The organism is Actinospongiicola halichondriae, from assembly GCF_049103745.1.
GTDB lineage: Bacteria > Actinomycetota > Acidimicrobiia > Acidimicrobiales > Salinilacustritrichaceae > Salinilacustrithrix > Salinilacustrithrix halichondriae.
In genome coordinates, this window is record NZ_CP171622.1 from 3,788,638 (window position 1) to 3,846,308 (window position 57,671).

The following is a 57,671-nucleotide window of genomic DNA, read 5'->3' on the forward strand; positions in this document are numbered from 1 at the left end:
GTCATCGCCTGGCGGTTCTCGAGGACGTACGAGATGCCGGAGGGATTCCGGAGGTTGTCCTCGAGCACGCAGTAGGCGCCGTTGCCGTCGCGCACGATGTCGACGCCGGCGACGAGACAGCGAGCGGCATGGGGGACCGGGATCCCGGCGGCCTCTCGGCAGAACCCGTCGGACGAGGCGATGAGCCACCACGGCACGATGCCATCGCGGACCGCGGCGCGCTCGCCGTTGTAGAGGTCCTCGAGGAACCGGTTGAGCACCGTGACCCGCTGGGCGAGGCCCGCCTCCACCGTCGTCCACTCGTCGGCGGGGATGAGTCGCGGCACGAGGTCCATCGGGAACGTCCGCTCGACGCCCTCGCTCTCGCCGTAGACCGTGAAGGTGATGCCCGCGGTGCGGAATGCCTCGTCCCGAAGCCGCTCTCGCCGGTTCAGTTCACCCGGGGGGAAACCGCCGAGCTGGTCGACCATCGCCTCGTAGTGCGACCGCGCTCCGCCGTCGGCGTCGCACGCCTCGTCGAAGAATCCCTCGGTCTCGTAGCCAGCGAACAGGCCATCCATCAGGGCGGACCGTACAGACCGGCTGGCGCTCCCGCAGGGCGGAGACGAAGACAATCGTGTTTCGTCGCCCGCCTCTCCAGACAAAACCGGGTTCTGGGTGCGCGATCGGGATGTGACCCGTCCCGTTCATGCACCCAGAATGAATCCACCGGGTTCTGGGTGCGCGATCGGGATGTGAGCCGTCCCGTTCATGCACCCAGAACATTTCTGGCGTCTGCTTCGGTCAGTGACCGGAGCGGACCTTGCCCGTCGCGTTGCCGTGCAGACGCTCGGCGTGACGGTTGAGACCGATCAGTTCGGCTTCGATCCCGCGCTCGGCGAACTTGTCGACCACGAGGTCGAGGGCGACGACGGCCGACGTGTCCCAGATGCGAGCGTCGCTGAAGTCGATCTCGACCCGTTTGACCTCGACGGCGTCGTAGTCGAACTGGTGGACGAGGTCGTTCGTCGAGGCGAAGAACAGCTCGCCGGTGACGGCGTAGAGACGTTCGACGTTGTCGGGGTCGACCACGCTGGTCACCGACACGACATGGGAGACGTGCCGGACGAAGAAGATGGCCGAGAGCACGACGCCGGCGCCGACGCCGTAGGCGAGGTTGTGCGTGAGCACCACGATGGCGACGGTGACGGCCATGACGGTCGTCTCGTTCCTCGGGATCGAGCGGAGGGAGTCCGGCCGGATGCTGCGCCAGTCGAACGTGCCGACCGAGACCATGATCATGACGGCGACGAGCGCTGCCATCGGGATGCGGGCCACCCAGTCGCCGAGCACGAGGATGAGGATCAGCAGGAACACGCCGGAGGCGAGGGTCGACAGCCGGGTGCGTCCACCGGTCTTGTGGTTGATCATCGACTGGCCGATCATGGCGCAGCCGGCCATGCCACCGATGAACCCGGTGAACACGTTGGCGACACCCTGACCACGCGACTCGCGGTTCTTGTCGGAGTCGGTGTCGGTCAGATCGTCGAGCAACTGCGCGGTGAGCAGCGACTCGAGCAGGCCGACGAGCGCGAGGGTGATCGAGAACGGGAGGATGATGCCGAGCATCTCGAGGGTGAGCGGCACGTCCGGCAGGGCGAGGAACGGGAGCGAGTCGGGCAGGTCGCCCATGTCGCCGACCGTGGGGAGGTCGAGGTCGAATCCGATGGCCATGCCGGCGAGCACGACGATGGCGACGAGCGGCGACGGGATGGCCTTGGTGAGTCGAGGGAGCCCGTAGATGATCGCCAGCCCGGCAGCGATGAACGCGAGGTTCAGCGGCAGCTGGTCGGTGTTCGGCTCATCGGTGAGGAAGATGTGCGGGACCTGCGCGAGGAAGATCAGGATCGCCAGCGCGTTGACGAACCCGAGCATCACGCTGCGGGGGACGAACCGCATGAGTTCGCCGACGCCGAGATAGCCCAGTCCGATCTGGATGACACCGGCCAGGATCGTCGCGGCGAAGAGATACCCGACGCCGTGGTCGGCCACGAGCGGGATGACGACGAGCGCCATGGCCGCGGTGGCGGCCGAGATCATGCCCGAGCGTCCACCGGTCAGCGAGATGATGATGGCGATCGAGAACGAGGCGTAGAGGCCGACCTTCGGGTCGACGCCGGCGATGATCGAGAACGAGATCGCCTCGGGGATCAGGGCCAGTGCGACGACTAGGCCCGAGAGGACGTTGGTCCGGGGATCGGCGAGCCAGGAGGGGCCCAGCGCACGGGCTCGTTCGAGGATGCCGCGCGATGAGGACTGGATGGAGGGCATGAACACCTTGCAGGGTCGGTGGCTTCGGGTCGGCGTCGAACGCCGCTACCTGCGCTTCTCGACGGGGAACTGCAGGGTGTGCGCTCATGCTAGATGAATCAAGCATTCCCGGGGTCATGAACTGGTGTGCATTCCGTCACACCGATGCCGATTCTGCGCTGTCTGCGCTGATGGTCCGATCGGAGCGCCGTTGCTGACCCGTTGTGGCCATCGGACCCATGGTCGGCGCTTCTCGCGAATGATCTGTTTGGGGGGTACGGAAACGGGGCGAACCTGCCGATGTGTTCTTCCAGGAGGAGGGAGATGCGCGAGAAGTTGGGGAGACACATCCGGATGGTGGTGGCCGGCGAGGGTGATCCCGCCCGCTCTCCCGCCCGCCTCATGATGGTCCTGCTGTGTTGTCTGGCCGTGTCACTTCTCGCGCTGCAGGCACCCGACCCGGCTCGTATCGCGGGCGTCCTGGCATTGCTCGCCGTGTCGGCGGCGGCGGTGTCCCGACGCGGACCAGGACCCACGGTGGGTACGGCTGCGTTCGCGCTCGGGGTCTCGGTGCTCGTGGTCAGCGGGTTCGGTCTGCCGGACACCGTGGACCCCCGGACCACCACGCTCCTGGTCTCGCTGCTCGCGTATCCCCTCCTCGGAATCGCGTTCTTCGAGCACCTCGCTCGCCATCGTCGAGTCCGCGAATCCGACCTCATCGTCGAGGCCGGGTTGCTCGGCACCGCATCGGCGCTGGTGATCCAGGCGATCGTCGAGTGGCGTGTCCCGGTCATCGACCACGCCTGGAGTCCTGCGGCCGTGTCGCTGGCGGCGGTGGTCGCAGGCCTCGATGTGTCGCTGGCGGTCATCGCGGGTCGGGCGCTGCCCATGAAGTCGTCGCGGAACTCGGCCATCGTCCCGCTCCTGTGCGGCGCGATCCTCCTCGCTGCGATGCACCTCGGCAGCACCCTCGCGATGGCACTCGGTCGCCCCGTCGGGGAACTCCAGGGGTTCGCGGTCCTGCCGATGGTGGCCTTCGCCGCCGCCGCCAGCATGGACGTGGTGGTCCCGGCGCCGAAGCACGTGGCATTCGACGTCCACCGCTTCTCGCCGACCCATGCCCTCGTCGTCGGTCTGTCGGTGCTCGCTGCGCCGGCGGTGCTGTCGTTGCAGGTGGTCAGTGGAGTCTCGGTGTCGGCCACCGTGGCGGTCGGCGCCGCGGCGAGCGCCATCGTCCTGGCCTGGCACGTCGTGCGACTCCTGCGCGACCGAGCGGTGAGCGAGCACCGGGCGACCCACGACGACCTGACCGATCTCCCCAACCGAGTGCTCTTCCTCGATCGTCTGGGTCGTGCGATCACGCACGCGAGTCGCCACCAGGCCCCTGTGGGGGTGCTCTACCTCGACCTCGACGGATTCAAGGACGTGAACGACACCCTCGGTCACGAAGCGGGCGACCAGTTGCTGCAGATCACGGCCAGACGACTGCAGGGATGCGGGCGCGACGAGGACACCGTCGCCCGCCTCGCGGGCGACGAGTTCGCCATCCTGTTGCCGTACATCACCAGCGCCGACGACGTGTTGGTGGTGGCCGAACGGGTCCTCGCCGCGCTCGACGAACCGGCCGTGGTCGGTGGTCAACGCGTGCGCAACACCGGCAGTGTGGGCGTGGCCGTCTTCCCCCAGGACGGCGCCACCCCGCTCGAGCTCATGACCGCCGCCGACTCGGCGATGTACCGAGCGAAGGACCACGGCGGCGCCAGCGTCGGTGTCTACAGCTCGGAGCTGTACCGCCATGCGGCCTCGCGCCTCGAGATCGAGAACGCGCTCGTCGAAGGTCTCGACCGGGCCGAGCTGGTGTTGCACTACCAGCCGATCGTCCACGCGGCGGACGGCCGGATCGCCGGCGCCGAGGCGCTGGTGCGGTGGCAGCACCCCACCCGCGGCCTGCTGTCTCCCGCGGACTTCATCCCCGTGGCCGAGCAGTCGGATCTCATCTCCGCGATCGGACGCCACGTCCTGCGCGATGCGTGCGGCGAGCTCGCCCGGTGGGCTGTGGCTGGATTCGGTGATCGCTTCATCTCGGTCAACGTCAGCGGTCGGCAGTTCCAGGGCGACATCGTCTCCGACGTCACGTCTGCGCTGCGGGAGACCGGCGTCGAAGCCCGACGGTTGCTGCTCGAACTCACCGAGAGCACGGCCGTCGACGATCTCGACTGCGTGGCGCAACGCCTCCACGAACTGCGCGACCTCGGTGTGTACGCCGCGATCGACGACTTCGGCACCGGGTATTGCGGGCTCCAGTACCTGGGCGACCTGCCGGTGAGCACGCTCAAGCTCGACCGCTCGTTCGTGCAGTCCATGACCCCGAGCTCGGCGGCCATCGTCGCCGCGACGATCGCCATGGCGCACAGCCTCGGGCTCAGCCTGGTGGCCGAGGGAGTCGAGACCAGCGAGCAGCAGCGCTTCCTCGAGCGGAGTGGCTGCGACCGCCTGCAGGGTTACCACATCGGCCGACCGATGCCCGGCGATCAGTTGTTGGCGTTGTTGCGGGCGGAGGCGTCGAGAGAGACCCCCGTGGAGAACGGTCGCTCGACGGTCGGGCCGGCAATCGCCCAGCCCGACCGTCGGACAGTCGTCCCGGCGACCGATCGGTAGTCGAGGTACTCCCACATCGCACGAGCGGATCGGTCACCATGAGGCCGTGGCGACGTTCGACGACGAGACGAGACGGCGGGTCGCCGCGGTCTTCGATCGGCTGATCCCGGCGGACGACCACCCCGCTGTCAGCGGCGCCGGCCTGTTCGAGCACCTCGAACGTCTGGCGGCGGACGAACACACGGTGACACTGACCGAGCGGGCGCTCGAGCTCGTCGACGTCCTCGACGATCGGGCACGGACGACCTTCGGCGCCGGCGTCGATGACCTCGCCGTCTCGGATCTCGACGCGCTGATCTCGGGACTCGAGTGGGACGAGCGCGAATCGCTGGTCCAACGGGCTGCCGAGGCGTACTACGGCGGAGCCGACACCCCCGGTGCACGGATGATCGGATACGACGCTCGGCCGCGGCGTTCACCCGGTGCGCCGATCGAGCCGCCGGTCGTGCCGGCGACGGCACTCGCCGACTGCGACGACCGGTACGACGTCGTGGTGCTGGGTGCCGGCGCCGGTGGCGGCGTGGCAGCGTGGACGCTGGCCGAAGCGGGGGCGCGTGTCCTGTTGGTCGAGCGTGGCCGCGCGCTGTCGTTCGACGACGTGGGGCGCGACCACCTCCGCAATCACCGTTCGTCGGTGCACGGCAACAACACCGGTCCGGCCGAGGACGGCAACCCCCGGGAGTGGGTCGACCGCCGCGGTCAGGTCGTGTCGGTCGAGCTGCCGCACGACCCGCGCTGGAACAACAACGCGATGACCGTCGGCGGCGGGAGCCGGGTCTACCAGGGGATGGCGTGGCGTTTCGCGCCGGACGACTTCGCCATGGCGTCGACCTACGGGGTCCCCGACGGCAGCTCGTTGGCCGACTGGCCCATCGCGTACGACGACCTCGAGTCGTTCTACACCTGGGTCGAGCACGATCTGGGTGTGTGCGGTGACGGCACGGCGCATCCGGCATCCGGTCCGCGGTCGTCGGGCTACCCGATGCCGCCGCTGCCCACGAACACCGAGGCCGCGGTCCTCGGCGCCGGCGCTCGACGCCTCGGGCTTCGGACCGGCCCGGTCCCGCTCCTCATCAACTCGGAGCCCCGCAACGGCGCCGCCCGTTGCGTGCAGTGCGGTGAGTGCGTGGGTTTCGCGTGCCCGTCCGGCGCGAAGAACGGCACGTACGACACGGCGATCCCTCGGGCGCTCGCCACCGGGAACGCTCACCTGGTGACCGGGACGCGTGCTGTCGAGATCGTGGTCGACGACGACGGTTCGGTCCGGGGCGCCCGCCTGGTGGACGAGGGAACGGGTCGCGAACGGACGGTCCACGCCGGCGACGTCGTCGTGGCGTGCGGGGCCATCGAGACCGCTCGCCTCCTGCTCGACAGCCGATCCTCTCGGCATCCCGACGGTCTCGGCAACGCCCACGACCAGGTGGGTCGCCATCTCCAGGGCCACAGCTTCGTGAGCGTCTTCGGTCGTTTCGACGAACCGGTCCTCGACCTCGTCGGCCCCGGGGTCAGCATCGCCACCGTCGATCATCTCCATGGGAACGACGGCGTGATCGGCGGCGGTGTCATCGCCAACGAGATCGTCAAGCTCCCCATCGTGCACTGGCGATGGGCGTATCAACCCGACGCTCCACGATGGGGCCTCGGCGCCAAGGTCGAGATGCGCGATGGCTACCGGACGACGAGTCACCTCTTCGGTCAGGTCCAGGAGATCCCGCGGGCCGACAACCGGGTGCAGTTGGGCGAGCGGACCGACGCTCTCGGCGTGCGTGTGGCGCGGTTGCAGGGAGCGGCACACGAGGAGACGATTCGAGCGGCGCGCCACATCCGTGGCGTCGCGCGGGAGTGGATGGAAGCGAGCGGAGCGCACACCGTGTGGAGCGACGCGATCCCCACTGGTCTCACGGCCGGCCAGCACCAGGCGGGAACCTGTCGCATGGGTGTCGACCCGACCTCGTCGGTCACCGATCCGGACGGACGAGTCCACGGGCACGACAACCTGTGGGTGGCCGACGGGTCGCTCCACGTGAACAACGGCGGCGTCAACCCCGTGCTGACGATCTACGCCCTGGCCCGACGGACGGCCACGATCCTCGCGGCCACCCGATGAGCGAGTAGAAGAGAGTCGTGACCGACGCCCCCGAGCCCACCGAGCCCACGTCCGGGCGCGGCGATTTCATCCGCGACAAGGTCCGTGCCGACATCGACGCCGCGACCTTCGGCGGCCGTGTCCAGACCCGCTTCCCGCCCGAGCCCAACGGCTACCTGCACATCGGCCATGCGAAGGCGATCTGCCTGAACTTCGGTCTCGCCGACGAGTTCGGCGGGGTGTGCAACCTCCGCTTCGACGACACCAACCCGGCAGCCGAGGACGTCGAGTACATCGACGCGATCCACGAGGATCTCGCCTGGCTCGGGTTCGAGCCCGGCTCGGTCTTCCACGCGTCGGACTACTTCGCCCAGTTGTACGACTGGGCCGAGTCCCTCATCGAACGTGGCCTGGCCTACGTGGACGACCAGGACGCCGAGACGATCTCCGCCCAGCGAGGACGATTCGGCGAGCCGGGCGAGAACAGCCCGTTCCGCGACCGGTCGTCCGAGGAGAACCTCGGCCTGTTCCGACAGATGCGCGACGGTGCCTTCGCCGACGGCGAGAAGGTGCTCCGAGCGAAGATCGACATGGCGCATCCGGTGATGGCCATGCGCGACCCCGTGCTCTACCGGATCCGCCGTGTGCCCCATCAGCGGACCGGCGACGAGTGGATCGTCTATCCCACCTACGACTGGGCACACGGCCAGTCGGACGCGCTCGAGGGCGTGACCCATTCGATCTGCACGCTCGAGTTCGCCGACCACCGTCCGCTCTACGACTGGTGCCTCGAGCAACTGGACCTGCCGCACGAGAAACCGGAGCAGACCGAGTTCGCTCGCCTCAACCTGACGCACACGGTGATGTCCAAGCGGCTGTTGCGTCGACTGGTCGAGGACGGCGTCGTCGACGGGTGGGACGATCCGCGCATGCCGACACTCCAGGGGCTTCGCAAGCGCGGGTATCCCGCCGAGGCCATCCGGGCGTTCGTCGACCACATCGGTGTCGCCAAGACCAACAGCGTGGTGGAGATCGAGCTCCTCGAGTCGTTCGTGCGCCGCCATCACAACGAGCACGCGCTCCGCTTCATGGCCGTCGTCGACCCGGTGAAGGTGGTCATCACCAACTGGCCGCGCAACGCCGACGGCACGTCGGTGGTCGAGTACGTCGAGGCGGTCAACAACCCCGAAGACGACGCCGCCGGCACCCGGCAGGTCCCCTTCAGCGGTGAGCTCTGGATCGAGCGGGCCGACTTCGAAGTCGACCCGCCGCCGAAGTACTACCGACTGACTCCGGGCAGCGAGGTGCGCCTCCGCGCCGGCTACTTCATCACCGCGACCGACGCGGTGACCGACCCCGACGGGACCATCGTCGAGGTCCACGCCACCTACGACCCGGAGACCGCCGGTGGTCAGGCCCCCGACGGCCGCAAGGTCAAGGCCACGATCCACTGGGTCTCCGCCGACCACGCGGTCGACGCCACGGTCCACACCTACGAGCGTTTGTTCTCGGCCGAGCACCCGGGCAGCGCCACGGGCGACCCCATGGACGACCTCGAGCCGGCGTCGCGAGCGACACGCACCGACGCCAAGATCGAGCCGGCACTCGCCGATGCCGAACCCGGCTCCGTCGTGCAGTTCGAACGGCTCGGCTACTTCGCCGTCGACCCGGCCACGTCGCCGGGATCGGCTCCCGTGTTCCACCGCACGGTCGGACTCCGTGACGAGTGGGCCAACATCCAGAAGCGCCAGCAGAACCAGGCGAAGCAACAGGCGAAGGCGAAGGCCAAGCAGGACGCGCGCCAGCAGCAGGGCCCCCGGTCGTGACCTGGAGCACCGCCGACATCCCCGACCAGAGCGGACGCGTCGCGATCGTCACCGGGTCGAACACCGGCCTGGGGTTCGAGACCGCAGCCGAACTCGCTCGCGCCGGTGCGACGGTGGTGTTGGCGTGCCGCACGCCGTCGAAAGCGGACGAAGCGCGACGAGCGATCGAGGCCCGAACCGGCAACGGCGCCGTCCAGACCCTCGCGCTCGATCTCGGTGACCTGTCGGCGATCCGGGACGCAGCGGCCGAGACACTCGAGCGGTGGCCCCGCCTCGACCTCCTGATCAACAACGCAGGGGTCATGATCCCGCCGAAGTCGACGACCGTCGACGGGTTCGAGCTCCAGTTCGGCACGAACCATCTCGGCCATTTCGCCTACACCGGGCAGGTCCTGAGCGCCCTGAGCACGACGCACGGCTCGCGCATCGTCACCGTGTCGAGCATCGCCCACCGCGACGGGCGCATGCACTGGGACGACCTGCAGTGGGAACGGTCGTACAACCGCATGGCGGCCTACGGCCAGTCCAAGCTCGCCAACCTGCTGTTCACCTTCGAACTCGACCGGCGGCTCCGGACCGCCGGAGCGGAGACCATCGCGCTGGCGGCGCATCCCGGCGTGTCGGCCACCGAGCTCGCCCGCCACATCCCGCTGGCGTCGCTCCCGGGGGTCAAGCAGGTCGCGTCCGCGCTGCTCTCGGCCACGTTGAACTCGGCCGCCGACGGGGCGCTCCCGAGCCTGCGAGCCGCCACCGATCCGGAAGCCGCCGGCAGCCTCTACTACGGCTCGACCGGCTACAAGGAGATGCGCGGCGCCCCCGATGTGGTCATGCCGTCTCCGCACGCGGTCCGGGAGGCGGACTGGGAGCGGCTGTGGTCGTTGTCCGAGGAGTTCACCGGGGTGACCTTCCCGGTCTGACGGCCCGGGGGCGGGGGCAAGGACCACCCCATGCAGACCTCCCCCCAGTCCAGCTCGCCCGATCCGACCCAGCCGGACCCCATGCCGAGCCCCGATCCGAACCGTCCGCCGACGCCGTTGCCCGAACCGGTTCCTGGTCCGGGTCCGCAGCCGCCGGATCCCCGGCCGCCCGTGCCCGACCCTGAGCCGCACCCCGATCCGATGCCACCGAGCCCTCCCGGTCCTGGTCACCCCGAACCACCGGTGCCGAACCCGCAGGCTTCGCTCTTGGGCTGACCGCTGGAGACCGGGGGAGCCGGACCGCGGTCAGTCGTCCCTGTCGTCGCCCTTGTGACCCTTTCCCTTGTCCTTCGGCTCCTTCTCGGGAGGCGTCGGGGCGGGGGCGGTGGTCGTGGTGGTCGTGGTCGGCGCAGCGGTCGTCGGCACGGCCTCGTCGAGCAACGCACGGCTCGACGCGATCGACTCGACGATCTCCTGGTGGGCGGCGTCGCTGAGGTCGCCCTCGCTGGCAGCGGCACCCGCGGCGAAGGCGAGTTCGTCGAGGGCGAGCTCCGCTGCGTCGCGGTCGCCGGCGTCGACTGCTGACCGTACGGCGTCGACCTGCGGGTCGAATCGCCCGCCTCCGTCGCCACAGGCGCCGAGCACGACGACGGCGAGCGTGGCGCAGGCGATGGTGGTCCGGAGGTTCATCCGAGCTCCTCGATGCGGTCGAGGTTCTGGTCGAGTTGCTGCTGCGAATCCACCGCGGGTGGGGAGGTCGTTCCTCCACCGTCCCGGGTGGCCGCGAACAGGAGCAGCAACAGCAGGAGCACCGAGAGTCCGACGAAGATCGTCTGTGGTCGCTTGGCTCGCTCGACGGCGTCGACGACGGTGGGGTTCTCGAGGAGCGAGTCGAGGTGGGCCCGAAGGTCCGGCTCGTCCTCGGTCGCGGGAGCGGCGATGGGCGCGAGATGCTCGGTGGCGTCGAGGCGTTCGGTGAGGTCCGGCTCCACGGTCACGGTCGGGGCGCCGATCGTGACGGTCTCGGCGGCGAATGCGCGGGCGTCGGCCGGCCGACGTGCCGGGTCGGGATCGAGACCGGCGACGATCGTGTCGCGCAGTCGCGCCGGCGTGGAATCGGGAAGCGGGTCGTAGCGTCCGGCGCGAAGCCGTTCGATCGTCTCGGTCGCGGTCGGAGCGCGGAACGGCTGCCGCCCGGTGACTGCCTCGTAGAGGACGACAGCGGCGGAGAACACGTCGCTCTGGGGCGTGGCGGGCGTGCCGTCGAAGCGTTCGGGAGCCAGGTAGCCGAGGGTGCCGATCAGGTCGCCTCGGGTCGCGGTCTCGTCGTCGACGCTGGCGATGCCGAAGTCGGTGATGCGGAAGCCCGCGCCGTCGACGAGGACGTTCGACGGCTTGATGTCGCGATGGAGGACGCCGCAGTCGTGTGCGGCGCCGAGGCCGCCGACGAGGTCGTCGGCGAGTTGCTCCGCCCGGGGCGTCGAGAGGGCGCCGCCCTCGCGGAGTTCGTCGGCGAGGGTCCGGCCGCTGAGCGCTTCGAACACCAGGAACGGTGTGCCGTCGTCGGTGTGGTCGAGGTCGAGCACGGTCACGACCCGGGTGTCGGCGATGCGAGCCGCAGCCCGCGCCTCACGTTCGATGCGGGAGGCGTCTTCGGGTGACAGGTGGTCGTGGAGGATCTTGACGGCGACGGTCCGACCCAGTCGTGTGTCGTGGGCCGACCAGACCGTGGCCATGCCGCCACTGCCGAGCACCTCGCCAAATTGGAAGCGTCCCGCGAGCATGCGTCCGGGGGCGTCGTCGTGCAGATCGGTCACCCGAACCCCCTACCCGTCGTTCTCCTGCGCCAGAACAGGGCAGAATCGGGCGGTGTCGACGAAGCAGACCCTGGTGACCCTCGACCTCGAGGGTGTCCTCGTGCCCGAGATCTGGATCGCAGTGGCCGAGCGCACGGGGGTCGACGCCCTCCGGCGGACCACCCGTGACGAGCCCGACTACGACGTCCTGATGCGGTATCGCCTCGACGTGATGGCCGAACACGGGCTCACGATGTCGACGGTGGCCGACGTCATCGACGGGTTGGGCCCGCTTCCGGGCGCTCGCGAGTTCCTCGACGAACTGCGTCGCCGGACCCAGGTGATCATCCTCTCCGACACCTTCGAGCAGTTCGCTGCCCCGCTCATGGTCCACCTGGGGATGCCCACGGTGTTCTGCCACCGCCTCGTCGTGGAGGACGACCGCATCGTCGACTATCGCCTGCGCCAGAGCGACCAGAAGCGCAAGTCGGTCCAGGCGTTCCACTCGCTCGACTACAAGGTCATCGCCGCCGGCGACTCGTACAACGACACGACGATGCTGAGCGAGGCCGACGCCGGCTTCTTGTTCCACGCCCCCGACAACGTCATCGCCGAGTTCCCGCAGTTCCCGGCACTCGACGAGTACGACGACCTGCTGGCCGCCATCACCGCCGAGCTGGTCTGACCGGCGCCGGGCAACAGTCGGGGGAACACGCGGCGACGTCGCCGCCGAGGTACTGCTCGATCAGGTCGACGAGTCCGGACACGAAGACCGGATGGGTACCGACGGTCGAGGCGCGCACCATCGTGATGCCCAGTGACGCAGCGGCCTCCGCGGCCTGGGTGTCGAGGTCGAACTTCACCTCCATGTGGTCGGAGACGAACCCGAGCGGAACGACGACGACGGCTTCGGTTGCGCGGTCGGCGAGCGCATGCAGATGGTCGACGATGTCGGGCTCGAGCCAGGGCACCTGCGGGGGGCCCGAACGCGACTGGAACACGAGGTCCCACTCCTGGCCGGCCGCCACCGCGTCGACGACGGCCGCAGCCGTCGTTCGCAGCTGCGCCTCGTAGTCGGACGTCGTCGCCATCGACATCGGGATCGAGTGCGCGGTGAACACCAGTCGGGCCCCCTCGGGCGCCGAGGCGACGGCGTCGCGCACCTGCTCGGTGACGGCACCGACGAAGCCGGGATGGTTCCAGTAGGGGCGGATCTTGTCGACGACGGGAGCGTCCTCGCCGACGGTGGCGCGCGCTCGCTCGATGTCCTCGAGGTATTGCCGGCAGGCCGAGTACGACGAGAACGCCGATGTCGTGAGCGCCAGCACCCGGCGGTGCCCGGCGGCGGCCAACTCGACCATGGTGTCCTCGACGTAGGGCGCCCAGTTCCGGTTGCCCCAGTGGAGGGGGAGCGCGACGTCGCGCCGGTCGAGTTCAGCCCGTAGGGCGGCGAGGAGGGCGCGGTTCTGGTCGTTGATGGGGCTCACACCGCCGAACATCCGGTACTGCTCGGCCACCTCCTCGAGGCGTTCTCTCGGCACGCCGCGACCGCGGGTCACGTTCTCGAGGAACGGGATCACGTCGTCGGGGCCTTCCGGACCGCCGAACGACAACAGGAGGATGGCGTCGTGGTCGGCCATCAGATGTCCACCTGCGATCCGAGGCTGACGGTGCGGTCGGCCGGGAGGTTGAAGTAGTCGGCCGCGCTCTGGGCGTTGCGGCTCAGCAGTCGGAAGAGGCGTTCTCGCCACATCGCCATGCCCGGTCGACGGGTGACGATGATCGACTCGGTGCCGAGGAACCAGGTGGCCCGGTCGACGTCGAGGTGTTCGTTGCGCGAGGCGCCCTGGCCGAGGGCTCGTGGGAGGTCGGGCTCTTCCATGAACCCGCAGTCGACCACGATCTGTCGCACGCCCATGTTCAGGGTGGTCACCGTCGTCCGTCGGCCCGGCAGGACCCGTGGCGTGTCGACGAAACGGATCGAGGCCACGACGATCTCCTCGTGGAGCACGTGGTTGTGGCGGAGGTTCGCGATCAGTGCAGGTGGTGCCATCCCGGGGTTCGAGAACAGGTACACGGCCGTGCCCGGGACCCGGGCGATGTCGTCGTCGTGGTCGGCCAGGCTGTCGAGGAACGTCGAGAGCGGGACCTGGCCGCTGCGGATGCGGGCGCCGACGAGTCGCCGGCCGGTCCGCCAGGTGGTCAACACGGTGAACACGAGGAGTCCGACCAGCAGCGGGAACCAACCGCCGGCAGGGATCTTCAACACGTTGGCGCTGAAGAAGCCGAGGTCGATGACGCCGAAGGCCGTGCACAGCGCAGTGGCGCCGGCGGTGCTCCAGCCGAACCGGTCGCGGAGGACGAACCACAACAGGATGGTGGTGATGACCATCGTGGTCGTCACCGCCACGCCGTAGGCGGCCGCCAGCGCCGAGGAGGAGCCGAAGCCGATCACCAGGCCGACGCAGGCGACCATGAGGCCCCAGTTCACGGCGGGGACGTAGATCTGACCGGACTCGGACTCGGAGGTGTGCACGATGCGCATGCGGGGCGAGTAGCCGAGTTGCGTGGCCTGCATCGTGAGCGAGAACGCTCCGGAGATCAGCGCCTGCGACGCGATGACGGTGGCGGTGGTGGCCAACACGACGAGCGGCAGCACGCCCCACGACGGAGCCAACCGGTAGAAGGGGTTGTCGATCGCGCTCGGATCGCGGATGAGCAGTGCGGCCTGGCCGAAGTAGTTGAGGACCAGGCCCGGCAGCACCAACGTGTACCAGGCGATGGTGATGGGTCGTCGACCGAAGTGGCCCATGTCGGCGTAGAGCGCCTCGCCGCCGGTGACCACGAGAAAGACCGAGCCCAGGGCGAGGAACGCGCCGATGCCGTTGTCGAGCACGAACGAGATCGCGTAGGTCGGAGCGATGGCCCGCAGCACGCCGGGTTCCATGGCGATCTGTCGAATGCCCAGGCCGGCGAGCGTCAGGAACCACACGACCATCACCGGGCCGAAGATCTTGCCGATCGCCCCGGTCCCGCGCGACTGGATCGCGAACAGGCCGATGAGGATTGCGATCGACACCGGGATCACGAACCGGTCGATGCCTGCGACGGCCAACTCGCTGCCCTCGACGGCCGAGAGGACCGAGATGGCGGGCGTGATCATGCCGTCGCCGTAGAGCAACGCCGTGCCGAAGAGCCCGATGGCCGACAAGAAGGCGACGGTGCGGACGGGGCGCTTCGTGGCGCCGTCGGCATCTCGGGTGGCGATGGTCATCAGTGCGAGGATTCCGCCCTCGCCGTCGGCGTCGGCGCGCATCACGAAGACGAGGTACTTGATCGAGATGATGATCAGCAGCGACCACAGGATGAGCGACACGATCCCGAGCGCTGCTGCTTCGTCGACCACCAGACGGTCGCCGGCGGACTCGAACGACTCACGGAACGCGTAGAGCGGACTCGTCCCTATGTCACCGAAGACGACCCCGAGCGCCCCGAGGGTGAGTGCACTCGTTCGTGCTGCTGACCAGCCGTCGCTCATCGAGACAACAGGTCGATCCGTGCGTCGATCTCGTCCGAACGCTTGTGGAGGTCGGACAACCGCTCCGCCAGGTCGCCCTCGCGGTCGCAGTCGAGTCCGACGGTCTCGGCTTCGGCCACCCACTCGGTCACCGGATCGTCGAGGCCCTCGTCGGGCGTCGGGATCACATCGGCACGTCGCTCACGCACCTCGCCCAGGAAGCCGCTGCACACCTCGACGCCCTTGTCCTCGATCGTGGCGGGATCGGGGACGATGTCGCGCAGTTCGACCCACTTCGGCGTCCACTCGGCGGTACCGGGTCGATCCGCCTCCGAGGTGCCGCATGCCGCCACGACGAGGAGCACGGTCAGGGTCATCACTGCCAGCTTTCGCACGGGCTCTCCGAACGTCGAGAAACGACAGGACGGATCCTATGGTCGACAATGGCAGATGTGACTCTCTCCATCGAGCCGCTTCGGTGCGGCACCCTCACGGCCGGCCGCAACATGTTCGAGGCGGGAGGTGACGACACGAAGGTCGTACTGCCGGTGCCGGCGTGGCTGGTCCGCCACGACGCCGGAACCGTGCTCTTCGACACGGGCATGCACCCCGACCTGACCGGTCCCGGCGAGTTCTCCGACACGGTGGCGTTGTTCTTCGACGTGGGGCTCGGCGACGACGATCTGGTCGACGCCCGCCTCCGGGGAGTCGAGGTCGATCCGGTCGACGTCGACCTCGTCGTGCTGTCGCATCTCCACTTCGACCACACCGGTGGACTCGCTCTCGTTCCTGATGCTCGTGTCGTCGTCCAGCGGGACGAATGGGCGGCGGGAGCGGACGACGACCTCGCTGCTGCGAACACGTTCCGCCAGTCCGAGTACCAACTCGGCCACGATGTCGTGTTGGCCGATGGCGAGCACGACCTCTTCGGCGACGGCCTCGTCACCTGCATCCCCACGCCGGGGCACACGCCAGGCCACCAGTCGCTGCGGGTCCGCCTGGCCGATCGTGAGGTCGTTCTGGCCGCGGACTGCGCCTACTTCACGTCGACGCTCGACGGTGGGCCGCTGCCTCCGGTCGGTCACGACCACGACCTCCATGCCCGGAGCCTCGAAACCCTTCGCTCGATGCGGGCTGCGGGCGCGACGATCATCCCCGGACACGATCTCGCAGCGTTCGACGCGCTGCCTTCGCGGCTCGTCTGAGCCCGAACCGCCGGAGGACAATTCATGCCGACCTTGAAGGCCATCGCCCCCGCCTTCGTCGAGATGGCCCATCGCATCGTGTGGTGCACGGTCGCGACGGTCGACACCGCAGGACGGGCCCGGTCACGGGTCCTGCACCCCATCTGGGAGTTCGACGACGGGGAGTTGACCGGTTGGATCGCGACCAGCCCGCTGTCGCCGAAGCGTGCGCACATCGACGCCAACCCGACCGTGTCCCTCACCTACTGGGACCCGTCGCACGACACCTGCACCGCCGACTGTGACGCCCGTTGGTTGCTCGACGACGACTCGAAGCGAGCGGCGTGGACCCGGTTCGTCGAGGGACCGGAGCCGGTCGGCTACGACCCGAGCATCGTCCCCGGGTGGGACGAGCCGACGGCCGAAGGGTTCGGCGTCCTCGAGTTGTCGCCGACGTACCTACGGGTCATGCCCGGGTCGGTGATGATGGCCGGCGAGGGCGAGTTGTTGACCTGGCGGGCGTGAACGTCAGACTCGTCGGGTGACCGACGTCTTGTTCATCTGTACGGGAAACGCCGCCCGGTCGGTGATGGGTGGGGTGTCGCTGCACGCCCGCCGCCCGGACCTGCGGATCGAGACCGCCGGGACGTTGGTCGTCGACGGCCAGCCCATGAGCATCCGGACCCGAGCGGCGATTCAGGGGGTCGGGCATCCGCTGCCGCTCCATGCCAGCCGGCAGGTCGATCCCGTCGACCTCGACCGGGCTGCGGTCGTGATCGCGCTCGCACCCGAACACGTCGAGTGGGTACGCCGGACGCATCCGGCCGCTGCCGCGCACACCGTCACGCTGCTGCGGCTGGTCCGTGACCTGAAGGCCGCCGACGGAGCAGGAATCCGTGAGCAGGTCCTGGCGCTCGGCGCCGGTGCCGCCGAGCTGGGTGACTGGGAAGAGGTCGTCGATCCCGGCGGCGGCGAGATCGACGTCTTCGCCGAATGTGCCCGTCAGATCGACGGACTCATCGACGAGCTGGCGCCCCGCCTCGGGCCGACGGGATCACTCAACGCCTCGTAGGTGGCCGTGCTCGTTGAGCGAAATGAGCGAGCGATGGCCTCGACTCGACGCCCGTACCCGTGTGATGCCGGTGTAGGCCGGCTGGAACACCATGTACTCCGCCAGGCCGAGGATGTGTCCGACGTAGGCGTTGATGACGCCGCCATGGCACACGACCGCAGCCGTCCGTGAGGGGTGCGCGGCGATGATCCGTTCCATCGCGTCGACGACGCCGGCCTGGAACTCGACCGGGTCGACTCCCTCCTCCGAGAAGTAGCCACCGGCCAACATCTCGGTCCAGCGTGGGTCGCCCTCGGCCTTGAGCTCCTCGATCGGTACGTAGGCCTCGGCGTTGCGGTCGTACTCGGCGACGCCGTCCTCGACCACGACCTGTTGCTTGGTCGCCGTTCCTATCGGCTCGGCGGTCTCGAGCGCTCGGGTCATGGGGCTGGAGTACACGGCGTCGATGTCCTCGACCGCGAGCCACTCGGCGGCCGCCCGGGCCTGGCGATGACCGAGCGGTGCCAACGGCGGGTCGGCAGCTCGACCAACGACCTCGACGCGTTGCGGGAGGGCGTGCCGGATGATCAACAGGTCCACGCCACCCAGCCTGCCCACCCCCGCTTCTGGGTGCACAAACGGGACGTCTCGCGTCCCGATCGCGCACCCAGAATCCGAGCTGTTCGTTCTGGGTGCATGATCGGGATGTCTCGCGTCCCGATCGCGCACCCAGAATCCGAGCTGAATCCGAGGTGATTCCGGGTTGAACCCGGAGGGCGGCTGATTCCGGGGCGGGGTCAGGTGGTGTGGAGGTCGGCGGGATCGGGTTCGCGGGTCCAGTCCCAGTAGTCGACGAGTCGCCACGGCGACAGGCCGTAGATCCGGCCGTCGTCGCTCTTGTACCAGGAGTGCTCGATCGACGGGTGCGTCCACACCATGGTGTCGAGCTCGGCCTGGGTCCGCTCGAACCAGTCCTTCGTCGCCGCCTCGGTCGCCTCGACGGTCCGTGCCCCGGCGGCGAGCTGTTGCAGGCAGCGTTCGATCCAGCGCATCTGGCACTCGCTGTGGAAGATCAGGCTGCCGCCGCTGGCGAGGTTGGTCCCCGGCCCGTACATGCTGAACAGGTTCGGAAAGCCCGGTGTGCTGATGCCGAGGTGGGCGGCCGGTGTGGCCCCCCAGGTCTCCTGCAATGTGACGCCGTCGCGGCCGACGATCTCCATCGGCCACAGGAAGCGTGTGCCGTGGAATCCGGTGGCGAAGACGATCACGTCGACGTCGACGTGGCCCTCGGCGGTCTCGATCCCGGTCGCGGTGATCCGCTCGATCGACTCCCGGTGCAGGTCCACGTGGTCGCGACGCAGGGTCCGGAGCCAACTGCCGTCGTCCTGGAGCGTGCGCTTCCCGGTGGCGGGGTAGTCGGGGATGACCTTGGCGAGGAGCTCGGGATCGTCGCCGACCTGGCCGGCGATCCAGTCGGTGAACATCGCCCGCGCCATGTCGTTGATCGCGGAGATCGACCGGTTGCCGTCGTCCCACTCGGGGTCGATGCGCGCAGCCTGCATACCGCCGTCGCACGCCGGCCAGAACAACAGGAACCGGAACCAGCGGGCGTAGAACGGGAGGTGGCGCATCGCCCAGCGGACACCGTCGGTGACGGCCTCGTGGTAGTGCGGGTTGGGGAACATCCACTGCGCGGTGCGTTGGAAGATGTGGAGTTCGGCGACCTCGTCGGCGATCGTCGGTGCGATCTGGAGGCCGCTGGCACCGGCACCGACGAGGGCGACGCGCTTGCCGGTGAGGTCGACGTCGTGGTCCCAACGAGCCGAGTGGAACGCCGGTCCGTCGAAGGCGTCGATGCCCTCGAGGTCGGGGAGCTTCGGTCGGTTCAGCTGGCCGACGGCGGTGATGACGGCTCTCGCCTCGATCCGGTCGTCGCCTCCGGGGCCCGAGACCTCGACCGCCCACGATGCGCCCGCCTCGTCCCAGACCATCCGTTCGACCTCGGTCTCCCATCGCACGTGCTGGTCGACGCCGTGACGATCCATCACCCGCTGGAAGTACGCCTGGAGTTCGGGCTGTCGGGAGAAGAACTCGGTCCAGTGGTCGGACGGTTCGAACGAGTAGCAGTAGAAGTGATTCCCCACGTCGACCCGCGCTCCGGGGTACTGGTTCTCGTACCAGGTGCCCCCGACGCCGGCGTTCTTCTCGACGATCGTGTACGGGATGCCGGCTTCACCGAGCCGCACGCCGGCCAGCAGCCCGGACATGCCGCAGCCGACGATCACGACGGGCAGGTCGGCGCGGACCGATGCGTCGATGCCCGACCAGTCGACTCGTCGAGGGTCGGTTCCGTCGAGGTCGAGCTCCTCGAGCATCATCGGCACGTACTCGTCGGGGACGGGTTCGCACACCAGCCAGCTCATCATCTCGTGGACGAGCGAAGCCGAGGGCGGCGCCGGCAGGACGCAGCCGCCGTCGCGGTACGTCATGATGGCCCGGAGGGCGCGGCGCCGGACCTCGGCCTTGGCGTCCTCGTCCATGAACCCCTGGACCTCGTTGAGGAACAGGCCGACCGGGCGGAGTCGGTCGTCGTCGAGCCACGACCGGTCGCCGGTCAGGTGCACCATCGAGAGGACGAGCGTCGGGATGCTGACGTCCTCGAGTGCGGCGGCGATGGAGTCGTCGTCGCCGCCGGGCTCGCTGGCGACGATCGGCTCGCCGGCGTGAGGAGATCGGGTCATCAGGTGGCTCCGATGGTTCGGCGGTACTGGAGATCGAGCGTGCGGCGCCCCCAGGCGAGGACGACCCAGGGGACGACCAACCACAGCCCGTTGAGGAGGAGGAACTTGATCCACAGGTCGACGAAGCTGCCGGTGTCGACGTTGGGGTAGCCGTCGAGGATCTCGCTGCCGAAGTAGACGACCGTCGAATAGAGGTGGACGACCGCGGTGGCCATGAACGCGAGGGTCGCGGCCGGTGCGCGCCCCCGACTCCGCCACCAGAGCCACAGTCCGGTCATCCCGATGATCCCGTTGGTGACCGAGAGCAGCTCCATGGTCACGAGCGTCGGGTCCGACGTCGCATACCGGCCGTCACCGCCGTCGATGTACATCCACCACAGGTACGCCCACGCCGAGTCCGGAGAGTCGACGATCCGGTCGTGGAGCGCGAGCCAGCCGAGCTCCCAGCTCAGGTGTGTCGTGTAGGTGATGCCGAACCAGACGAAGCACATCGACTGCACCCGGGCGGCGAGCGAGCGGGTCGGGCCCGTCCACCACGGCGTGGAGAGCAGCCCCAGGATCAGGACGAAGAAGATCACGCTCGTGACGTCGGCGGTGACGCCACGATCGGTGTCGAAGCCGAACCGGGCGACCGCACCGGCGGGGAGGGTGAGCGCCAGCACGACCACCAGCGCCAGCACCGCCATCGGGGGGCGTCGCAACGGCGCGGGGCCGTCCGCGACCGTGGCTTCTTCGGTCGTCGTCGTCGCTGCGTCCATGACGGTGGCCCCCGGATCTGACGGTGTGTCAGATCGTGAACCTACCCGAGCGTCACGCCCCGGATTCGTGGAGAGCGACCGTCGTGGTCACCGACGTGAGGAAGTCGAGGTCGACGTCGACGCCGATGCCCGGCCCGCTCGGGACTCGGACGGTTCCGTCGGACTCGAGCACGGCCGGCCGGGTGACGATGTCGCGGTGCCAGTACCGGTCGGCGGCCGAGATGTCGCCCGGGAGGGTGAAGCCAGGGAGCGCGGCGAGCGCGAGGTTCGGGGCTCGCCCGATGCCGGTCTCGAGCATGCCGCCGTGCCAGACGGGGACGCCGGCCGCGACGCAGTGGTCGTGGATCGCCTTGCCGGCGAGGTGTCCGCCGACGCGACCCGGCTTGATGTTGATCACCGACGTGGCACCGAGCCGGATCGCGTCGACGGCGACGGCTTCGTTCACGATCGACTCGTCGAGACACACCGGGGTGTCGATGGCGGCGACCAGGTCGACGTTGTCGACGAGCATCTCCTCGGGGAAGGGCTGTTCGATCAGCAGGAGACCGAACTCGTCGAGGGCGGCCAGCGGAGCGATGTCGTCGGGCCGGTAGGCGGCGTTCGCGTCGACCTGGAGGCCGAAGTCGTCGCCGTGGACGGCACGCAGGGCTCGGCACGGTTCGAGGTCCCAGCCGGGTTTGATCTTGATCTTGATGCGGGCGTAGCCCTCGGCGAGGTGGTCTCCGGCAGTCCGCACCAGGTCGTCGAGCGTGGGGAGGATCCCGATCGACACGCCGACGGGGACCCGGTCGACGGTCGCGCCGAGGTGGTCGGCGAGGGACACGCCCGCAGCGCGGAGTTCCGCGTCGAGCACGGCGGCCTCGACCGCAGCCTTGGCCATCCGGTGGCCCTGCACCTCGGCCAGTGCCGTCGCGACGTCTGCTCCGTGACGGACACCGGCGTGGAACAGCCGGGGGAGGAGATGGTCGCGGGTGACGCACTCGCAGCCCTCGGTGTACTCGCTCGAGTAGAGCGGCTGGGTCCCCGCCGTGCACTCGCCCCAACCCTCGACGGCCCCGTCGGGGCCCGTGGCCAGGACCCGTACGAGGAGGATGTCGCGGAAGGTCCACGTCCCGAAGCTCGTCTGGAACGGCGACACGAGTGGCAGTTCGATCCGGCGCAGCTCGACAGCGTCGATCGTGATGCCGTCGTCGGGGAGTGTGGTCATCGTTCCTCCGTGGTGAAGACGTAGCGGCCGTCAGCGTCGATCGCAGTGGGCCGCCGGCCGGTGGCGAACGCCTCCACCATCGCGGCCCGGACCTCGTGGCGCCAGCGAAGGGCCTCGTCGGGCCGGCTCCCTCGCAGTGCGACGATCGCCTCGGGCGTGGGGACACCGGCGGGGTCGGGTGGTGGCGTGGGCAGCGGCGCCTCGAGGGCCCGCGTCGTCCGTTCGCTGGTGAGATCCCAGTGGACCAACAGCCGGTCCGAGGGCTGGCCGCGGTTGATCTCGTCGTCCATGGCGCCGTACAGATCGACGATGTAGCGGTCGCCGACTGCGCCGAGGTGGTGCAGGTTGAAGCGGGCGTTCTCGCGGACCAGCGGGTCGAAGGTCCACGACACGTGTTCGATCCCTCGCTCGAGACACCACGCTCGTTGGTGGCGCTTCAGGTCCCGGCCGATTCCACGACCCTGGGCCGACGGAAGCACGGCTGCGAGGTGCGAGTGGAGGTGCAGGCCGTCGTCGCGGACGCCCACGAAGCCGGCGCACATCCCGACCAGGTCGCCGTCGTCAGCAGCGGTGGCGACGTACCAACCGGCGAACGTCAGGGCTCGTGCGATCGGCCGACTGACCGGCGGGGCACCCCACACCTGCTCGGCGAGCGAGAGCGCGCGGTCCACTTCCTCGTCGGTGTGCGCCAGCGCGATCTCGACCACGACGTCCAGTGTGGCGGTCCGCTCACGACGGCGCAGCGTTCTCCAACTCGACCAACGCCTTCTCGATCCCGTCGGCGATCTGGAACGGATCGGGCACCGACTCGGGACAGGCCATGAACCCGAAATCGATGTTGTCGCGGTACGAGAACACGGTGATGTTGAGGCTCATGCCCATGAGCAGAGGGCCCATCGGATAGATCGCCTCGACCATCCCTCCCGCGATGTAGAGCGGGAACGGCGGGCCCGGCACGTTGGAGATGACGACGTTGCTCGCCGGCGGCGTGAACCGGGCGAGGTTGTTTCGGGTGTACATACGGGCGGCCAGCGCGATGAGCCCGGGAGGCGTCGTCTCGGTCACGCCCATGATCTGATGGACGGCCATCGCCTGACGCATCTCCTTGGCGGCCTGCGTCGACGCATGGATGGTCATCAGGCGGGCGACGGGGTCGTCGACGTCCGTGCCCAGCGAGCAGGTCAGCGACCCGACCTTGTTGCCGACCTCGTCGTCGCCCTCGACCCGCATCGACACCGGGACCTGCGCGGTCAGCGGGGCCTCGGGGAGATCGCCGATCTCGATGAGGTAGTCGCGCATCGCCGTCGCACAGAGTGCGAGCACGATGTCGTTCATCTTCACGTCGTAGGCCTTCTTCATGGCCTTGACGCGTTCGAGGCTCACGCTGGCGTTGGCGAAGGACCGGTGTGGCGTGGGGTCGACGTTGAGGGTCGTCCGCGGGGCCTGGAGCGGAAGCGTCACGGCGTTGCCGGTCGCCATCGGAATGGCGACGGCCGCCTGCTGGATCGACTGACGCGCGAAGCGAGCGAGGCGGAACGGCGTGCGGACGGCGGTGTTGAGCGCGCCGCGGGCCAGGAGTTCGATCGGGCTCGGGACCTCCTGCCCGGCAAGCGAGTCCTTCACCTCGGGGTTGGCGGGGCGCGGTTCGGGGGTGAGGTCGAGCAGCACCTCGGCGAGGCCGGCACCCGACATCCCGTCGATGAGCGAATGGTGCATCTTCTGGAGCAGGGCGATCCGTCCGTCCTCGAGCCCCTCGATGACCCACGCCTCCCACAGCGGCTTCTGGCGGTTGAGCTTGTAGCTCGTCAACCGACCGACGAGCTCGCCGAGCTCTCGGGCGTCTCCCGGTTGGGGCACGGCGATGCGGCGCACGTGGTAGTCGACGTCGAGGTGTTCGTCCTCGGTCCACCCGGGGCGGTCGAGGCCGAGGGGGACGTCGACGAGCTTGTAGCGGAGCTGGGGGACTTCGGGGATCCGCGACACCAGGAGGTCGCGGAAGCGGTCGAAGTCCCAGCCGTCCTCGTGCGTGCTGGGGTCGATGATGATCAACCCCGAGATGTGCATGTGCCAGTTCGGCGTCTCGCCATACAGGAACGCTGCGTCCTGGCCACTCATCTGTCGCATCGGTGATCCCCCCAGTTCGGTGGGGCGACGGTACTTCGTCCGACGGGCCCGGACGTCGCAGGCGTTGGTATGGTCCGGACACGGATCGGACGATGGATCGACTGGGCGGTGGTCAGCGGTGACTGCTCGCCGCCCGCCCTACGACGATCCGGTCGAACCCGGCGAACCCCTGCACGAGCTGCTGGAGCGGTCTTCAGACCTGATCTTCCGGTTTCGCTTCGCCCCGACCTACGGGTTCGAGTACCTCAGCGCCTCGGTACTGCGACTCACGGGGTACACGCGTGAAGAGCTGTACGGGGACCCCGACCTGATGTTGGGCATGATCGTTCCGGACGATCGACCACGGGTGGAGTCGATCATGAGCGACGGCCGCGCCGAGGACGAGGAGATGTCCGTCGTGTCGTGGCGCCACAGGGACGGTCGCCTGATCTCGACCGAGCAGTGCAGCGTCCCGATCCTCGACGAAGACGGCAACGTCGTGGCGGTCGAGGGCATCGCTCGCGTGGTGACCGACCGACTCGTCATCGAGCGACAGCTGCGCGAGCTCGACCGAGAGCTCGGCGAGACGCAGGCACTGGCGAAGCTCGGTTCCTGGACCTGGGACCTCGTGACCGGCGTCGTGCAACTGTCGGACGAGCTCGAGCGAATGCTCGGCATCGACGTTCCGTCGTCGGACCAGACCGCGAACCTGCTCATGGAACACGTGGTCCCCGAAGACCGACCCCGAGTGGAGCGTGAGATCTCCGCCGTACTCGCGTCGGGCGGCTCGTACACGGTCCCGATGCGCGTCCTGGTCAGAGGCGAGGTGCGATGGATGATCGGGCGGGGTGAGACGGTCCCGGACGAGACGGGTGCGACCGTCCGCTTGTTGGGGACGCTGGTCGACGAGACCGAGCGGAAGCTGGCGCAAGAGGAGTTGGAGGCGAGCAATCGCCGCTTCCGGGTCACCATGGAGTCGGCTCCGGACGCGGTCATCGGCGTCGACCGCGCCGGCCTCATCGTCTTCGCGAACAACCGGGTCGAGGACCTCTTCGGTCATGTCCGCGACGAGCTGATCGGTCGTTCGGCCGGGGTGCTCTTCAGCGGGGATGTGGGCGATGTGCTCGCCTCCGGACCGGCCGGACCCGGACGGGACCTGATGGGTCGCCGTGAGGACGGGTCGGAGTTCCCGGTCGACGTCAGTCTCAGCTCCATCGACGTCGGCGCCGGCCCCGAGACCACCGTCTTCATCCACGACGCGACCGACCGTCGACGGGCGGAAGAGGTGGCCAGACATCTCCGCGAGGCGGGTGCACGGCGCCGACAGGCACTGGAGATCAACGACCGGGTGATGCAGGGGATCGCCGCCGCCGTCTATGCGCTCGAGTCGGGAGACGCCGCGATGGCGGCGAACGCCGTGGCCGGAGCGTTGGAGGCGCTGCGCGGCATGGTCGGCGACCTCCTCGCAGAGCAGAACGAGACGTCGCCGCTCGCTCCCGGCGATCTGGTCCGGGCCGTGCCGGCGGCGCTCGGGACCGAGTTGGGGGTGAGCGCCGTGACGCCGGCCGGGGTCGCGACGATGCCCGATCCCATCCGGATCGTCCTCGCCGACGACACCTATGACATCCGGTTGTTGCTGCGCGTGTCGTTGGGATCGATGCCCGAGTTCGAGATCGTCGGCGAGGCCGAGAACGGGCAGGAGGCGATCGACGTCACCGAACAGCATGCGCCCGACGTGATCCTCCTGGACCTCGCGATGCCCGTCCTGGACGGACTGCAGGCCATCCCCGAGATCCGTCGTGTCTCGCCTGCGACCAAGATCATCGTCCTCTCGGGGTACGCGAGCGCGCAGGTCGAGGCCGAAGCCTTGGCCCTGGGGGCCGTCGCGTACGTGGAGAAGGGTTGCCCCACCGAGGAGCTGGCCGACCGGATCCACGCGCTCTGCCCTGGTCACGACGTCCCGCCCGGCCGCATGAGTGACGCCGGCGAGCATCAGCCGATCTCCGATCATGACGACCTCGAGCTCTTCCTCTCGGTGTTCGCGCACGAGATGCGCTCGGTCACGACGGTCATCGGTGGGACGGCCGAAGTGCTCCGGAGTCGGACGGAGCGCGTGCTGCAGGGCGACGATCAGGAACTGCTCGAGAGCCTGCACCGCAACGCGCTCCACCTGAGTGCCCTCGTCGCAACCCTCTCCGAAGCGGCAGCGCCGTCGGCAGGGTCGCGGCTCGACCTGCAGACCCACGAGTGCGACCTGGTCACGCTCGTGACCGAGGCGGTGACCGACCTGGAACACCTCGCCGAGGAACACGAGATGTCCGTCAGCGCCGTTGCCGAGCCCCGTGTCACCGTCGATCAGGTGCGAATTCGCCAGGTGTTGACGAACCTGATCGGCAACGCCACCAAGTACTCCGCCACCGGAACCCGGATCGACGTGGAGATCGGGCGGTCGGGAACCGCTGCGACGGTGACGGTCCGCGACGAGGGTCCAGGAGTTGCCCCGGCGCAGGTCGATCGGATCTTCGACCGGTTCGTCCGCGGCGATGTCCGCGGCGACGGCCTGGGTCTCGGTCTGTTCATCGCCCGCGGCATCGCCCGGGCGCATGGTGGCGATCTGGTGCTGCAGGAGACCGGGGCCGATGGGAGCTCCTTCGTGCTCAGCCTTCCCGCGGTCTGAGACTGCTCAGAGTCGACCGGCAGCGCGTGCGGCGTCCTCGGCGGCGGTGACCTGCGCCTCGACGATGTCGAGCCCGGCGTTCCAGAACGACGGGTCGGTCAGGTCGCAGTCGACGATCCGGCCGAGTTCCTCGGGCCACCTCGACCCGCCAGCGGCGAGCAGCTCGAGGTACTGGGGCACGAAGTCGGCTCCGCGTGCCTCGTACTGGGCGTACACCGAGAGGGCGAGCAGCTGGCCGTAGGCGTACGCATAGACGTAGCCCGGGGTGCCGATGAAGTGCGGGATGTAGCTCCACCAGTCGCGGTAGCCGTCGCTCACGTCCATGGCGTCGCCGAACAGGTCGCCTTGCGTCCGCGCCCAGTGGTCGCCGAAGTCGCTGACCGAGAGTTCACCGATGTCGCGCCGGTGGGTGTGCACCGCGTCCTCGAACCGGTTCATCGACACCTGGCGGAACACGGTTGCGATCGACCCCTCGACGTTCTGCGCCAGCAGTGCGAAGCGGTCGGCGGGGTCGGTCGTCTCCGACAGCAACCGGTTGAAGGTCACGGTCTCGCCGAACACCGATGCGGTCTCGGCCAACGTCAGCGGGGTCATCTGCTCGAAGACGCCCTGGGGCCGAGCGAGGTAGCCGTGTAGGCCGTGCCCCAGTTCGTGGGCGAGCGTCATGACGTCGTTGGCCGTCGCCGTGTAGTTGAGGAAGACGTAGGGATGGTGGTCCGGCACCGTGTAGGCGCAGAACGCCCCGCCCCGTTTGCCGGGTCGGGTGGGGGCGTCGATCCACCCCTCGGTGAGGAAGCGGTCGACGACGCTCGCCAGCTCGTCGGAGAACGAGGCGTAGGCGTCGCGCACGATCGTCTTGGCCTCGTCCCAACCGATGTGGCGGTCGTCCTCGGCCACGGAAGCGTTGCGGTCGTAGTCGGCGAGCCGGTCGATGCCGAGCACGCCGGCCTTGAGCCGATACCACCGTTGCGGGATGTCGTAGCGGGCGACCACCGCGTCGACGAGCGCCTGGACCGAAGCGTCGCTCGCCTCGTTCGAGAGGTTCCACGAGCTGATCCACGACGGGTAGCCGCGCAGGTCGTCCTGGATGCGTCGGTCGGCGAGGAGCGTGTTGAACACGTAGGCCCGGGTCCGCAGGCCCGGCTGCAGCCCGGCGCTGACGGCGTCGGCCGCGACCCGTCGGGTCTCGCGATCGGGGTGGTGCAGCCGCGACAGCGCGGCGTCGAGACTCATCGACTCGCTCGTGCCGTCGGGCGCGGGCAGATCGACCTCGATCGCCGAGGTCTGCTCGGTGAAGAGGCGCACCCATGCCGACCGACCGGTCGGCGCGGTGTTGGCGAGCAGTCGCTCCTCGATCTCGGACAACACGTGGGGCTTGCCGGCCCGCACGGTCTCGAGGTGATGCCGGAACGGAGCGAGCGCGCCGTCGGCCATCATCGACTCGGCACGATCGTCGTCCACCGCGACCCACTCGAGGTCGAACCAGACGAGTTCGGCGGAGAGCGTGCTGAGTTGCTCGCTCACCTGCTGCATGAGCGCGCCACGTTCGGGGTCGCTGGTGTCGGTCGAGAACCGCAGTTGGGCGTAGTTCCCCGCTCGATGTGCCCGCTCGTAGATCGAGGCGAGCCGATCGAGGAGCGCAGCGAGCCCGTCGGCGTCGAGCTCGTCGATGGTGCCCCGGGCGTCGACGGTCAGCGCCTTCGCGTCCTCGAGTGCGCCCGTGACCAGCGTCTGGACGTCGGAGTCGCCGAGGAGCGTCTCGAGATCCCAGGCAACGTCCTCCGCCCCGGTGACGGTGGCGCTCACGCGGCGATGTCGAGGGTGTCCGTGGCCGCCGCGGTGGCCTTGGCGCTGCGCTTGCCGACCCGGTTGCCGATGAGGAACGCGCCGAGGATCAGCTTGAACGAACGCCGGATGATCCGGAAGACGAGGCGGATCGCTCCACCGATCGTGGCGTTGATGATCGAGAAGAACAGCTTCACGATCCCGAGCACCAGACCCACGACCTTCATGACCAGGCGCCACAGGGCGAACGTGATGTCGGAGGCCAGCGCCACGATGCGTCGGATCAGCGCGAACGCGACCCGGATCGGCAGGAGCAGCGTCGCGATGACGATGGCGACGATCCGGACGATCAGACGCACGATGCCCACGGCGAGCCGGAACGGTGCGGTCACCAGTCGGAACAACGAGCGGATCAACCCGCCCTTCTTCGCGGTGTCCCCGGAGACCTCGTCGATCTCGATGACTTCGACTACGTCGGTTGCCTTCTTCATCCCATGATCATGGCGCACTTCGCGGTGGTTTCGCGCCGCCGCCTGTCACACCGGTCGGAACCGCACGAGCGCGTGGCCCGATGGTGTGTCGTCGAAGACCGCGGTGACGCGCATGTCGACGGTGACGGTGTCGGGATCGCAGTCCACGATGTTGGTGATGATGCGCGGTCCCGGTCGGTCTCCGGGGATGTCGAGTTCGACGTAGGCGACGACGTAGGGCGCCGACTCCCGGTATGCGCCCTGGCCCCGACGGGGGATCGAGAAGCTGTAGATCGAGCCGGTCCCGGCCAGTTCGATCCAGTCGATGTCGAACGACGAGCAGGCGGGGCAGTATCCGCGCGGGTACCAGATGACCGTTTCGCAGCTTCGACACCGGGGCACGACGAGGCGGTGTTCGGCGGCAGCGTCCCAGAAGGGCGCGGCGTCGTCCTGGATGCTCGGGTCGAGGGCGGGGAGTTCGCTCATGACTGCCTCCCGAGGATCACGGTGGCCGAGGCGTGCCGTGTCCCGATCGACCCGCCGGTGCCGTGGGCCAGGGCGATGTCGCAGTCGGGCACCTGGACGGCGGGGTGGGCCTCCCCGCGCAGCTGACGCACGGCCTCGATCACCTTGGTCATCCCTCCGCGGTTGGTCGGGTGGTTGTTGCACAGGCCGCCGCCGTCGGTGTTGAACGGCAGCCGTCCGTGCGGCGCCTGCAACGCACCGTCCTCGACGAATCGGCCACCCTCGCCCTTCGCGCAGAAGCCGAGGTCCTCGATCGTCTGGAGCACGGTGATGGTGAAGCTGTCGTAGATCGATGCGTAGTCGATGTCGTCGTGGGTCACGCCCGCCTCGGCGAACGCCCGAGGACCGCTCCACAACGCGCCCGTGTGGGTGAGGTCGATGCGGCCGTTGTCCGCGTGCTTCGGCGCCTCACCGTGGCCGAGCACCACCGGTGCCGTCCGATCGAGGGTCCGGGCGACCTCGGGCGAGACGACGACGAGGGCACCACCGCCGTCGGTGATCACACAGGAGTCGAGGCGGTGGAGGGGGTCGCACACCATCGGCGAGTCGAGGACCTCGTCGACGGTCACGACGTCGCGGAGGAAGGCGTCGGGGTTGTGCTGTGCATGGGTGCTCGCAGCGACCTTGATCTCGGCCAACTGGGCGCTGGTCGTGCCGTACTCGTGCATGTGTCGGGTGGCGGCCATGGCGTAGTTGGTCAGGACCGAGGTGCCGTAGAGGGCTTCGAAGCTGAACTCGGGCGCCGCCTGCATGCGTCCTGCGCCGCCCGGTGGCGCGCCACCCGTGCGTGGCTTCCCGGCCAACGTGATCAGCGCGACCGAACACTTGCCGGCGGCGATCGCTGCGGCGGCGTGCCCGACCTGGGCGACGTAGGACGAGCCGCCGATCTCGGTGCTGTCGACGTACGACAACCCGGTGAGGCCCAGGTACTCGGCCATCGAGATGGGTCCGAACCCGGGCGCATCGCCCGAGGCGAAGTAGGCGTCGACGTCGTGGATCGTGAGGCCGGCGTCGGCCAACGCCCCGACGGCCACCTCGGCGTGGATCTGCGGCGTCGTGCGATCCGGGATGGTTCTTCCCGGATGCTCGAAGACGCCGGCGATGTGCGCTGCCCCACGGATGCTCACGACCGGAGTCTTATCAGGCTGGCTGGCGCCGGCCCGCTTCGGTGAGGGCGCCCGGATGTCGCACCGCCCTGACCCCGAATGAGTAGGGCGAACAAGCCAATGAGTAGCCGGTTCGGGCGACACACCGGCAGCCGTGGAGGATCATGACCTCATGCGCTCCTCCGGTACCCCGTTCCTCTGGCTGGCGCTCGTCGCCGGTGTGTTCTTGTTCGCGGGTTGCGGTGACGACGATGCGGCGTCGAACGACGGAGGGGGCGAGACCTCGCCGAGTGCGGACGAGTCGTCGACGCCCGCAGCCGACGACGGCGACCCGGCCGGCGACGCGGGTGATGCGGAGAGCGACGTCACGGTGACCGTCGACGGCACCGTCTACGCGGTCACCACCGTGCAGGAGTGCTCGACCGAGACGGACCTCGACCGCGAGACCGATGTCGGGGTCTACGGGTATGCCGAGACCGGGGAACGTGTCGAACTGGTCCTGAGCTACCAGGGAGCCGAGACCAGCCCGACGGGAACCGACCAGTACTTCGGTCGTGTCGGGATCTCGTCCGGTGAACTCTCCGCGAGCGTCACCGCCGACGAGCCGTTCGACTTCCTCACCGACGATCGGTCGTCCGTCGTCGGTTCGCTCGAGATGGAGACATCCACCGAGCCGATCCGCACCATCGACGTCGACATCGACGTCACCTGCCCCTGACCATCGTCACCTCCTCCGGAGCCCACACCATGCCGTCCTCTCGTCCACTTCGGTCCTTCGCCGCGGCGCTGGCCAGCGCCGCGCTCGTCCTCGCCGCATGCGGGTCCGACGGCGACGACGACACCGCCGTCCCCGACGAGACCTCCGGCACCGTCGCCGATGCGCAGGATCCCGACGACGGTGACACGTCCGACGACACGCCGGACGACGAAACCGACGAGTCCGAGGCTCCCTCTGGCGCCGACCACCCGATCGTCTCGTTCGCGGCGCACGGTCCCGGTGCGCCCAACACCTCCGGCCCTGCCTGCGCCATGGGGATCGACAACACGTCGCTGAACCTGTTCCGGGTCACCGCTCCGGCGGGGTGGGAGCGGCGTGGGTCCACGGGTGGCAGCGGTGACAGCGACATCGACTACGAGGTCGGCGACGCAAGCGTCATCGTCACCATGGCCGAGAACGAGGACCAGGCCGACTTCATCGACGTCACCCTCGGTGACGAGGTCGGCGAGGCGGACCTCGACGGCACGACCGTGCCGATCGTCGAGGCGGCCATGGACGACACGACCGGGTACGCCATCGCCGACGTGGTCTACGTGACCGGTCTTCCACAGCAGTTCGGATTCGAGAGCGCCATGACGATCGTCGTGGCATGGTCGGATCCGTCGGCCGTGTCGCTCGAGGACGCCACGAGCGTGCTGTCGAGCATTCGGGCCGAACGGTGCGCCGTGATCGCCGACACCATCGTCGCCATGACCGCCGCCGACGTCCTGGCCGTGCCCGAGTTCGAGAACGACCCTCTCGACAAGACCTACCCGGGTGGCGACCAGCCACCGTTCGACATGGTGAACGCCGTCGACGTCTGGTCGGTCGACCAACTCGCCTACCTCCTCCCGTTCTCCGAGCCCGTCGATCATTGCGTGGCGGAGTCGCTCAAGAGCGACCTTCCGGCCGACTTCCCCCTGGGGATCTCGGCCGTCTCCGCGGTCGGTGTCCAACAGGACGCGCTGACCGCCATCGCCGACGCCTGCTGATCGCCGGCTCCGGCCGAGCGTCGACCTCAGGCGAGGTGGCGTCGTCCGGCGTCGACCCGGAACGTCTCCTCGGCGGTGACGGCCGATCCCTCGATCGAGGCGTCGGTCACCAACCGGTACTCGGCGGTCCATTCGTCGGCCCCGATGGTGTGCAGCACCCAGCCCCGTCGTCGGGTCTCCGACCACCGGATGTGGGGCGACGACAGCTCGACCAACGAGCCCGCGCCACGTAGCTGGCTCGGCACATCGGACGACACGCCCGGTGCCACGAACTCGACGCCGACCTCGTCGGAGTCCTCGTCGTCGAAGTCCGCTCGCAGGTCCGACACCCAGGACGAGTGCACGTCGCCGGTGAGCACCACCGGGGTCGGGGAGCCGGCGAGCGTCTCGAGCAGTTGGAGGCGCGCGCCGGTGTAGCCGTCCCACTGGTCGAGGTTCCAGAGCGAGTTCCCGCCGAGGAAGCGCCACTGGTGCACGACCACCTGCTGCACCACGGTGGTCCACAGGGCGTCGTGGTTCGGTGCGACGTCGGCCAACCACGCCTCCTGCTCTGCACCCAGCATGGAGATCGTCGCGGTCTCTGCGCAGCGCGGACCGAGGTCTTCCCCGCAGGGCTGGTCGTCGCGGTACTGCCGGGTGTCGAGGAGGACGAATCGGGTCAGGCCACCCCAGTCGACCGTGCGGTGGATCGCGAGGCCGGGACCGTCGGGCGGAGCGATGCGGGTCGGCGTGAACTCCCACCATGCGCGGTACGCAGCGGCGCGCTGGGCATCGAAGTCGGCCGACGGCGGTCCGTCGTTGGGGTCGTTCCCCTGGTAGTTGTTCGCGACCTCGTGGTCGTCCCAGACCATCAGCCACGGGGCGACGGCGTGGGCCGCCTGCAACGCCGGGTCTGCCTTGTAGCGCCGCCAGAGCTCGCGGTACTCGTCGAGCGTCGTCGGTGGCGGGGTGTCGTCGGGGCGGACTGCGCCGCCGTCCGACTCGTACACGTAGTCGCCGCAGTGGACGACGAGATCCGGAGCAACGGACGCGACGTCGTCGAGCGCCGTCCAGTACCCCGACGAGCGCCGCATGCACGACAGGTGACCGACCACGAGGGGTTCGTCGGGAACGACGCCGGGTGCCGGCGCGGTACGAGTGCGGGCCGGCCTCGTCACGTGCCCGTCCATGGCGAAGCGGTACCAGTAGGTGGTGTCGGGTCGGAGGCCGGTGGCCAGGGCCCGACCGGACATCCCGGTGTCGGGGGTGGCGTCGACCGGCGCCCGTTGCACGATCGACCCGAAGGCCTCGTCGACAGCGAGCTCGACCACCAGCTCGCGCTCGGGCGTTCGATCGATCCACGTCCACAACACCACCGACGAGGTGTCCGGGTCTCCCGAGGCGACGCCGAGGGCGAACGGGTCGGTCCCGATCGGTGTGCCGAAGTCGACCGGCGCGATGGTGTTCTCGGTGGGGGGAGCCGTCGTGCTCGACGACCCACCGTCGTCGCCCTCCCGGTTGCACGCGGCGAGTCCCAGGGCCGCGCCGGTGGCCACACCGATGAACTCGCGCCGAGTCGGTCTCCAGGGACGCAACACGTCAGCTCCGGGTGTCGCCACAGACGACATCGCGGTGGAGGCACGAACGGACCTCGCGCTCGAGCGCGTCGGGGTCCCACAGGTTCCAGAAGTCGGCGTGGGCCGTGAAGGTCTCGCCGGCGCTCAGCATCAGGCCGTCGGCGTCTCCGGAGTACGGGTAGCGGACCACGAGTTCGAGCTGTGGCACGGGCGTGGGGTGCGAGTCGGGGCAGCCGTCGGATCCGCTGTAGGCCATGTGCCGGCGGTGGTCGTCGCTGTCGAGGTCACGGTCGTTCCAGCAGTCCGGAAAGGTGATCCGGAGCCGGAGGTCGCCGGTGCAGTCCCGGGGCGCCTCGGCGCGGAGGTCCGCATCGGAGCACGTCCAGCCCACGATCTCGGTCGGTTGAGGTCGTGTCGATGCCGCCTCGCCAGCGATCATCTTCAGCCCGTACGGGTAGGCCTGTACGGTCGTCGGATCGACCCCACGGCCGGCGCGGTAGTAGACGTCCGCTCCGTCGGGAGCAACTCGTTCGTGATCGGCGTCGAGCAGGGCAGGGACCCAGTACGACGCGTGGTCGGCCTTGGTCTCACACGTCGTGTCCTGCCCGCGGGCGGTGTCGGCCGTCGATGTCGCGTCGATGGCGACGTTGCCGAAGAACTCGTGCAGGTGCGACGACCCGGGCTGGTCGGGGAAGACGATGGGGTCGTCAGGGGCGTGGTGTGCCGGGGCGCACACGGTCACGAACCGTCCTCGGTGATCGGGGAGGTCGGGTGGTCCGGTGGCGGTGTCGCCCACGCCGCACGACGCGAGCGCCGCCGTCACCGTGACGGCGGCGAGGACCCGACCCGCGATGGTCACGGGCGGTCGGGGAGACCGATCGCCGCGAGGTCGGGGAACGCGGGCGGTCCGACCTGCGGCTCCGCCGGTGCGTTCTCGGGGTCGTCCATGCCCGGGAGGTCACCGATCGAGGGGAACTCGTAGGTCGCGTAGTCAGCCGAGTCTGGTCGGTCCTGGTCGACGATCTCGAGGAAGCGGGCCACGTCGGTCGCGATGTCTTCGGCGTCGGAACCGTCGCAGGGCGCGAGGTCCTGGAGGCCCTCGGGCGACTGGGTGGTGAGCACGTTGTCCGAGAAGCAGTTCCCGGAGCCGAGGATCATCACCAGGTCCCACTCGCGGCTGTCGGAGATGTCGTTGCCGACGACCCGGTTGCCGGTCGCCGGCCAGATCAGCTCGCCACCGAGGCCCTCGCGCACGTCGTCGGATGCCGGTGCAGCGTCCTCGGTGCAGCCGGTGGGCGGCGTCTCGGGGATCGGAGCGATCGGGTCCTCTTCCGGGAAGGGGACGATCGCGATGCCCGAGACGTCGTGGTCCCAGATCCGGTTGCGTTCGATGACGTTGTCGACACCCCCGGGCGTGATGATGCCGTTGCCCTGAGCCAGCCGAGCGGCTGAGATCGCCGGGGTGTCGCCGTTGCTGTTCTCGTAGACGAGGTTGCCCACGACCGACGTCTCACGTTCGGGCGCGCAGCCCTCGTAGGAGCCGGAGTTGGGGACGATGCCCGCCCGGTTCCGACGCCATTCGGAGTTGATGATGTAGAGGTCGCCGCCGGCGTTGGTGCCCGAGTAGCCGAGGCCGTTGTACTCGGCGATGACGTCGTCGATCACGGCGTTGCACGGGTAACACTGACCGATGTAGAAGCCGGCGTCGGGGCTGCCGGCGCCGTAGCTGTGCTCGAGCACGCCGTTGACCGACCCGAAGGCGTAGATCCCATAGTCGCCGTTGCGTTCGGCGGTGAGGTACGAGCCTCGATAACCGTCGACGTGCGTCCAGAAGACCCCGTTGCGGGTGTAGTTGCGCAGGGTCATGTTCTCGACGACCACGCCGTCGGCCTCGAGGACACGGATGCCGTTCTCGAGTTCGAACTCACCGTCGAGGATGACCTCGTTGCGGTCGAGGCCGCGGATCACGAGTTGGTCGGTGGTCACGTCGACGGCCTCGTTGTAGGTGCCGGGTGCGACGAGGACCAGCGAGCCGGGAGCGGCAGCGTCGACCGCTGCCTGGATGGTGTCGTAGTCGTCGGGGACACGGAGGGTCGACGGCGCTCCGTCGTTGCCGTCCTGGTCCGTACCGTCCTCGTCGGGAGATGACGTGTCGTCGTCGCCACCGCAGGCCGCGGCGACCAACCCGAGGACGAACAGCAGCGCGAGGAGTCGGACGAGCCGACCCGGCGAGGTCCCGGGGGCCGATGAGGTCCGGGTGTACGTGGTGTTCATGTCATTCCCCTGGTGTGGTGACGGTGATGGTGCCGACCATGCCGACATCGATGGTGCCGTGGATCGAACAGAAGTAGCGGTACTCGCCTGGTTCGGTGAAGCGGTACTCGGCGGTGCCCCGCGGACCGAAGTCCTGGGTCGGGATCGCCCACTCGGCATCCTCGTCCTCGGGGATCACGTTGTGGTCGTTGCGGCCGGCGTTGACGAACGTGATCGTCGTGCCGGCCTCGACCGTGGTGTCCTCGGGGTCGAACACGTTGTCGACGGCGAGGATCTCGGACTCGGCGTCGACGAGTTCGACCGCCGGGTCGTCCGAGTCGCCGCAGCCGGCGAGCGGTGCCACGAGCACGGCCATGAGGAGGAGTCGGCGAACCACGAGGGCACCCTAAAGCGCGCGGTAATGTCCCGCGCTTGATCCGACGATCCCCAGGTGAGCACGCATGAAAGCCGAGCTCGCGGCGGCGCGTCGGACGCTCGTCAGCTACCGGGGCACGTCGGTCGGGACGCAGGCCTACGTCGTGGGCCGACTGGTGGTCGCTCCGCTACGGGCTCTGCGCGCCGAGACCGATCTCATCGACGGTGACCTCCTGTCGCTGGGCTGCGGTCTCGGGGTGGTCGAGCGCTCCCTCGCGGCCACCAACCCATCGCTGCGGATCGAGGGGGTCGACCTCGACGCCGCCAAGGTCGATCTGGTCTCGGCCACCGCCACGAGCAGCCCGCGGGTCTCCCTCCGTCAGGGCGACGCAACCACCCTCGAGGGGGGCGGCACCTTCGATGCCGTGCTCGTCTGCGACCTGATGCACCACCTCGACACGGACGGTCAGCAGGCGCTCGCAGCGGTTGCCGTCGCCAGCCTCCGCCCCGGTGGCACCTGTCTGGTCAAGGACCTCGACGTCGCACCCCACTGGAAGCACGAGTGGAATCGTCATCACGACCGTCTGGTCGCCGGTCCGGACCCCATCCTGTGTCGACCGCCGGGGGCCATGGCCGACCTGTTCGTCGACGCGGGGTTGGATCTGGAGCAGAGCGATCGCATCGATCGGCCGTGGACCCCGTACGCCCACTACCTCCTGAGACTCCGCCGACCGGGATGAGGCTCGCGAACGAGCGACGTCGCTGGTGGGCGCTGTTCGCCCTGCTGGGGATGGCGACGACGGCATGGGCGCTGGCGTCGCCGCTGATGGCGGGGCATGACGAGTCGAGCCACGTCGTCCGGGCCGCGGCGGTCGCGAGGGGACATGGGTTCGGCCGTCCTGCACCCGACGCCTTCCCTCCCGAGCCGAACGTGTTCATCGAGGTGCCAGCACCCGAGGCGTACGCACTCGCCAAGCGTGTCGGGTGTTTCAACAAGCGTCGGGACGTCACCCCGGACTGCGCTCCGTCGTTCGCGGGTGGACACGACGTCGACTGGGTGCTGACCTATCAGTTCCGCAGCCAGCCGGCGTATTACGCCGCCGTGGGTTGGACGTCGCTGATCGACCCGGCGGCCGACGGCGTGTACGCCATGCGGGTGGTGAGCGGGCTCCTCTGTGCCGCGTTGTTGGCTTCGGCGTTCACCTCGGCACGCGTCGGCGCACACCCCCGGTGGACGGTGCTGGGTGTCGCTGTGGCGCTGACGCCCGAGGCGCTCTATCTCGCTGGGTCCGTCAACTCGAACGCGGTCGAGGTCGCGGCGGCCGTGGGTGTCTGGGCCGCGCTCCTCGCACTCACACGCGTCGACGGACCAGCTCCTGCGCGCCTGGTGACGCGGGCCGGCGTGGCGATGGTGGTGCTGGTGGGTACTCGGGGACTGTCACCGCTGTTCGGCGCGATGATCGTGGCGCTCGTCGCGCTGCTGCTCGGTCGTGATCGCAGTGTCGATCTGCTTCGACGTCGCGATGTCCGATGGTGGGCGGTCGCAGTGGCGGGCACTGCTGTGACCTCGTTGGCCTACGTCGAGTGGGTGCGCCGTCAACTACCGATCGAACGGGCCGGCCAGGGACTCGGCACCGCGGTCGACCAACTCGGTTGGTACCTCCGTCAGGGGGTCGGCATCTTCGGATCGAACGACATCCCCCTGCCGTGGCCGGTGTACGCGATCTGGGCACTCGCTCTGCTCTGCGTGGTGGTGGCTGCTGTGTCGCGCTTCGACGGGCGCGGCTCGCTGGTCTTGGCGGCGACGGTCGCGGCAGGGATCGGCATCCAGATCGGAGCCGAAGGGTTCAGCCTCCCGCCGATCGGTTTCTTCTGGCAGGGCCGCTACGCGCTGCCCCTCCTCGTCGGCGTGCCGATGGTGGCGACGACGGTCGTCGCCACGGCCACGGGCCCCGCCCGAGTCCGTCTCGATCGCGTCGCGCTGGTGACCGGTCCGCTGGCGGCGCTGACGGTGGCGGGTCACCTGCTCGGGTTCCTCCAGGCGGCGCGCCGCTTCGCCGTGACCCTCGACGGACCGGCCAATCCGCTGGAGTGGATGGGCGAGCAGCGATGGACGCCGCCGCCGGGGCCGATCCTGGTGTGGACCGTGGTGTTCCTGGTGGGCATCGGTGCTGCGACGGCGGTCGCGTTGCTCCCGGGCCCGCGGGTTCAGGTGTCGTCGACGTCGACGTCGACGGACACGGGGCCACCCAGCAGCGGGGCGTAGTCGGCGGCCAGGCGGTCGAAGTCGAGGTCGCGGAGAAAGCGGCTGAAGGCCACCTGTGCGGCGAGCGCGTTGACGTCGCGGAAGACCTCGGGAAGGAAGCCGGGCGGTTCGATCAGTCCTTCGTCGTAGAGGTCGTTGATCGCGCCCATGTTGTTGATGTCGACCTTGCCGCAGAACAGGACGGGGATGCGGTCGAGGCGACCGGACCGGATCGCCACCCGCATGTAGGCGTAGGTGAGCACCAGGCCCTTGCCGTAGCCGAGGTCCTTGGTGAAGGGGAGTCCGGTGGGTGTCGACCCGCGGAAGACGCGCATGGCGGTCTGCCAGCAGAGGTCTTCGTCCATGCCCTCGGTGCGGAAGTGCTCGACGACGTCGACGAATGTCGCACCGCTGTTGGCGAGCGCGATGGCGTCGATGCGGTCGGCGATGCGGAGCAGTCGAGCCGGGTGCGACGTGAGCGACAGGATCTCTGTGAGCGTCGCCAGCCCTTCCTGCGTGACGTTCACCGGCGGCGGGGCCTTGCCGAGGAACGTGCAGATCGGTTGCGCGATGCCGTTGGCCGACGTCCCCACGTGGACCCAGCCTTCGTGTGACTCGAGCTGTTCGAGCTGACGCTCGGAGAACATGGCGTCGGCGCGCAGCTTGATGTAGCTCGAGCCGGCAGCAGCATCGGCCACGATGCCGTCGTCGGCTGCGACGTCGACCATGCCCGGGCCCATCGACTGGTCGAGCTTCTCCTGGAGGAGCTTGACGGCGTCGTCGCCGTTGATGGTCTTCTCGTCGCGGTCGTCGATCGGCAGGTCCGACACCCACGACAGCGCCTCGCGGAACTGGCCGGCCAGGTCGGCGACCGTCGGCCCGCCGGCGTGGAACACGTCGTCGGTGGTGCCGTAGAGCTGGGCCGAGATCGACCCGAACGTCTCGGTTCCGCGAGCCTCGAGCAGGTCGAGGGTCAACCGGTACTGCTCGCACGTGCGCTTGAGCAGTTGGGCGACGCCGGACGTGGTGCCCAGTGTTCCGTTGATCTGCAGTTCGATGTCGAGGAAGCGGTCTCGGGTCGCTTCGAGGTCGAAGCCGAGGTCGCGGCCGGCGTACCAGTCGGCGTCGACGGCCGGCTGTTCACGGCACTTCGAGGCGAAGAACGTGTCGCGGATGTCGTCGTCCCACTTGATGGCGTTGAGGATCCGTACCGGTCCCTGGGCGTCGACGATGGCGTCCGAGATCGACCGCACCGTCGATTCGTAGCTGTCGTCGTCGTACGCCGTCATCCGACCAGGATGCCCGACCGGACGCTCCAGATGTCACCCCGAGGGGGACGTGACGACGGAGACGTCGTCGGCGGACGGGAACACGACCCTCGCCGTGAGACCGCCACCCGGGGTGTCGTCCAGCTCGAGCGTCGCCTTCCCGTGCTGGCAGAGGCGGTCGACGATGGCGAGTCCGAGCCCCGATCCGCCGGAACTGTCGTGCCAGTGCCGTTGGGTCGCACGCTCGCGTGTCGCGGCGTCGATGCCCGGGCCGTGGTCCACGACCTCGAGGATCGCTCGGCCGTCTGGGCGTGTGGCCGCCCGCAGATCGATCGTCGAGCCGGCGGGGACTGCGGCCACGGCGTTCGCGAGCAGGTTGTCGAGGATCTGCTCGATGTGGTCCGGATCGGCGAACGCGGTCACGGTCGGTCCATCGACGAGGTGCAGCGTGACGTCGGCCTCGGCGGCGCCGGACTCCCAGGTGGTGTGCGCCCGCTCGATCATGGTGTCGAGATCGGTGGAAGCGATGGCCGGGATCTGCTCGTCGAGCCGCGCCAGCGCGAGCAGCACGTCGATCGTGCGGTCGAGTCGGGACAACTCGTCGTCGAGCGGGTCCAGTCGGTCGTGCGCCACCGGATCGTCACCCGACCGCAGGTTGTCGATGCGCAGCCGGAGCACGGTGAGCGGCGTGCGGAGCTGATGGGCGGCATCGGCAGCGAACTGCGAGGTGGTCCGCAGTGCGACGGCCAGTCGGTCGGCCGACTGGTTGTACTGACGCGCCAGCTCGCGGATCTCGGGCGGCCCGGATCGGGTGTCGGCGCGGGCATCGAGGTCGCCCCGGCCGAAGGCGCGGGTCTGTGTCTGGAGCTCGCGCACCGGCCGCGACACCCATCGACCGAGGAGCAGACCGATGACGCCCGCGACGACCAAGCTGACGCCGGCGATCGCTGCGAGACGCCACCAGTAGGCGGCGATGTCCTCGTCGATCTCGTGGCGAGAGTGGCTGAGCCGCACGGCACCCAGGATCCGATCGCCCGAGCGGACAGGCACGGCGACGTAGACGAGGTCTTCGCCGAGCGTGGCCGACGAGCGGGTCCCGGCAGCGGTCGTGCCGGCGAGCGCCTGTTCGATCTCCGGACGGGTGGAGAACGACCGCCCGACGCCGTCGTCGACGTCGGGCGGGGGGTCGGTGTCGGCGAGGGCGGTGCCATCGGCCTCGACGATGAGCACCCGGCCGCCGGTCGCGTCCCGGTACAGCATCGCGACGCGTCCAGCTTCGGAGGCGGCGTCGGGATCGTCGGTCTCGAGGAGGTCCTCGACCCGGTCGCCGAGCGCGAGGGCATCGCGTTCGGTGGCGACCTGGAGGTCGTCTTGGACGCTCCGGGCGTGGTTCACGCCCAGCGGGATCTCGAGGGACGCCGTGATCACGAGGGTGAGGGCCACGAGCGCGGCCGCGAAACGGGCGGTCACGGTTCGGCCACGTAGCGGAACCCGACGCCACGGATCGCTTCGATGTGGCGTGGGTCGCCGAGCTTGCGTCGCAAGGAGGCGACGTGGACGTCGATCGTCTTGGTGGGGCCGAACCAGTGCGGGTCCCACACCTCCTCCATGATGCGGCCCCGTTCGAGGACGGCACCGGCGTCGGCGGCCAGGTAGCGGAGCAGGTCGTACTCCTTGGGGGTGAGTTCGATCGGCTGGTCGTCGAGGGTCACCTCCCTCGTGCGGTCGTCGATGCGCAGGCCGCCGGCCTCGATCGTGCCCGGGGTGGACGGCGCATGGTCCTGGGTCCGCCGGAGGACGGCGCGGATACGCGCGAGGAGTTCCCGGAATCCGAACGGCTTGACCACGTAGTCGTCCGCACCCATCTCGAGGCCGAGGACGCGATCGGTCTCGTCGCCGCGGGCGGTCAGGACGATGATCACCGAACGGTCGCCTCGGGCGCGCAGCTCGCGACACACGTCGAAACCGTCCATGTCGGGCAGGCCGACGTCGAGCAGGACGATGTCATGGACCGGTGAGTCGACCGCCGCCCGTCCGGTGGCGACACGGTGGACGGTGAACCGTTCGCGCTCCAACGCCTCGCCCAACGACTCTGCGATGGCGTCGTCGTCTTCGACGACCAAGACCTCCATGGACCCATGTTGCTGGATGCAGTCGGAGCCGGTGCCGGAACGCGCCGATCTTCACCGAATCTTGTACGTCGGCTCGACCGGCCCTGCACGGCGCTTCCGTACCGTCATCCCCATGACCACCACACGCCGATCCGCTCTTGCTCTCGCTGGCGTCGTCGCCGGCACGATCACGGCCGCCTCCGTCGCGGGAGCCGTGAACCTCGGGCTGTTGTCGTCCGACTCGACGCCTGCGAGCGATCCCGCGCAGATGTTCGAGGCCGAGCCGGTCGACCCGGTGGTCGCGTCGACGACCACGACGGTCGTCGACGGCGTGGAGGTCGTGATCGAAGACGTCTACGACCTGCCGCCCGTCTCGTCGCCGTCCCGTGGGATCTCGGCCACCACCGTCGCGCCGCTCGATCGCTCGGCCGGTGCTTCCGCCCAGGACGTGGGCGACTCCGACGACGACCACGACACCGACGACGACCACGACACCGATGACTCCCGGGTGAGCGACGACGACCACGACGAGGACGACGACCACGACGAGGACGACGACCACGACGAGGACGACGACCACGAAGACCACGAGGACGAGCACGAAGACGGCTCCGATGACGACGACTGACGTCCCGCAATCCCCTGCCCCGCCTCGACCGACTCGTCGCCGACGACGCCACGTCGCTGGTGCGAGCCGACTGCTCGTACTCGGAGCGGCGACCGCGGGGACGGTCACGATGGCCGGCGTCATGGCGTCGGCGCCGAGCACCGACTCGGTCGTCGCAACCGGGAGTCCTGCGGCTCTCTCCTCGCCCGTGGTCGAGGTCACTGTGCCCACCACGATGAGTCCCGGACGTCGGGTGGTGGTGATCCGCCGTCACCACCCCGCTCCGGCAGCCGGCGCGCCCTCGACGGGCGCGCCGGCCTCCTCGCCTCGTCCGTCCGCGACCTCGGCGAGTCCGAGCCCCGCTCCGGCGCCGACCCCCACGACGGTGGTCCCCGCTCCGCGACCCACCGTGCCGCCGGTACCGACGACACAGTCGCGAGGAAGCTGACGTGAGCACCCACGTCTCGGTCTCCGTGGTCGACGAGCACCGCTTCCACGCCATGGGGACCGAGTGCGTGGTGCAGGTCGTGGGCGCGCCGGACGGAATCCTCGACACCGCCGAGGCGCTCGTCCGCAGCCACGAGCGGCGGTGGTCGCGGTTCCTCCCGGATTCGGAGCTCTCCGCGCTCAACGCCCGAGCCGGCGCGCCGGTCGACGTGTCGGACGAGACCACCCACCTGGTTCGTTCGGCCGTCGACCTGCACGCGTCGACCGACGGGTGGTTCGATCCGCTCGTCGGTGGGCACGTACTCGCTGCGGGCTACGACCGTTCGTTCGTCGATCTCGACATGCCGGTCCGTCACGACCCTCCTGCGAACGCGTCATCCGGGATCGTCGTGGGCGCCCACACCGTCGAGGTCCCGTCCGGTTCCGTGCTCGACCTGGGCGGGATCGCCAAGGGACACACCGCTGATCGGATCGTCGACGTGCTCCTCGCCGAAGGTGCCGTGGGAGTCTGCGTCGACATCGGCGGCGACCTGCGGTGTGCCGGAGCGTCGCCGGCCGGCGAGGGCTGGTGGTGCTCGATCGACCACCGCCCTGGCATCGCTGTCGGCCTCGCCGCCGGAGCCGTGGCCACATCGACCACCACCCGTCGGCGCTGGATCAACGCCGATGGTTCCGAGAGCCATCACCTGATCGATCCGCGGACGGGTCGACCGTCGTCCACGTCGATGCGCTCCGCGACCGTCGTCGCGGCCACCGGGGCTGTCGCCGAGGCGTTCACCAAGGTCGTGCTCCTGGCGCCGATCGATGACGCCCGCCGGATCCTCGACGCCAACGGCATCGCCGCGATCGCCACCGACGACACCGGAGCGGAGCACCGGTTCGGGCGGATCGACGCGGTGATCGTCGAAGGAGTTCCTGCGTGATCGCCGCCCTCCACCCGCAGTTCTGGTGGTTCGCCACCCGTGCCACCGGCGTCACCGCCTGGGTCGCCGGGTGTGCGTCGCTCCTGGTCGGGCTGGCCTTGGCGTCACGGGCCATGGGCAAGCGACCGCGTGCTCCTTGGTTGCTCGATCTCCACCGGGGCCTCGGTGGGATCACCGTCGTCTTCCTCGGCCTCCACATCGTGTCGCTCGTCGCCGATTCGTACGTGCACTTCGGAGTCGCCGACGTGCTGGTCCCCTTCGCCAGCGACTGGAAGCCGGCCGCGACGGCGGGTGGCGTCGTCGCCATGTGGCTCTACGTCGCGGTCGAGGCCAGCAGCCTCGCGATGCGACGCATCCCGAAGCGCTGGTGGCGAGCGATCCATCTCTCGAGCTATCTCGCGGCCGTGGCTGCCACTGTCCACGCCTTCACCGCAGGCAGCGATGCGACGAATCCCGGCTTCGTCGCCGTCGCGCTGGCGACGGTGCTCGGAGGAGCGTTCATGGTCACCTACCGGTCGGTCGCGCCGCGCCGGCAGCGGCCACCGCGTGTGCCTGCGTCAGCCTGACGGACGTTCCATTTTGCGGAATACGGCACGACCCCGCAACACTTGACCCACTTGACCGAACGGTCAACTTGGTCGTGAGAACAGCGGCCAACTCCGAAACTCCAAAAGGGAGAACCCCATGGCAACCGCCGTCATCGTCGACGCCGTCCGTACCGCCGGCGGCAAGCGCTTCGGTCAGCTCTCCGGCTGGCACGCCGCCGACCTCGCCGCCGAGACCCTCAAGGCGCTCGCCGAGCGCAACAACCTCGACCCCGCCCTCGTCGACGACGTCGTCATGGGCTGCGTCATGCAGGTCGGCAACCAGGGCCTCAACGTCGGCCGCAACGCGGTGCTCGGTGCCGGCTGGCCCGAGACCGTGCCCGCCACGACCGTCGACCGCCAGTGCGGTTCGTCCCAGCAGGCCGCCCACTTCGCCGCGCAGGGCGTCATCGCCGGCGCCTACGACATCGCCATCGCTGCCGGTGTCGAGGTCATGACCACCACCCCGATGGGCGCATCGATGACCCCGGGCTCGATCCCGTTCGGTCACGCCGCGCTCGAGCGTTACGCCGACGTCGAGTACATCGAAGGCTGGAAGGGCCTCATCCCGCAGGGCGTGTCGGCCGAGATCATCGCCAACAAGTGGGACCTCTCCCGCGAAGACCTCGACGCCATCGGCCTCGCCTCGCAGGAGCGTGCCGCGGCCGCCACCGCCGAGGGCCGCTTCGACAACGAGATCATCCCGGTCAAGGTCAAGAAGCTCGACAAGGAGACCGGCGAGCTCATCGACACCGGCGACGAGATGGCCACCCAGGACGAGGGCATCCGTGCCTCGACCCCCGAGTCGCTCGCCAACCTCAAGCCGGCGTTCCTCGCCGACGGCAAGGTCACCGCCGGCAACTCGTCGCAGATCTGCGACGGCGCCTCGGCCCTGCTCATCATGAGCGAAGAGAAGGCCAAGGAGCTCGGCCTCAAGCCCCGTGCCCGTTTCCACACCTTCGCCCTCGCCGGCGTCGACCCGGTCACCATGCTCACCGGCCCGATCCCGGCCACGACCAAGGCGCTCGAGAAGTCGGGCTTGACCATGGACGACATCGACCTCTTCGAGGTCAACGAGGCGTTCGCCTCGGTCGTCGGTGCCTGGCAGAAGGAGCACAGCGCCGACATGAGCAAGGTCAACGTGAACGGTGGCGCCATCGCCCTCGGTCACCCGCTCGGCGGCTCCGGCGCCAAGCTCATGACCACGCTGCTCAACGAACTCGAGCGCACCGGCGGCCGCTACGGCCTCCAGACGATGTGTGAGGGCGGCGGTCTCGCCAACGCCACCATCATCGAGCGCCTCGACTGAAGTCGATCGGGCTCGACGGAGCTCGACCGCTGATCCGCCGACTCCCCGCCACCTCGTGTGGCGGGGAGTCGTCGTTTTCGGTCCCGGGGGCGGTTGCCGAACGATTCCTGTGACGTCAGGGCCACCCTGGGGGCGCGTCACGTCACCGGAATTCCCATCTGGCCCCCGTCTGCACCACAGCCATCACCGACCGAGAACCGTGGTCGATACGCTTCGTCGGTGAGCAACTCCTCCGGCCACCGCAGCGTCTCGTGCTCGATCGGGTTCTCGGTGACGTCGCCGGCGGTGTTCGCCTTCCAGGTCGCTGCCGCGCAGACCGCAGGCCCTCGAGTGGACGAGTTGCTCGACGTGACCGTCGACGGCGCCACCGACGGGGTCGACGTCGACGAGATCGAGACGCACCGAGATGGACGTACCCACGTGGTGCGGGCGGAGCCAGGGATGCTGTCGGTGCAGTACGAGGCATCGGTCGGCCCGGCTGACGTCGCGATCGATGTCGGCGGCGGCGACGCGGGGTACGACGACGAGGTGATCGCCGCACTGCGTCAGAGTCGCTACTGCCAGTCGGATGCGCTCGGCCGGTTCGCGTCGACGGAGTTCGCGCCCCAACTGGGGAGTCCGGATCTCGCCCGGACAATCGCCGCGTGGGTGCACGACCGGTTCGCCTACGTCCCCGGTGTCAGCGGACCGCTCGACACCGCGCTCGACACGCTCGTCCGCCACGAGGGGGTGTGCCGGGACTTCGCCCACGTGACGATTGCGCTGTGCCGGGCGGTGGGCATTCCTGCTCGTCTCGTCGCCGTCTACGCCCCGGGCTTGTCGCCGATGGACTTCCACGCCGTGGCCGAGGTCCGGATCGACGGAACGTGGGAGATCCTCGACTCGACGCGGCTCGCTCCGCGGCAGTCGTTGGTCCGCATCGCCACCGGGCGCGACGCCGCCGACACCGCCTTCGCCACGACGCTCTCCGGCGATGCCGAACTGGTGTCGCTGTCGGTCTCGGCCGTCACCGAGGGCCCACTCCCGAACGACGACCACCGAGGCTCCGTCACCATCGCCTGAGCGCGCCGGCGGGCGACAGGCGCCCGATGGTGTTCCATCTGATTCTGGGTTGCGATTCCCCTCACGGGCGCGGATCCGCAACCCAGAACCGCTCGCGGCCGGCTTTGGTCACCCAGTCATCGCACCTCGCCGCCGAGGTCAGACGCGGGTGACGTCGACGGTGACCTTCAGTTGGGTGCGGCCGCCGCTGGTGTAGACGACGCCCTTCACCGGGGTGACGTCGCGGTAGTCGCGGCCCCAGGCGACGGTGACGTAGCGGTCGTCGACGAACTTGTCGTTGGTCGGGTCGAGGTCGATCCACCCGACGTCGGGCAGGAGGACCGACGCCCAGGCGTGCGACACGTCGGCGCCCTGCAGCCGTTGCTGGCCCGGCGGCGGAACCGTCTCGAGGTAGCCCGACACGTAGCGACCGGGCAGCCCCACCGAGCGCAGGCACGACACCGCCAGATGGGCGAAGTCCTGGCACACACCACCGCGCGCCTCGAACAGGTCGTCGATCGTGCTGGTGACGTCGGTGGCGCCGGGGTCGAAGTCGAAGTCGCCGTGGATGCGGGACGTGAGGTCGGCCACGGCATCGAGCACGGGTCGGCCGGGGACGAACGACGCCTCGGCGTAGGAGCGGGCGACGTCGGTGGTGGGAGCGCCGGCCGAGTCGAGGAGGTGGTGCCTGGCGTCGACGCCGACCGCGCCGCCGAGGGTCCGGCACCGGTCGCGGACCTGCTCCCACGGCTCGTCCGAGCCGAGCGGCAGGGCCCCACGCTCGGCGGTCACGTCGACGGTGCTGGTGCTGGTGATGGCCAAGACGTCGTGCGCGTCGGTCACCGTGAAGTAGGAGACCCGGTTCCCGAAGAAGTCGGTCCGCTCCCGCAGGTCGGACGGCGTGGGGTCGATGACGAGGGCGGCGTCGATGCAACGCTGACCGTGCAGGTCGCGCGGCAACAGGCACGCCTGGCCGTACGACGACGTGACCGGTGATGCGTAGCGGTATTCGGTCCGATGGACCACCTTGTAGCGGGTCATGTCCACCCCTCTCCGGCGTCGGGGCCCATCTGCCGCTGGGGCAGGAGCTGCACGAAGTTCCGAGACTGGAGGGCGTCGGAGATCTGCGCCAGCGCGCCGTCGACGTCGTCGAGGAAGGCGTCGAGGTCGGGGCGCGACCCGGTGTCGTCGACGGTCGACACCGCGCTGGTGTCGAGGATGCGGATGCGGGTCGACAATCCGAGCACCAGCTTCTCCTCCGGCGTCGGCCGCCCCGGGACGTTGCCGCCGGGGAGGACGGCGACGTCGGCGGACAACCGGTCGACCTGGTGTCGCAGCGACCGAGGGTTGCCCGGATCGGCGACGAGCAGGTCGAGCAGTGTCTCGATCTGGGCTCGCGACCGATAGCGGCGGCGGTAGGTGATGATGCTCTCGCCGGCGACGAGCACCGACTCGAACAGGAGCGAGTCGGTGGCCGTGTCGTGCGCGACGGTGACGGTGGCTCGCAGCAGCGCGGCGAGTTGAGCGGCTCGCTCGATCCGTCGCCCCGCGTCCATGAAGTGCCATCCGGTGTCGCGGACCATGGAGTCCGCGGCCAGACCGTTGAGGGCGAGGAGGTCCTGGAGGACCCGTCCCAACCGGTCCTGGATGATCGACGGGTGTCCGGGGGTCGCGGTGCGCAGCGCGGTGAGCTCGGACTCGATCGACCCGACGACCATCCACGTGTCCTGTGACAGTTGGTCGCGCACGGCCTCGGCGGCATGCAGCAGCCGCCGGACACAGTGGGCGAGGGTGCCCGGACGGTCGGGGTCGCAGGCCAACGAGAGCAGTTCGGGGCCGGGGTCGGCGACCCGTTCGCTGGCACCGTCGCCGACGAATCCGGGTGCGGTGGCGGTCATGAGGGTCACGGCGCCGAGCAGCGTCTCGACGCAGGCGGCGCCCTCGGGACCCGACCCTTCTCGGCGGTCGTGCACCGCACGCAGCATCCGGGTGATCGACTCGGACCGCTCGGCGTAGCGGCCCAGCCAGAACAGGTTCTCGGCGGCCCGGGACGACAGCGAGGCCGGGTCGGTGGCCCTGGTCGGGGGACCGGCGCGGAGCCAGAACTCGCTGAGGTTCTCGGGTTCCGATGCCAGGACCCACGTGTCCTTGCTGGTCGCGCCGGACTGGTTCGAGATCTTCAGGGTGTCGGCGGCGGGACCGACTCGGGTGAGCCCACCGGACATGACGACATACGACTCGCCCCGTGCGACGGCGAAGGTGCGCAACGTGGACGGGCGGGGGAGGGCGACGCCGTCGACCATCGTCGGGACCGTCGACAGTCGGAGCTGTTCCTGGCCGACCCAACGGTGCGGGTGGGCCTCGATGCGCCGACGGAGATCGTCGAGTTCGTCGGTCGAGAGTTCGCAACCGAACCGTGCAGTCGCACCGACCTCGCGACCGATGGGTTTCACGACCATCGTCGAGAGGTTGGCGAGCACGTGCGAGCGGGCGTCGTCATCGCCGCACCACCACGTGGGGATCGACGGGAGCAGGAGTTCCTGTCCGAGGTAGTGCTCCGCGATGGCCGGCAGGAAGGGGAGGAGGCCGGCGTTCTCGAGCACACCCGAGCCGAGCGGGTTCACGACGGCGACGGTGCCGCGGCGCGTGGCCTCGACCAGCCCGGGGACGCCCAACTGCGAGTCGGGGCGGAGCTCGAGCGGATCGCACCATTCGGCGTCGACTCGTCGCAGGATCACGTCGACCGGTTCGAGGCGACCCAGCGCACGGAGATGGACCTGCCCGTCGCGCACGGTGAGGTCGCCGCCCTCGACGACCGGATAGCCGAGGTACGAACCGACGTAGGTGTGTTCGAACGACGTCTCGGCCTGCGCGCCCGGGGTGAGCACGACGATGCGGGGGTCGTCGGTGCGCGCCGTGGCCGCCACTCGTTCGAGGGCGGCCCGGAGACTGCGGAAGTACGGGGCGACCCGATGGACCTGACTGTCGCGGTAGAGGCTGGGGAAGACCCGCGACAGCATCACCCGGTTGGCGAGCGCGTAGCCCGCACCCGACGGGGCCTGGGCCCGATCGGCGAGGACGACGGCCGACCCGTCCGGCGACCGACCGAGGTCGGCCGCATAGGTGAGCAGTTGCTGGTCGGCACCGGTGGTGATGCCGTCGCACGCCCGGAGGAAGCCGGGGTGGGCGAAGACGACCTCCGGCGGGATCAGGCCTCGTTCGAGCAGCTCGCGCGGTCCGTAGAGGTCGCGCAGGACGAGGTCGAGCAGGACGGCACGCTGGATGACCCCCGACTCGATGTCGGTCCACTCGGCCGACGGCACGAGCGTGGGGAGCGGGTCGAGCGGCCACCGCGTGGAGATGCCCCGGTCGAGCAGCCGGTAGCTGATGCCCTCGTCGTCGAGCATCCGATCGAGCACCGCGGTGCGCCCGGCCAACTCCGACGCGCCGAGACCTTCCAGCGCACCGACGGCGCTGGTCCAGTGGTCCCGCAGGGTGCCGTCGTCGCGGACCAGGGCGTCGTGCCGGTCGGCGTCGGGGCGATACCGCTCGAACAGCGACTGCGTGAGTTCCAGGGTCATCAGCGTTGGCGCTCGAGTGCGGCGATCGGGCCCGGAGCTCCTCCGGCAGTCACCGCATGTCGAGGGCCGCAGGATACCCGTGGCCGGCCGGCCGGTAGCCTCGGAGCATGCGCCGTCGACCCACCTGGCTGATCATCGGGACCGTCGTGGTCCTCGCCGGCGTGGTGTTCACCGACCTCGGGGTGTTCCCGCTGATCGTCGCGGTGCTGGCCAGCGCGATGATCTTCAAGGCCGGATTCGCGATGTTGGGTGGCATGTCGCAACCGGTTCCCGAGCCGCCGCCCGCAGGCGAACTGCGGAAGGTGAAGATCCAGTTCCGGTGCTCGATCTGCGGGTCCGAGGCCCGGATGACGGTGGCCAACGACGAGGTCCCCGAACCCCCTCGCCACTGCCTCGAGGACATGGATCTGGTGGCGCCGACGATGGAGTGATCCATCCATCCGCATTGTGGATGGAGGACTACGTCTCGCGGTCGGGACCCGTCGGAACCGGACATTCCGGTATGGCGTACCGGCAGTAATCCACAGGCCGGTCGGATTCCACAGCGTGGGGACGACGTGGGGATGTTCTCGGTGCATCTCCGCGCCGTTCACCGTTGTCACCTCTGGTTCCCCGCTGGTCTGCCCACCGTCGATCTCTGACCGGGTGGTCAGGTCGCGACGGGGGAGTTGTCCACAGGTTGTCCCCGAACTGCCGTCGCGCTGTGGACCTGATCCGGCGCCCTGTGGACAATCAGTGGATTGGTCGGGCGCTAGTGGAACTGCGTGGCGGTGACGATGCCGCCGAGCACGAAGCCGAGCCCGAGGAGCAGGTACTTGTTGTCGGTCGCTCCGGGGAGGAGCCCGAGGTAGTTCAAGAAGATGCACAGCCCGCCGAGGGCGAGCAGCGTGAACATCAAGACGGGGACCCAGGTCGGGCTGACCTTGAACTCCTGGGGGATCGGCGCCGTGTACCGGGCCGACGCCGTCTCGGGCTCGTGCGTCGAGTGGCCCTTCGAGATCGCATGCCGGGCTCCGGACTGGACGCCGCCCTTCGGGGTCGTGCGCCCGCCCTTCTTCTTCCGGTCCTGTCGTGCCACGGCGGCGAGCGTACCGGCTGTACCGTCGTCGCGGTGACCGCACCCGGACCTCTGGACGCCCCGGTGCTCGCCGCAGTCGACATCGGCACCAACTCGGTGCACATGGTCGTGGCTCGCGTGTCGGCCAACGGCCGGGTCGAGATCCTCGAGCGCGAGAAGGAGATGGTCCGGCTCGGGCGCTCCGGCGGCGACATGAAGGAGCTGTCGGCCGACGCCATCGACCGTGGCGTCGCCGCTCTCCGACGGTGCAAGAGCGTGGCCGACGCGCACGGGGCCGAACTCGCTGCAGTGGCGACCTCTGCCGTACGAGAGGCCGAGAACCGGCGCGACTTCCTCGATCGTGCCTACGACGAGGCCGGGGTCTCCGTCGAGGTGATCTCGGGGTTCGAGGAGGCGCGGCTCATCCATCTCGGGGTCCTCCAGTCGCTCCCGCTCTACGACGAGCGGGTGCTGCTGTGCGACATCGGCGGCGGCTCGACCGAGGTGCTCCTCGGGCGCGAGGGGTCGGTGCTCGAGAGCCGCAGCTTCCGCCTGGGGGCGATCCGTCTCACCGAGCGCTACCTGTCGAAGGACACGGTGAAGCCCAAGCACATCGCACGGTGCCGTCAACACGCTCAGGCGATGTTCGCTCCGTTCGCCCTCGAGGTCGGTCGCACCGGATTCGACACCGTGGTCGGCGCGTCCGGGACCATCGAGACCGTCGTGGCGATGGTCCTGGCCGATCGGGGCGAAGGCGGGGGCGCCCGGACCCACAACGGCGAACGGATCCGCGCGGAGGAGATCACGGCAGCAGTCGAGCGTTTGGTCGAGACCCCCGACATCGCCGAGCGGGCCAAGCTCCCGGGTGTCGACGCCAAGCGTGCCGACATCCTGCTCGGCGGGGCCATCATCCTCGAGCAGTTCGTCCAGACCTTCGGTGTCGACGAGATCGTCTTCTCGGACTACGCCCTCCGTGAGGGTGTGCTCCTCGATCAGGCCCGCCGGCGGGCCGGTGCCACGCTCCACCACCTGCGTGATCTGCGTCGTCAGTCGGTCGAACACCTCATGGAGCTGACCGACGAGCATCCCGACCACAGTCACGAGATCGCACGGATCTCGCTCCGTCTCTTCGACGAGATGACGCCGCTCCTCGGCCTCGACGCCGACGGTCCCCAGGGCGTGGGGGAGGCACGTGAGCTGCTCGAGGCAGGTGCGCTGTTGTGCAACGTGGGCGTCTTCATCTCACACTCGGGTCACCACAAGCACAGCTACTACGTCGTGCGGAACTCCGAGCACCTCGCCGGGTTCACCGACCGTGAGGTCGAGCTCATCGCCCAGCTCACCCGGTATCACCGCAAGTCGGCGCCGAAGACCAAGCACGTCGAGTGGGCGGCGCTGCGCCGCGCCGACCGTGAGCTGGTCCGACGGCTGGCGGCGGTCCTCCGCTTCGCCATCGGGCTCGACCGGTCGCACACGGCGCCGATCGAGGACGTGGCGGTGGACACGGACGGCGATGCTGTCCGGGTCACGTTGACGCCCCGGGACGGTGCATCCGTCGAACTGGAGGCGCATTCGGCCGAGCTCCGGCGTGGCCTCCTGGAGGACGTGATCGGCCGACCGGTCGAGGTCGACATCGCCTGAGCGGCCTCAGAGGGCGCGGGCGAGGACTGATCCCCGGTCGACGGCGTCGGCCAGCGCGGCATCGGCGGCCATGAACAACTCGTCGGGCGATCCGGCGTTCTTGGGGAACGCGGCGATGCCGCCGGCGAGCCGGATCGGCACGGACGCGCCGCCGGGGAACTCGAACTGGCCGGACACGTCGTCCATGATCCCGGTCAGGAGCTGCGCAGTGGCGTCGGCGTCATGGGTCGGGAGGATCACCGCAGCTTCTCCGGCGTCGCTCAGTCCCGTCACGGCCTCGTCGGGGAGTCGGTCGCGTACCCGGCCGACGAGGACGTCGATGAGGTGCTCCAGTCCCTCGGAACCGACCTCGATCACGATGTCCGGGGCGTTCACCAGGCGGACGAGACCGAACGTGAACTGCCCGGTCGTGCCGGCCACGGCGATCTCGTCGGCGAGTCGGGCCTCGAGGTAGCGCTGGGTGAGCAGCGGGAGTCGTTCGTGCCGTCCGGTGGCGGCGAGGTCACGGGCGATCTCGAGTCGATCCCGGACGATGTCGGCGAGCGTGTTGGTGTTGAACGGCTTCGACACGAACGCATCGAGGCCCTTCGACGAGCGCAGCGTGGGCATGGCGTCGGCCGACACCAGGATCACCGGCATGAAGACGTTGCTCTCGTCGGCGCGCAGTCGGCGGTAGACGTCGCGGCCGGAGTACCCACGGAGGCGCAGATCGAGGAGCACGACGTCGGGCTGGTGTTCCTCCACCGCGTGCACCGCTGCGTCGACGTCGTCGGGGTCGACGTGGACCAGGTCGTAGCCGGCGGCCCGGAAGTAGGCGCGGAGGAAGCTGGCGATGTCGTGCTCGTCCTCGATGCACAACACGCGCTTCGTCGCCGCCAACCGTCGAGCCACTGGTCCGAGCTTGCTGTCGTCGTCCATACCGTTCGCTCGACCCCTTTCGGTGATTCGAAGGTTCCCGCGCTCCGCCCGGCCTCTAGCATCCCACGCCGTGTCTGCCCGCGTGCTCGTCATCGACAACTACGACTCGTTCACGTTCAATCTCGTGCAGTATCTGGGCGAGTTGGGCGCCGAGCCGATCGTGCACCGCAACGACGAGATCGACCACGCCGGGATCGAGCAACTCGACCCCGATGCGATCCTGATCTCACCCGGCCCGGGGACCCCGGACGATTCGGGGATCTCGACCGAGGTGATCCGGACCTGGGCCGGCCGTCGCCCGATCCTGGGCGTGTGTCTCGGACATCAGGCGATCGGGCAGGTGTTCGGCGGGACCGTCGTGCGCGCCGCCGAGGTCATGCACGGCAAGACGTCTCTCGTCCACCACACGGGTGTCGGCGTCTTCACGGATCTGCCGTCGCCGTTCGAGGCGACCCGCTACCACTCGCTCGTGGTCGATCCGGCCTCGGTCCCCGACGTGCTCGAGATCACGGCCCACACCGGGTCGTTCGACGACGACACCGGCGTGATCATGGGCCTCCGGCACCGCGAGTTCGACGTGGAGGGCGTGCAGTTCCACCCCGAGTCGATCCTCACGTCGACCGGCCACCGCATGCTCCAGAACTTCCTCGACCGAGCGGTGCCGGTCACCGCCTGATCGATCAGGGATCGGGGACCGGGGTGGCGCGTCCGACCCGGATGGTGACGGTCGAGCCCTTCTCGGCGCGCGTGCTGCCCGCCGGGTCCTGACTGATCACCCGTCCGTCGTCGGGATCTCCCGGGACCAGGGTGACGTCCTCCACGTTGACGGTGAAGCCTGCGGTCTCGAGTTCGGTGCGCGCCGTGTCCTCGGTCTTCTCGGTGACGTCCGGGACGATCACCTGCTCGGGGCCGACCGACACGAACAACGTGACGGTGCTGCCCTTCTCGAGCGAGGTGTTGGCCGGCGGGTCGGTGCGGATCACGGTGCCGGCGGGAACGCTCGGGCTGTTCTCCTGCTGCTGAGCGACGTTGAACTCGGCCTGGGTGAGGATGCCTTCGGCCTCGTCGACCGGTCGTCCGGCGACATCGGGGACGACGCGCGTGTCGGCGCCCTGGGACACCCGCAGCGTGATCTCGGCCGACAGCGGCACGTCCTCGCCCGCGGCGGGGTCCTGCTCGACGACCTTGCCGGGTTCGACGTCGCCGCTGAATATCAGCTCGGTGTTGATGGTGCGGAAGCCCTGGTCGCCCAGGTCCGACCGCGCGTCCTGTTCGGTGAAGCCGACCACGTCGTGCAGCGTGACCACGGGCTCGCCGTTCGACACCGTCAGTTCGACCGTGCCGCCCTCCTCGAGGTCTGCGTTGCCCTCGGGAGACTGGCTGATGACCTCGCCGTCCTCGAAGTCGGGGTTGTCCTCGAACTTGGTGTCGATGACGAACCCGGCCCCCTCAAGGATGATCCTGGCGCCGTCGGGTCCCTCGAGCTGTCGACCGACCACGTTGGGCACGGTCACCAGGTTGGCGTCGGTGCTCTCGTTGCCGTCGAGCACGCCGAGCGCTTGCGCGAGGAAGAACAGCACCCCGCCGAGCACCAGGAGGAGCAGGATCATGATGGCGATGAAGGCGCCGTTGCGCCGGGGCGGTTCGGCGTAGTCGTCGTAGCCGTAGTGGGGGTCGTACGCCGGCTCGTAGGGCTGTTCGAACGACGTGTCCTGCATCGTCGTGATGGGCACGGCCTGGGTCGCAGCGACCGCTGCGGCCGGTGCGACGATGGCCGTGTCGGCGGCGATCTGGTTGCCTTCGCGGTAGCGGCGCAGGTCGGCGCGCAGGTCCTCGGCCGAGGGATACCGGGCCGAGGGGTTCTTGGCGATGCACTTGAGGATGATCGCCTCGAGCGTGGGTTCGATGGCGGCGTTGATCTGGCGCGGGGGCGTGGGTGGCTCCTGCACGTGCTGATACGCCACGGCCAGCGCGTCGTCACCGCGGAAGGGCGGACGGCCACAGACGCTCTCGTAGAGCACGATCCCGAGGCTGTACACGTCGGACCGGGGGTCGACCGGCTTGCCCTGTGCCTGCTCGGGCGAGAAGTACGTCGCCGTGCCCATGACGAGGCCGGTCTGGGTGAGGTTCTGGTCCGATCCGGCCGAGACCGCCCGGGCGATGCCGAAGTCGGTGACCTTGACCTGGCCGTCGGAGGCGAGCATGACGTTGCCCGGCTTCACGTCGCGGTGGACCACGCCGTTGCGATGGGCGAACCCGAGGGCTGCAGCCATGTCGATGCCGATGTCGGCGGCACGGGTCGGCAGCAGCGTGCCTTCCTGACGGAGCACGTCGGCGAGGCTCCGGCCGTCGACGTATTCCATGACGATGTAGTAGGTGCCGCTCTCCTCGCCCCAGTCGTAGACGCCCACGACGTTGGGGTGGTTGAGGTTCGCCGCCGCCTGGGCTTCGCGCCGGAACCGCTCGACGAACGCGGGGTCCGAGGCGTACTGGGCGAAGAGGACCTTGACGGCCACGGGGCGGTCGAGCAGTTGGTCGCGCGCGAGGTAGACGTCGGCCATGCCTCCGCGGGCGAGGCGGCTGTGGAGCTCGTATCGACCGCCGTAGACGACGGGTCCTTGGTCAGACATGGCGTCGGAACCTTACGACAGACGCGTGCATCAGCTTGATCCCTGCGCAGCCAGGATCGTCTCCATGACCGCTCGCGCGATCGGTGCCGCGACGCGCCCGCCGGTCTGTTCGGACGCGCCTTCCTGGCCCTCGACGATGACGGCGACGGCCACGCTCGGAGCGCCACCCGGGGGTCCGGCGAACCCGACGATCCACGCATGCGAGCGGGGCGGGTCGGTGCCGAGCTGGGCCGTGCCGGTCTTGCCGCCGACCTCGAAGCCGGGGATGAGCAGGTTGCGTGCCGTCCCGTTCTGGGCGACGTTGATCATCGCCTCACGCATGATGGCTGCTGTGTCGGCCCCCATCGCCCGCCGCCATTCGCTGGGCTCGGGGTCCTCGACGACGGTGCCCTCGTCGTCGCGGACGGTGTCGAGCACGCGGGGGTTCATGACGATGCCCTCGTTGGCCACCGCACCGGCGACCAAGGCCATCTGCAGCGGCGTGGCGGCGACGTCGTTCTGTCCGATGCCGGTCTGTGCGAGCGCCGGAAGGTTCTGGTCGAAGTCGGTGGGGTAGTTGCTCACCGCCGCGCCGGGCAGGTCGATCGGTGGTTCGGCGTTGAAGCCGAAGTCCTCGGCCGTGTCGATCATGGTGTCGGCGCCGAGGTCGATGGCCATCTGGGCGAACGCCGTGTTGCACG

52 protein-coding genes (2 of these 52 only partly in view) are annotated in these 57,671 nt (G+C 69.3%); 21 read left to right on the forward strand and 31 right to left on the reverse strand.

The window, feature by feature from the left end:
- Positions 1 to 560, reverse strand: the beginning of a protein-coding gene (locus AB8619_RS18795) for a circularly permuted type 2 ATP-grasp protein (protein WP_436794156.1). Its footprint begins 895 nt before the window's first position; only the first 560 of its 1,455 coding nucleotides appear in the window; it begins with the start codon at positions 558 to 560; the stop codon falls past the left edge of the window.
- 223 nt (positions 561 to 783) lie between these two features.
- Positions 784 to 2,310, reverse strand: a complete 1,527-nt coding sequence (locus tag AB8619_RS18800; protein ID WP_436794157.1) for a SulP family inorganic anion transporter — start codon at positions 2,308 to 2,310, stop codon at positions 784 to 786.
- Between the two features lie 303 nt (positions 2,311 to 2,613).
- Here AB8619_RS18800 and AB8619_RS18805 point away from each other — a divergent pair, with 303 nt between their 5' ends.
- The 4 genes from AB8619_RS18805 to AB8619_RS18820 are packed head-to-tail and all read left to right on the forward strand — an operon-like array spanning position 2,614 to position 9,776.
- The gene (locus AB8619_RS18805) at positions 2,614 to 4,947 is read left to right on the forward strand and encodes a putative bifunctional diguanylate cyclase/phosphodiesterase (RefSeq protein WP_436794158.1); all 2,334 of its coding nucleotides are present in this window, start codon (positions 2,614 to 2,616) and stop codon (positions 4,945 to 4,947) included.
- A gap of 46 nt (positions 4,948 to 4,993) precedes the next feature.
- Positions 4,994 to 7,054, forward strand: coding sequence for a GMC oxidoreductase (locus AB8619_RS18810; protein WP_436794159.1), 2,061 nt, complete (start codon positions 4,994 to 4,996; stop codon positions 7,052 to 7,054).
- A 17-nt stretch (positions 7,055 to 7,071) separates the two neighbouring features.
- Entirely contained in the window at positions 7,072 to 8,859 is a 1,788-nt protein-coding gene (locus tag AB8619_RS18815; protein WP_436794160.1) for a glutamine--tRNA ligase/YqeY domain fusion protein, read from the forward strand.
- On the forward strand, positions 8,856 to 9,776 hold the full coding sequence (locus AB8619_RS18820; protein ID WP_436794161.1) for an oxidoreductase: 921 nt from the start codon (positions 8,856 to 8,858) through the stop codon (positions 9,774 to 9,776). Before AB8619_RS18815 ends, AB8619_RS18820 begins: the two co-directional genes overlap by 4 nt.
- A 306-nt stretch (positions 9,777 to 10,082) precedes the next feature.
- On the opposite strand, the gene AB8619_RS18825 is transcribed toward AB8619_RS18820, so the two are convergent.
- The gene (locus AB8619_RS18825; RefSeq protein ID WP_436794162.1) at positions 10,083 to 10,466 is read right to left on the reverse strand and encodes a hypothetical protein; all 384 of its coding nucleotides are present in this window, start codon (positions 10,464 to 10,466) and stop codon (positions 10,083 to 10,085) included.
- On the reverse strand, positions 10,463 to 11,593 hold the full coding sequence (locus AB8619_RS18830; protein ID WP_436794163.1) for a serine/threonine-protein kinase: 1,131 nt from the start codon (positions 11,591 to 11,593) through the stop codon (positions 10,463 to 10,465). Before AB8619_RS18830 ends, AB8619_RS18825 begins: the two co-directional genes overlap by 4 nt.
- 52 nt (positions 11,594 to 11,645) lie before the next feature.
- On the opposite strand from AB8619_RS18830, the gene thrH reads away from it, so the two are divergent.
- Positions 11,646 to 12,257, forward strand: a complete 612-nt coding sequence (gene thrH, locus AB8619_RS18835) for a bifunctional phosphoserine phosphatase/homoserine phosphotransferase ThrH (protein ID WP_436794164.1) — start codon at positions 11,646 to 11,648, stop codon at positions 12,255 to 12,257.
- Here thrH and AB8619_RS18840 read toward each other — a convergent pair.
- From AB8619_RS18840 to AB8619_RS18850, 3 genes are read right to left on the reverse strand one after another with little or no spacing between them, the layout of a single operon-like run.
- A complete protein-coding gene (locus AB8619_RS18840; protein WP_436794165.1) occupies positions 12,238 to 13,212 on the reverse strand; it encodes a ferrochelatase in 975 nt (324 codons plus the stop codon). The two genes, thrH and AB8619_RS18840, sit on opposite strands and share 20 nt — an antisense overlap.
- Complete coding sequence (locus tag AB8619_RS18845; protein WP_436794166.1) at positions 13,212 to 15,110, reverse strand: potassium transporter Kup; 1,899 nt, start codon at positions 15,108 to 15,110, stop codon at positions 13,212 to 13,214. Before AB8619_RS18845 ends, AB8619_RS18840 begins: the two co-directional genes overlap by 1 nt.
- On the reverse strand, positions 15,107 to 15,484 hold the full coding sequence (locus AB8619_RS18850; RefSeq protein WP_436794167.1) for a hypothetical protein: 378 nt from the start codon (positions 15,482 to 15,484) through the stop codon (positions 15,107 to 15,109). Before AB8619_RS18850 ends, AB8619_RS18845 begins: the two co-directional genes overlap by 4 nt.
- 57 nt (positions 15,485 to 15,541) lie before the next feature.
- On the opposite strand from AB8619_RS18850, the gene AB8619_RS18855 reads away from it, so the two are divergent.
- Genes AB8619_RS18855 through AB8619_RS18865 form a run of 3 tightly spaced genes read left to right on the forward strand, consistent with a single transcriptional unit; the run spans position 15,542 to position 17,345 of the window.
- Entirely contained in the window at positions 15,542 to 16,294 is a 753-nt protein-coding gene (locus AB8619_RS18855; RefSeq protein WP_436794168.1) for an N-acyl homoserine lactonase family protein, read from the forward strand.
- Positions 16,295 to 16,318: 24 nt separating this feature from the next.
- A complete protein-coding gene (locus AB8619_RS18860) occupies positions 16,319 to 16,798 on the forward strand; it encodes a pyridoxamine 5'-phosphate oxidase family protein (RefSeq protein WP_436794169.1) in 480 nt (159 codons plus the stop codon).
- Positions 16,799 to 16,814: 16 nt separating this feature from the next.
- The gene (locus AB8619_RS18865; protein WP_436794170.1) at positions 16,815 to 17,345 is read left to right on the forward strand and encodes a hypothetical protein; all 531 of its coding nucleotides are present in this window, start codon (positions 16,815 to 16,817) and stop codon (positions 17,343 to 17,345) included.
- Here the strand turns inward: AB8619_RS18865 and AB8619_RS18870 are convergent.
- The 6 genes from AB8619_RS18870 to AB8619_RS18895 all read right to left on the reverse strand — a co-directional run bounded on the left by AB8619_RS18870 (position 17,328) and on the right by AB8619_RS18895 (position 24,154).
- Positions 17,328 to 17,924 (reverse strand): histidine phosphatase family protein, encoded by a 597-nt coding sequence (locus AB8619_RS18870; RefSeq protein WP_436794171.1) that lies wholly within the window; start codon positions 17,922 to 17,924, stop codon positions 17,328 to 17,330. The genes AB8619_RS18865 and AB8619_RS18870 overlap by 18 nt on opposite strands.
- Positions 17,925 to 18,121: 197 nt before the next feature.
- Positions 18,122 to 20,065, reverse strand: a complete 1,944-nt coding sequence (locus AB8619_RS18875) for a flavin-containing monooxygenase (RefSeq protein ID WP_436794172.1) — start codon at positions 20,063 to 20,065, stop codon at positions 18,122 to 18,124.
- Positions 20,065 to 20,823 carry an EXPERA domain-containing protein gene (locus AB8619_RS18880; protein ID WP_436794173.1) on the reverse strand — a complete coding sequence of 253 codons (759 nt, stop codon included), beginning with the start codon at positions 20,821 to 20,823 and terminating at the stop codon, positions 20,065 to 20,067. The genes AB8619_RS18875 and AB8619_RS18880 overlap by 1 nt, the downstream gene beginning before the upstream one ends.
- Positions 20,824 to 20,875: 52 nt before the next feature.
- On the reverse strand, positions 20,876 to 22,006 hold the full coding sequence (menC, locus tag AB8619_RS18885; RefSeq protein WP_436796414.1) for an o-succinylbenzoate synthase: 1,131 nt from the start codon (positions 22,004 to 22,006) through the stop codon (positions 20,876 to 20,878).
- A 20-nt stretch (positions 22,007 to 22,026) separates the two neighbouring features.
- A complete protein-coding gene (locus AB8619_RS18890; protein ID WP_436794174.1) occupies positions 22,027 to 22,737 on the reverse strand; it encodes a GNAT family N-acetyltransferase in 711 nt (236 codons plus the stop codon).
- A 22-nt stretch (positions 22,738 to 22,759) separates the two neighbouring features.
- On the reverse strand, positions 22,760 to 24,154 hold the full coding sequence (locus tag AB8619_RS18895) for a WS/DGAT/MGAT family O-acyltransferase (RefSeq protein WP_436794175.1): 1,395 nt from the start codon (positions 24,152 to 24,154) through the stop codon (positions 22,760 to 22,762).
- Between the two features lie 118 nt (positions 24,155 to 24,272).
- Here AB8619_RS18895 and AB8619_RS18900 point away from each other — a divergent pair, with 118 nt between their 5' ends.
- Positions 24,273 to 26,810, forward strand: coding sequence for a PAS domain S-box protein (locus AB8619_RS18900; protein WP_436794176.1), 2,538 nt, complete (start codon positions 24,273 to 24,275; stop codon positions 26,808 to 26,810).
- A 6-nt stretch (positions 26,811 to 26,816) separates the two neighbouring features.
- Here the strand turns inward: AB8619_RS18900 and AB8619_RS18905 are convergent, their stop codons facing one another.
- From AB8619_RS18905 to AB8619_RS18920, 4 genes are read right to left on the reverse strand one after another with little or no spacing between them, the layout of a single operon-like run.
- Positions 26,817 to 28,616, reverse strand: a complete 1,800-nt coding sequence (locus AB8619_RS18905; protein ID WP_436794177.1) for a M3 family oligoendopeptidase — start codon at positions 28,614 to 28,616, stop codon at positions 26,817 to 26,819.
- The gene (locus AB8619_RS18910) at positions 28,613 to 29,086 is read right to left on the reverse strand and encodes a hypothetical protein (RefSeq protein ID WP_436794178.1); all 474 of its coding nucleotides are present in this window, start codon (positions 29,084 to 29,086) and stop codon (positions 28,613 to 28,615) included. The genes AB8619_RS18905 and AB8619_RS18910 overlap by 4 nt, the downstream gene beginning before the upstream one ends.
- Positions 29,087 to 29,131: 45 nt before the next feature.
- Positions 29,132 to 29,551 carry a Zn-ribbon domain-containing OB-fold protein gene (locus tag AB8619_RS18915; RefSeq protein ID WP_436794179.1) on the reverse strand — a complete coding sequence of 140 codons (420 nt, stop codon included), beginning with the start codon at positions 29,549 to 29,551 and terminating at the stop codon, positions 29,132 to 29,134.
- Positions 29,548 to 30,717, reverse strand: coding sequence for a thiolase domain-containing protein (locus AB8619_RS18920; protein ID WP_436794180.1), 1,170 nt, complete (start codon positions 30,715 to 30,717; stop codon positions 29,548 to 29,550). Before AB8619_RS18920 ends, AB8619_RS18915 begins: the two co-directional genes overlap by 4 nt.
- Positions 30,718 to 30,868: 151 nt before the next feature.
- Here AB8619_RS18920 and AB8619_RS18925 point away from each other — a divergent pair, with 151 nt between their 5' ends.
- Positions 30,869 to 31,414, forward strand: coding sequence for a hypothetical protein (locus AB8619_RS18925; RefSeq protein ID WP_436794181.1), 546 nt, complete (start codon positions 30,869 to 30,871; stop codon positions 31,412 to 31,414).
- A gap of 29 nt (positions 31,415 to 31,443) precedes the next feature.
- Positions 31,444 to 32,445: a hypothetical protein gene (locus AB8619_RS18930; RefSeq protein ID WP_436794182.1), complete on the forward strand. Its 1,002-nt coding sequence runs from the start codon at positions 31,444 to 31,446 to the stop codon at positions 32,443 to 32,445.
- A 26-nt stretch (positions 32,446 to 32,471) separates the two neighbouring features.
- Here AB8619_RS18930 and AB8619_RS18935 read toward each other — a convergent pair whose 3' ends face one another.
- From AB8619_RS18935 to AB8619_RS18950, 4 genes are read right to left on the reverse strand one after another with little or no spacing between them, the layout of a single operon-like run.
- Positions 32,472 to 34,022: an alkaline phosphatase D family protein gene (locus AB8619_RS18935; RefSeq protein WP_436794183.1), complete on the reverse strand. Its 1,551-nt coding sequence runs from the start codon at positions 34,020 to 34,022 to the stop codon at positions 32,472 to 32,474.
- A gap of 1 nt (position 34,023) precedes the next feature.
- Positions 34,024 to 34,860 carry a DUF1996 domain-containing protein gene (locus AB8619_RS18940; RefSeq protein WP_436794184.1) on the reverse strand — a complete coding sequence of 279 codons (837 nt, stop codon included), beginning with the start codon at positions 34,858 to 34,860 and terminating at the stop codon, positions 34,024 to 34,026.
- The gene (locus tag AB8619_RS18945) at positions 34,857 to 36,275 is read right to left on the reverse strand and encodes a right-handed parallel beta-helix repeat-containing protein (RefSeq protein WP_436794185.1); all 1,419 of its coding nucleotides are present in this window, start codon (positions 36,273 to 36,275) and stop codon (positions 34,857 to 34,859) included. The genes AB8619_RS18940 and AB8619_RS18945 overlap by 4 nt, the downstream gene beginning before the upstream one ends.
- Before the next feature lies 1 nt (position 36,276).
- Positions 36,277 to 36,651, reverse strand: coding sequence for a cupredoxin domain-containing protein (locus AB8619_RS18950; RefSeq protein ID WP_436794186.1), 375 nt, complete (start codon positions 36,649 to 36,651; stop codon positions 36,277 to 36,279).
- Between the two features lie 64 nt (positions 36,652 to 36,715).
- Here AB8619_RS18950 and AB8619_RS18955 point away from each other — a divergent pair, with 64 nt between their 5' ends.
- Entirely contained in the window at positions 36,716 to 37,369 is a 654-nt protein-coding gene (locus AB8619_RS18955) for a class I SAM-dependent methyltransferase (protein ID WP_436794187.1), read from the forward strand.
- Positions 37,366 to 38,895: a DUF2142 domain-containing protein gene (locus tag AB8619_RS18960; RefSeq protein WP_436794188.1), complete on the forward strand. Its 1,530-nt coding sequence runs from the start codon at positions 37,366 to 37,368 to the stop codon at positions 38,893 to 38,895. The genes AB8619_RS18955 and AB8619_RS18960 overlap by 4 nt, the downstream gene beginning before the upstream one ends.
- Here AB8619_RS18960 and AB8619_RS18965 read toward each other — a convergent pair.
- The 3 genes from AB8619_RS18965 to AB8619_RS18975 are packed head-to-tail and all read right to left on the reverse strand — an operon-like array spanning position 38,838 to position 42,274.
- Positions 38,838 to 40,163, reverse strand: a complete 1,326-nt coding sequence (locus AB8619_RS18965) for a flavohemoglobin expression-modulating QEGLA motif protein (protein WP_436794189.1) — start codon at positions 40,161 to 40,163, stop codon at positions 38,838 to 38,840. The genes AB8619_RS18960 and AB8619_RS18965 overlap by 58 nt on opposite strands.
- 33 nt (positions 40,164 to 40,196) lie before the next feature.
- A complete protein-coding gene (locus tag AB8619_RS18970; RefSeq protein ID WP_436794190.1) occupies positions 40,197 to 41,612 on the reverse strand; it encodes an ATP-binding protein in 1,416 nt (471 codons plus the stop codon).
- A complete protein-coding gene (locus AB8619_RS18975; RefSeq protein WP_436794191.1) occupies positions 41,609 to 42,274 on the reverse strand; it encodes a response regulator transcription factor in 666 nt (221 codons plus the stop codon). The genes AB8619_RS18970 and AB8619_RS18975 overlap by 4 nt, the downstream gene beginning before the upstream one ends.
- A gap of 112 nt (positions 42,275 to 42,386) precedes the next feature.
- Here AB8619_RS18975 and AB8619_RS18980 point away from each other — a divergent pair, with 112 nt between their 5' ends.
- Entirely contained in the window at positions 42,387 to 42,881 is a 495-nt protein-coding gene (locus AB8619_RS18980) for a hypothetical protein (protein ID WP_436794192.1), read from the forward strand.
- 249 nt (positions 42,882 to 43,130) lie between these two features.
- On the opposite strand, the gene AB8619_RS18985 is transcribed toward AB8619_RS18980, so the two are convergent.
- The gene (locus AB8619_RS18985; protein ID WP_436794193.1) at positions 43,131 to 43,268 is read right to left on the reverse strand and encodes a hypothetical protein; all 138 of its coding nucleotides are present in this window, start codon (positions 43,266 to 43,268) and stop codon (positions 43,131 to 43,133) included.
- A 41-nt stretch (positions 43,269 to 43,309) separates the two neighbouring features.
- Here AB8619_RS18985 and AB8619_RS18990 point away from each other — a divergent pair, with 41 nt between their 5' ends.
- From AB8619_RS18990 to AB8619_RS19005, 4 genes are all read left to right on the forward strand, one after another.
- Entirely contained in the window at positions 43,310 to 44,230 is a 921-nt protein-coding gene (locus AB8619_RS18990; protein WP_436794194.1) for an FAD:protein FMN transferase, read from the forward strand.
- Positions 44,227 to 44,796, forward strand: coding sequence for a hypothetical protein (locus tag AB8619_RS18995; RefSeq protein ID WP_436794195.1), 570 nt, complete (start codon positions 44,227 to 44,229; stop codon positions 44,794 to 44,796). Before AB8619_RS18990 ends, AB8619_RS18995 begins: the two co-directional genes overlap by 4 nt.
- A gap of 118 nt (positions 44,797 to 44,914) precedes the next feature.
- Entirely contained in the window at positions 44,915 to 46,123 is a 1,209-nt protein-coding gene (locus AB8619_RS19000; protein WP_436794196.1) for a thiolase family protein, read from the forward strand.
- A gap of 219 nt (positions 46,124 to 46,342) precedes the next feature.
- The gene (locus tag AB8619_RS19005) at positions 46,343 to 47,185 is read left to right on the forward strand and encodes a transglutaminase-like domain-containing protein (RefSeq protein ID WP_436794197.1); all 843 of its coding nucleotides are present in this window, start codon (positions 46,343 to 46,345) and stop codon (positions 47,183 to 47,185) included.
- 138 nt (positions 47,186 to 47,323) lie between these two features.
- Here AB8619_RS19005 and AB8619_RS19010 read toward each other — a convergent pair whose 3' ends face one another.
- Complete coding sequence (locus AB8619_RS19010; protein ID WP_436794198.1) at positions 47,324 to 48,205, reverse strand: transglutaminase family protein; 882 nt, start codon at positions 48,203 to 48,205, stop codon at positions 47,324 to 47,326.
- Positions 48,202 to 50,745, reverse strand: coding sequence for a circularly permuted type 2 ATP-grasp protein (locus tag AB8619_RS19015; RefSeq protein ID WP_436794199.1), 2,544 nt, complete (start codon positions 50,743 to 50,745; stop codon positions 48,202 to 48,204). The genes AB8619_RS19010 and AB8619_RS19015 overlap by 4 nt, the downstream gene beginning before the upstream one ends.
- Positions 50,746 to 50,852: 107 nt before the next feature.
- Between AB8619_RS19015 and AB8619_RS19020 the strand changes: the two genes are divergently transcribed.
- Entirely contained in the window at positions 50,853 to 51,176 is a 324-nt protein-coding gene (locus tag AB8619_RS19020; RefSeq protein ID WP_436794200.1) for a hypothetical protein, read from the forward strand.
- Positions 51,177 to 51,496: 320 nt separating this feature from the next.
- On the opposite strand, the gene AB8619_RS19025 is transcribed toward AB8619_RS19020, so the two are convergent.
- Positions 51,497 to 51,823, reverse strand: a complete 327-nt coding sequence (locus AB8619_RS19025) for a cell division protein CrgA (protein ID WP_436794201.1) — start codon at positions 51,821 to 51,823, stop codon at positions 51,497 to 51,499.
- 33 nt (positions 51,824 to 51,856) lie between these two features.
- Between AB8619_RS19025 and AB8619_RS19030 the strand changes: the two genes are divergently transcribed.
- Positions 51,857 to 53,443: a Ppx/GppA phosphatase family protein gene (locus AB8619_RS19030; RefSeq protein ID WP_436794202.1), complete on the forward strand. Its 1,587-nt coding sequence runs from the start codon at positions 51,857 to 51,859 to the stop codon at positions 53,441 to 53,443.
- A 6-nt stretch (positions 53,444 to 53,449) separates the two neighbouring features.
- On the opposite strand, the gene AB8619_RS19035 is transcribed toward AB8619_RS19030, so the two are convergent.
- Positions 53,450 to 54,361, reverse strand: coding sequence for a response regulator (locus tag AB8619_RS19035; protein ID WP_436794203.1), 912 nt, complete (start codon positions 54,359 to 54,361; stop codon positions 53,450 to 53,452).
- Positions 54,362 to 54,431: 70 nt separating this feature from the next.
- Between AB8619_RS19035 and AB8619_RS19040 the strand changes: the two genes are divergently transcribed.
- Positions 54,432 to 55,037 (forward strand): anthranilate synthase component II, encoded by a 606-nt coding sequence (locus AB8619_RS19040; protein WP_436794204.1) that lies wholly within the window; start codon positions 54,432 to 54,434, stop codon positions 55,035 to 55,037.
- A gap of 4 nt (positions 55,038 to 55,041) precedes the next feature.
- Here AB8619_RS19040 and pknB read toward each other — a convergent pair whose 3' ends face one another.
- Both pknB and AB8619_RS19050 read right to left on the reverse strand, forming a co-directional pair.
- Entirely contained in the window at positions 55,042 to 56,991 is a 1,950-nt protein-coding gene (gene pknB / locus AB8619_RS19045) for a Stk1 family PASTA domain-containing Ser/Thr kinase (RefSeq protein ID WP_436794205.1), read from the reverse strand.
- A 30-nt stretch (positions 56,992 to 57,021) separates the two neighbouring features.
- A protein-coding gene (locus AB8619_RS19050; protein WP_436794206.1) for a peptidoglycan D,D-transpeptidase FtsI family protein crosses the window boundary here: on the reverse strand, positions 57,022 to 57,671 show its end. Its footprint extends 826 nt past the window's final position; 650 of the gene's 1,476 nt are visible here — the last part of the coding sequence; the start codon falls outside the window, past its right edge; it ends in the stop codon at positions 57,022 to 57,024.

What these genes read in the sequence shown, in the direction of transcription:
- AB8619_RS18980 (WP_436794192.1), top strand. Translation starts at nt 42,387, where the DNA reads ATGACCACCACACGCCGATCCGCTCTTGCTCTCGCTGGCGTCGTCGCC.
- AB8619_RS18915 (WP_436794179.1), bottom strand. Translation starts at nt 29,551, where the DNA reads ATGAGCGAACTCCCCGCCCTCGACCCGAGCATCCAGGACGACGCCGCG.
- AB8619_RS18975 (WP_436794191.1), bottom strand. Translation starts at nt 42,274, where the DNA reads ATGGAGGTCTTGGTCGTCGAAGACGACGACGCCATCGCAGAGTCGTTG.
- AB8619_RS18805 (WP_436794158.1), top strand. Translation starts at nt 2,614, where the DNA reads ATGCGCGAGAAGTTGGGGAGACACATCCGGATGGTGGTGGCCGGCGAG.
- AB8619_RS18945 (WP_436794185.1), bottom strand. Translation starts at nt 36,275, where the DNA reads ATGAACACCACGTACACCCGGACCTCATCGGCCCCCGGGACCTCGCCG.
- pknB (WP_436794205.1), bottom strand. Translation starts at nt 56,991, where the DNA reads ATGTCTGACCAAGGACCCGTCGTCTACGGCGGTCGATACGAGCTCCAC.
- AB8619_RS19015 (WP_436794199.1), bottom strand. Translation starts at nt 50,745, where the DNA reads ATGACCCTGGAACTCACGCAGTCGCTGTTCGAGCGGTATCGCCCCGAC.
- AB8619_RS18875 (WP_436794172.1), bottom strand. Translation starts at nt 20,065, where the DNA reads ATGACCCGATCTCCTCACGCCGGCGAGCCGATCGTCGCCAGCGAGCCC.
- AB8619_RS19000 (WP_436794196.1), top strand. Translation starts at nt 44,915, where the DNA reads ATGGCAACCGCCGTCATCGTCGACGCCGTCCGTACCGCCGGCGGCAAG.
- AB8619_RS18930 (WP_436794182.1), top strand. Translation starts at nt 31,444, where the DNA reads ATGCCGTCCTCTCGTCCACTTCGGTCCTTCGCCGCGGCGCTGGCCAGC.
- AB8619_RS18825 (WP_436794162.1), bottom strand. Translation starts at nt 10,466, where the DNA reads ATGAACCTCCGGACCACCATCGCCTGCGCCACGCTCGCCGTCGTCGTG.
- AB8619_RS19010 (WP_436794198.1), bottom strand. Translation starts at nt 48,205, where the DNA reads ATGACCCGCTACAAGGTGGTCCATCGGACCGAATACCGCTACGCATCA.
- AB8619_RS18955 (WP_436794187.1), top strand. Translation starts at nt 36,716, where the DNA reads ATGAAAGCCGAGCTCGCGGCGGCGCGTCGGACGCTCGTCAGCTACCGG.
- AB8619_RS18965 (WP_436794189.1), bottom strand. Translation starts at nt 40,163, where the DNA reads ATGACGGCGTACGACGACGACAGCTACGAATCGACGGTGCGGTCGATC.
- AB8619_RS18800 (WP_436794157.1), bottom strand. Translation starts at nt 2,310, where the DNA reads ATGCCCTCCATCCAGTCCTCATCGCGCGGCATCCTCGAACGAGCCCGT.
- AB8619_RS18925 (WP_436794181.1), top strand. Translation starts at nt 30,869, where the DNA reads ATGCGCTCCTCCGGTACCCCGTTCCTCTGGCTGGCGCTCGTCGCCGGT.
- AB8619_RS18960 (WP_436794188.1), top strand. Translation starts at nt 37,366, where the DNA reads ATGAGGCTCGCGAACGAGCGACGTCGCTGGTGGGCGCTGTTCGCCCTG.
- AB8619_RS19035 (WP_436794203.1), bottom strand. Translation starts at nt 54,361, where the DNA reads ATGGACGACGACAGCAAGCTCGGACCAGTGGCTCGACGGTTGGCGGCG.
- AB8619_RS18845 (WP_436794166.1), bottom strand. Translation starts at nt 15,110, where the DNA reads ATGAGCGACGGCTGGTCAGCAGCACGAACGAGTGCACTCACCCTCGGG.
- AB8619_RS18895 (WP_436794175.1), bottom strand. Translation starts at nt 24,154, where the DNA reads ATGCGACAGATGAGTGGCCAGGACGCAGCGTTCCTGTATGGCGAGACG.
- AB8619_RS18860 (WP_436794169.1), top strand. Translation starts at nt 16,319, where the DNA reads ATGCCGACCTTGAAGGCCATCGCCCCCGCCTTCGTCGAGATGGCCCAT.
- AB8619_RS18910 (WP_436794178.1), bottom strand. Translation starts at nt 29,086, where the DNA reads ATGAAGAAGGCAACCGACGTAGTCGAAGTCATCGAGATCGACGAGGTC.
- AB8619_RS19020 (WP_436794200.1), top strand. Translation starts at nt 50,853, where the DNA reads ATGCGCCGTCGACCCACCTGGCTGATCATCGGGACCGTCGTGGTCCTC.
- AB8619_RS18880 (WP_436794173.1), bottom strand. Translation starts at nt 20,823, where the DNA reads ATGGACGCAGCGACGACGACGACCGAAGAAGCCACGGTCGCGGACGGC.
- AB8619_RS18840 (WP_436794165.1), bottom strand. Translation starts at nt 13,212, where the DNA reads ATGGCCGACCACGACGCCATCCTCCTGTTGTCGTTCGGCGGTCCGGAA.